At 65.2% G+C, this 54,921-nt stretch carries 56 protein-coding genes (2 of these 56 running past the window's edge); 21 read left to right on the top strand and 35 right to left on the bottom strand.

The annotated features are described in order from the left end of the window. A protein-coding gene (locus tag AC1DN0_RS13080; RefSeq protein ID WP_477145768.1) for a GNAT family N-acetyltransferase crosses the window boundary here: on the bottom strand, window positions 1–641 show its 5' portion. It extends 520 nt beyond the left edge of the window; only the first 641 of its 1,161 coding nucleotides appear in the window; it begins with the start codon at window positions 639–641; its stop codon lies beyond the left edge, outside the window. A gap of 454 nt (window positions 642–1,095) precedes the next feature. On the opposite strand from AC1DN0_RS13080, the gene phaP reads away from it, so the two are divergent. Next, on the top strand, window positions 1,096–1,653 hold the full coding sequence (gene phaP, locus AC1DN0_RS13085) for a TIGR01841 family phasin (RefSeq protein ID WP_441627603.1): 558 nt from the start codon (window positions 1,096–1,098) through the stop codon (window positions 1,651–1,653). 184 nt (window positions 1,654–1,837) lie between these two features. On the opposite strand, the gene AC1DN0_RS13090 is transcribed toward phaP, so the two are convergent. From AC1DN0_RS13090 to AC1DN0_RS13100, 3 genes are all read right to left on the bottom strand, one after another. Next, window positions 1,838–1,984 carry a DUF3096 domain-containing protein gene (locus AC1DN0_RS13090; protein WP_082094789.1) on the bottom strand — a complete coding sequence of 49 codons (147 nt, stop codon included), beginning with the start codon at window positions 1,982–1,984 and terminating at the stop codon, window positions 1,838–1,840. 118 nt (window positions 1,985–2,102) lie between these two features. Continuing rightward, window positions 2,103–2,528 (bottom strand): phasin family protein, encoded by a 426-nt coding sequence (locus AC1DN0_RS13095; protein ID WP_045236975.1) that lies wholly within the window; start codon window positions 2,526–2,528, stop codon window positions 2,103–2,105. Then, complete coding sequence (locus tag AC1DN0_RS13100) at window positions 2,482–2,904, bottom strand: hypothetical protein (RefSeq protein ID WP_477102693.1); 423 nt, start codon at window positions 2,902–2,904, stop codon at window positions 2,482–2,484. Before AC1DN0_RS13100 ends, AC1DN0_RS13095 begins: the two co-directional genes overlap by 47 nt. Before the next feature lie 31 nt (window positions 2,905–2,935). Between AC1DN0_RS13100 and AC1DN0_RS13105 the strand changes: the two genes are divergently transcribed. Beyond that, complete coding sequence (locus tag AC1DN0_RS13105) at window positions 2,936–3,712, top strand: enoyl-CoA hydratase (RefSeq protein WP_441627606.1); 777 nt, start codon at window positions 2,936–2,938, stop codon at window positions 3,710–3,712. Between the two features lie 157 nt (window positions 3,713–3,869). After that, the gene (locus AC1DN0_RS13110; RefSeq protein ID WP_441627608.1) at window positions 3,870–4,961 is read left to right on the top strand and encodes a porin; all 1,092 of its coding nucleotides are present in this window, start codon (window positions 3,870–3,872) and stop codon (window positions 4,959–4,961) included. A gap of 133 nt (window positions 4,962–5,094) precedes the next feature. On the opposite strand, the gene AC1DN0_RS13115 is transcribed toward AC1DN0_RS13110, so the two are convergent. After that, window positions 5,095–5,574: a DUF4440 domain-containing protein gene (locus AC1DN0_RS13115; RefSeq protein WP_441627610.1), complete on the bottom strand. Its 480-nt coding sequence runs from the start codon at window positions 5,572–5,574 to the stop codon at window positions 5,095–5,097. 418 nt (window positions 5,575–5,992) lie between these two features. Here AC1DN0_RS13115 and AC1DN0_RS13120 point away from each other — a divergent pair, with 418 nt between their 5' ends. After that, complete coding sequence (locus tag AC1DN0_RS13120) at window positions 5,993–6,796, top strand: GntR family transcriptional regulator (RefSeq protein WP_477111326.1); 804 nt, start codon at window positions 5,993–5,995, stop codon at window positions 6,794–6,796. A 268-nt stretch (window positions 6,797–7,064) separates the two neighbouring features. Here AC1DN0_RS13120 and AC1DN0_RS13125 read toward each other — a convergent pair whose 3' ends face one another. Further along, the gene (locus AC1DN0_RS13125; protein ID WP_441627614.1) at window positions 7,065–7,556 is read right to left on the bottom strand and encodes a flavodoxin family protein; all 492 of its coding nucleotides are present in this window, start codon (window positions 7,554–7,556) and stop codon (window positions 7,065–7,067) included. A 99-nt stretch (window positions 7,557–7,655) separates the two neighbouring features. Continuing rightward, window positions 7,656–9,944, bottom strand: coding sequence for a beta-glucosidase BglX (bglX, locus tag AC1DN0_RS13130; RefSeq protein ID WP_441627717.1), 2,289 nt, complete (start codon window positions 9,942–9,944; stop codon window positions 7,656–7,658). A gap of 264 nt (window positions 9,945–10,208) precedes the next feature. Here bglX and AC1DN0_RS13135 point away from each other — a divergent pair, with 264 nt between their 5' ends. After that, window positions 10,209–11,744, top strand: coding sequence for a glucan biosynthesis protein G (locus AC1DN0_RS13135; RefSeq protein ID WP_441627616.1), 1,536 nt, complete (start codon window positions 10,209–10,211; stop codon window positions 11,742–11,744). Between the two features lie 97 nt (window positions 11,745–11,841). Here the strand turns inward: AC1DN0_RS13135 and AC1DN0_RS13140 are convergent, their stop codons facing one another. The 3 genes from AC1DN0_RS13140 to AC1DN0_RS13150 form a co-directional block, all read right to left on the bottom strand. Then, window positions 11,842–12,705 carry a c-type cytochrome gene (locus AC1DN0_RS13140; RefSeq protein WP_441627618.1) on the bottom strand — a complete coding sequence of 288 codons (864 nt, stop codon included), beginning with the start codon at window positions 12,703–12,705 and terminating at the stop codon, window positions 11,842–11,844. Window positions 12,706–12,840: 135 nt separating this feature from the next. Beyond that, window positions 12,841–13,911 carry an FUSC family protein gene (locus AC1DN0_RS13145; protein ID WP_441627620.1) on the bottom strand — a complete coding sequence of 357 codons (1,071 nt, stop codon included), beginning with the start codon at window positions 13,909–13,911 and terminating at the stop codon, window positions 12,841–12,843. Further along, on the bottom strand, window positions 13,908–14,333 hold the full coding sequence (locus AC1DN0_RS13150; RefSeq protein WP_441627622.1) for a hypothetical protein: 426 nt from the start codon (window positions 14,331–14,333) through the stop codon (window positions 13,908–13,910). Before AC1DN0_RS13150 ends, AC1DN0_RS13145 begins: the two co-directional genes overlap by 4 nt. Window positions 14,334–14,710: 377 nt before the next feature. Between AC1DN0_RS13150 and AC1DN0_RS13155 the strand changes: the two genes are divergently transcribed. After that, window positions 14,711–15,787 carry a porin gene (locus AC1DN0_RS13155; protein WP_441627624.1) on the top strand — a complete coding sequence of 359 codons (1,077 nt, stop codon included), beginning with the start codon at window positions 14,711–14,713 and terminating at the stop codon, window positions 15,785–15,787. A 138-nt stretch (window positions 15,788–15,925) separates the two neighbouring features. On the opposite strand, the gene AC1DN0_RS13160 is transcribed toward AC1DN0_RS13155, so the two are convergent. The 3 genes from AC1DN0_RS13160 to AC1DN0_RS13170 all read right to left on the bottom strand — a co-directional run bounded on the left by AC1DN0_RS13160 (window position 15,926) and on the right by AC1DN0_RS13170 (window position 17,668). Then, window positions 15,926–16,300, bottom strand: a complete 375-nt coding sequence (locus AC1DN0_RS13160) for a CzcE family metal-binding protein (protein ID WP_441627626.1) — start codon at window positions 16,298–16,300, stop codon at window positions 15,926–15,928. A 259-nt stretch (window positions 16,301–16,559) separates the two neighbouring features. Further along, complete coding sequence (locus AC1DN0_RS13165; protein WP_441627628.1) at window positions 16,560–16,985, bottom strand: organic hydroperoxide resistance protein; 426 nt, start codon at window positions 16,983–16,985, stop codon at window positions 16,560–16,562. A gap of 188 nt (window positions 16,986–17,173) precedes the next feature. Beyond that, window positions 17,174–17,668 carry a MarR family winged helix-turn-helix transcriptional regulator gene (locus AC1DN0_RS13170; protein WP_441627630.1) on the bottom strand — a complete coding sequence of 165 codons (495 nt, stop codon included), beginning with the start codon at window positions 17,666–17,668 and terminating at the stop codon, window positions 17,174–17,176. A gap of 138 nt (window positions 17,669–17,806) precedes the next feature. Here AC1DN0_RS13170 and AC1DN0_RS13175 point away from each other — a divergent pair, with 138 nt between their 5' ends. Together AC1DN0_RS13175 and AC1DN0_RS13180 are read left to right on the top strand one after the other, a co-directional pair. Beyond that, entirely contained in the window at window positions 17,807–18,052 is a 246-nt protein-coding gene (locus AC1DN0_RS13175) for an AbrB/MazE/SpoVT family DNA-binding domain-containing protein (protein ID WP_276291057.1), read from the top strand. Beyond that, a complete protein-coding gene (locus tag AC1DN0_RS13180) occupies window positions 18,049–18,444 on the top strand; it encodes a PIN domain-containing protein (RefSeq protein ID WP_441627633.1) in 396 nt (131 codons plus the stop codon). Before AC1DN0_RS13175 ends, AC1DN0_RS13180 begins: the two co-directional genes overlap by 4 nt. Here the strand turns inward: AC1DN0_RS13180 and AC1DN0_RS13185 are convergent. From AC1DN0_RS13185 to AC1DN0_RS13195, 3 genes are all read right to left on the bottom strand, one after another. Then, window positions 18,437–18,823 (bottom strand): nuclear transport factor 2 family protein, encoded by a 387-nt coding sequence (locus AC1DN0_RS13185; protein ID WP_441627635.1) that lies wholly within the window; start codon window positions 18,821–18,823, stop codon window positions 18,437–18,439. The two genes, AC1DN0_RS13180 and AC1DN0_RS13185, sit on opposite strands and share 8 nt — an antisense overlap. Before the next feature lie 38 nt (window positions 18,824–18,861). Next, the gene (locus AC1DN0_RS13190) at window positions 18,862–19,740 is read right to left on the bottom strand and encodes a hypothetical protein (protein WP_477102700.1); all 879 of its coding nucleotides are present in this window, start codon (window positions 19,738–19,740) and stop codon (window positions 18,862–18,864) included. A 161-nt stretch (window positions 19,741–19,901) separates the two neighbouring features. Next, window positions 19,902–20,420, bottom strand: a complete 519-nt coding sequence (locus AC1DN0_RS13195; protein WP_441627719.1) for a BON domain-containing protein — start codon at window positions 20,418–20,420, stop codon at window positions 19,902–19,904. 269 nt (window positions 20,421–20,689) lie between these two features. Between AC1DN0_RS13195 and AC1DN0_RS13200 the strand changes: the two genes are divergently transcribed. Beyond that, on the top strand, window positions 20,690–21,274 hold the full coding sequence (locus AC1DN0_RS13200; RefSeq protein WP_441627637.1) for a gamma carbonic anhydrase family protein: 585 nt from the start codon (window positions 20,690–20,692) through the stop codon (window positions 21,272–21,274). A gap of 58 nt (window positions 21,275–21,332) precedes the next feature. On the opposite strand, the gene AC1DN0_RS13205 is transcribed toward AC1DN0_RS13200, so the two are convergent. The 3 genes from AC1DN0_RS13205 to AC1DN0_RS13215 form a co-directional block, all read right to left on the bottom strand. Then, window positions 21,333–22,685 carry a DUF1501 domain-containing protein gene (locus AC1DN0_RS13205; protein WP_441627639.1) on the bottom strand — a complete coding sequence of 451 codons (1,353 nt, stop codon included), beginning with the start codon at window positions 22,683–22,685 and terminating at the stop codon, window positions 21,333–21,335. A gap of 30 nt (window positions 22,686–22,715) precedes the next feature. Beyond that, window positions 22,716–24,293, bottom strand: coding sequence for a DUF1800 domain-containing protein (locus AC1DN0_RS13210; protein WP_441627641.1), 1,578 nt, complete (start codon window positions 24,291–24,293; stop codon window positions 22,716–22,718). A 150-nt stretch (window positions 24,294–24,443) separates the two neighbouring features. After that, on the bottom strand, window positions 24,444–25,667 hold the full coding sequence (locus AC1DN0_RS13215; RefSeq protein ID WP_441627643.1) for an MFS transporter: 1,224 nt from the start codon (window positions 25,665–25,667) through the stop codon (window positions 24,444–24,446). Between the two features lie 277 nt (window positions 25,668–25,944). On the opposite strand from AC1DN0_RS13215, the gene AC1DN0_RS13220 reads away from it, so the two are divergent. The 3 genes from AC1DN0_RS13220 to AC1DN0_RS13230 all read left to right on the top strand — a co-directional run bounded on the left by AC1DN0_RS13220 (window position 25,945) and on the right by AC1DN0_RS13230 (window position 28,557). Further along, window positions 25,945–26,241: an ArsR/SmtB family transcription factor gene (locus tag AC1DN0_RS13220; protein WP_276291090.1), complete on the top strand. Its 297-nt coding sequence runs from the start codon at window positions 25,945–25,947 to the stop codon at window positions 26,239–26,241. Window positions 26,242–26,329: 88 nt separating this feature from the next. Beyond that, window positions 26,330–27,385: an alkene reductase gene (locus AC1DN0_RS13225; RefSeq protein ID WP_441627645.1), complete on the top strand. Its 1,056-nt coding sequence runs from the start codon at window positions 26,330–26,332 to the stop codon at window positions 27,383–27,385. 164 nt (window positions 27,386–27,549) lie between these two features. Next, entirely contained in the window at window positions 27,550–28,557 is a 1,008-nt protein-coding gene (locus tag AC1DN0_RS13230) for an AraC family transcriptional regulator (RefSeq protein WP_441627647.1), read from the top strand. A 173-nt stretch (window positions 28,558–28,730) separates the two neighbouring features. Here AC1DN0_RS13230 and AC1DN0_RS13235 read toward each other — a convergent pair whose 3' ends face one another. Both AC1DN0_RS13235 and AC1DN0_RS13240 read right to left on the bottom strand, forming a co-directional pair. Next, complete coding sequence (locus AC1DN0_RS13235) at window positions 28,731–29,360, bottom strand: cysteine hydrolase family protein (protein WP_441627649.1); 630 nt, start codon at window positions 29,358–29,360, stop codon at window positions 28,731–28,733. Window positions 29,361–29,460: 100 nt separating this feature from the next. After that, window positions 29,461–30,423, bottom strand: coding sequence for a tripartite tricarboxylate transporter substrate binding protein (locus AC1DN0_RS13240; RefSeq protein ID WP_441627651.1), 963 nt, complete (start codon window positions 30,421–30,423; stop codon window positions 29,461–29,463). A 185-nt stretch (window positions 30,424–30,608) separates the two neighbouring features. Between AC1DN0_RS13240 and AC1DN0_RS13245 the strand changes: the two genes are divergently transcribed. The 3 genes from AC1DN0_RS13245 (at window position 30,609) to AC1DN0_RS13255 (ending at window position 32,469) form a co-directional block, all read left to right on the top strand. Next, on the top strand, window positions 30,609–31,430 hold the full coding sequence (locus AC1DN0_RS13245; protein WP_441627653.1) for a class II aldolase/adducin family protein: 822 nt from the start codon (window positions 30,609–30,611) through the stop codon (window positions 31,428–31,430). Window positions 31,431–31,454: 24 nt separating this feature from the next. Then, window positions 31,455–31,592 carry a hypothetical protein gene (locus tag AC1DN0_RS13250; RefSeq protein ID WP_441627655.1) on the top strand — a complete coding sequence of 46 codons (138 nt, stop codon included), beginning with the start codon at window positions 31,455–31,457 and terminating at the stop codon, window positions 31,590–31,592. A 175-nt stretch (window positions 31,593–31,767) separates the two neighbouring features. Then, window positions 31,768–32,469 (top strand): glutathione binding-like protein, encoded by a 702-nt coding sequence (locus tag AC1DN0_RS13255; protein ID WP_441627657.1) that lies wholly within the window; start codon window positions 31,768–31,770, stop codon window positions 32,467–32,469. A 21-nt stretch (window positions 32,470–32,490) separates the two neighbouring features. On the opposite strand, the gene AC1DN0_RS13260 is transcribed toward AC1DN0_RS13255, so the two are convergent. From AC1DN0_RS13260 to AC1DN0_RS13285, 6 genes are all read right to left on the bottom strand, one after another. Beyond that, window positions 32,491–33,135, bottom strand: a complete 645-nt coding sequence (locus AC1DN0_RS13260) for a methionine ABC transporter permease (protein WP_441627722.1) — start codon at window positions 33,133–33,135, stop codon at window positions 32,491–32,493. Then, window positions 33,128–34,003, bottom strand: a complete 876-nt coding sequence (locus tag AC1DN0_RS13265; RefSeq protein ID WP_441627724.1) for a methionine ABC transporter ATP-binding protein — start codon at window positions 34,001–34,003, stop codon at window positions 33,128–33,130. The genes AC1DN0_RS13260 and AC1DN0_RS13265 overlap by 8 nt, the downstream gene beginning before the upstream one ends. Before the next feature lie 61 nt (window positions 34,004–34,064). Continuing rightward, on the bottom strand, window positions 34,065–34,877 hold the full coding sequence (locus tag AC1DN0_RS13270) for a MetQ/NlpA family ABC transporter substrate-binding protein (protein WP_441627659.1): 813 nt from the start codon (window positions 34,875–34,877) through the stop codon (window positions 34,065–34,067). Window positions 34,878–35,038: 161 nt separating this feature from the next. Further along, window positions 35,039–36,196, bottom strand: a complete 1,158-nt coding sequence (locus AC1DN0_RS13275) for an ABC transporter substrate-binding protein (protein WP_441627661.1) — start codon at window positions 36,194–36,196, stop codon at window positions 35,039–35,041. Between the two features lie 83 nt (window positions 36,197–36,279). Further along, on the bottom strand, window positions 36,280–37,233 hold the full coding sequence (locus tag AC1DN0_RS13280; RefSeq protein WP_477111327.1) for a PDR/VanB family oxidoreductase: 954 nt from the start codon (window positions 37,231–37,233) through the stop codon (window positions 36,280–36,282). A 6-nt stretch (window positions 37,234–37,239) separates the two neighbouring features. Then, window positions 37,240–38,307, bottom strand: a complete 1,068-nt coding sequence (locus AC1DN0_RS13285) for an aromatic ring-hydroxylating dioxygenase subunit alpha (protein WP_477145769.1) — start codon at window positions 38,305–38,307, stop codon at window positions 37,240–37,242. A 323-nt stretch (window positions 38,308–38,630) separates the two neighbouring features. On the opposite strand from AC1DN0_RS13285, the gene AC1DN0_RS13290 reads away from it, so the two are divergent. Next, entirely contained in the window at window positions 38,631–39,620 is a 990-nt protein-coding gene (locus tag AC1DN0_RS13290; protein WP_441627667.1) for a LysR family transcriptional regulator, read from the top strand. A gap of 24 nt (window positions 39,621–39,644) precedes the next feature. Here AC1DN0_RS13290 and AC1DN0_RS13295 read toward each other — a convergent pair whose 3' ends face one another. After that, on the bottom strand, window positions 39,645–40,505 hold the full coding sequence (locus tag AC1DN0_RS13295; RefSeq protein ID WP_441627669.1) for an IclR family transcriptional regulator: 861 nt from the start codon (window positions 40,503–40,505) through the stop codon (window positions 39,645–39,647). Further along, window positions 40,502–41,296, bottom strand: a complete 795-nt coding sequence (locus AC1DN0_RS13300; RefSeq protein ID WP_477145770.1) for an IclR family transcriptional regulator — start codon at window positions 41,294–41,296, stop codon at window positions 40,502–40,504. Before AC1DN0_RS13300 ends, AC1DN0_RS13295 begins: the two co-directional genes overlap by 4 nt. A 293-nt stretch (window positions 41,297–41,589) precedes the next feature. Here AC1DN0_RS13300 and AC1DN0_RS13305 point away from each other — a divergent pair, with 293 nt between their 5' ends. The 5 genes from AC1DN0_RS13305 (at window position 41,590) to AC1DN0_RS13325 (ending at window position 48,328) form a co-directional block, all read left to right on the top strand. Further along, window positions 41,590–42,549 carry an MBL fold metallo-hydrolase gene (locus AC1DN0_RS13305; RefSeq protein WP_441627673.1) on the top strand — a complete coding sequence of 320 codons (960 nt, stop codon included), beginning with the start codon at window positions 41,590–41,592 and terminating at the stop codon, window positions 42,547–42,549. 54 nt (window positions 42,550–42,603) lie between these two features. Continuing rightward, window positions 42,604–44,334: an FAD-dependent oxidoreductase gene (locus tag AC1DN0_RS13310; RefSeq protein ID WP_441627675.1), complete on the top strand. Its 1,731-nt coding sequence runs from the start codon at window positions 42,604–42,606 to the stop codon at window positions 44,332–44,334. A 35-nt stretch (window positions 44,335–44,369) separates the two neighbouring features. Continuing rightward, complete coding sequence (locus tag AC1DN0_RS13315) at window positions 44,370–44,585, top strand: DUF2783 domain-containing protein (protein WP_441627677.1); 216 nt, start codon at window positions 44,370–44,372, stop codon at window positions 44,583–44,585. Between the two features lie 104 nt (window positions 44,586–44,689). Next, window positions 44,690–46,015: an MFS transporter gene (locus AC1DN0_RS13320; protein ID WP_441627679.1), complete on the top strand. Its 1,326-nt coding sequence runs from the start codon at window positions 44,690–44,692 to the stop codon at window positions 46,013–46,015. A 228-nt stretch (window positions 46,016–46,243) separates the two neighbouring features. Then, complete coding sequence (locus tag AC1DN0_RS13325; RefSeq protein WP_477145771.1) at window positions 46,244–48,328, top strand: putative bifunctional diguanylate cyclase/phosphodiesterase; 2,085 nt, start codon at window positions 46,244–46,246, stop codon at window positions 48,326–48,328. 40 nt (window positions 48,329–48,368) lie between these two features. Here the strand turns inward: AC1DN0_RS13325 and AC1DN0_RS13330 are convergent, their stop codons facing one another. The 6 genes from AC1DN0_RS13330 to AC1DN0_RS13355 form a co-directional block, all read right to left on the bottom strand. Beyond that, the gene (locus AC1DN0_RS13330; protein ID WP_441627683.1) at window positions 48,369–49,043 is read right to left on the bottom strand and encodes an MlaC/ttg2D family ABC transporter substrate-binding protein; all 675 of its coding nucleotides are present in this window, start codon (window positions 49,041–49,043) and stop codon (window positions 48,369–48,371) included. Window positions 49,044–49,164: 121 nt separating this feature from the next. Beyond that, the gene (locus tag AC1DN0_RS13335) at window positions 49,165–50,229 is read right to left on the bottom strand and encodes a 2-aminoethylphosphonate aminotransferase (protein ID WP_441627685.1); all 1,065 of its coding nucleotides are present in this window, start codon (window positions 50,227–50,229) and stop codon (window positions 49,165–49,167) included. Further along, a complete protein-coding gene (aepY, locus tag AC1DN0_RS13340; RefSeq protein ID WP_477145772.1) occupies window positions 50,229–51,425 on the bottom strand; it encodes a phosphonopyruvate decarboxylase in 1,197 nt (398 codons plus the stop codon). The genes AC1DN0_RS13335 and aepY overlap by 1 nt, the downstream gene beginning before the upstream one ends. Further along, entirely contained in the window at window positions 51,422–53,128 is a 1,707-nt protein-coding gene (gene aepX / locus AC1DN0_RS13345) for a phosphoenolpyruvate mutase (protein ID WP_477145773.1), read from the bottom strand. Before aepX ends, aepY begins: the two co-directional genes overlap by 4 nt. Further along, entirely contained in the window at window positions 53,125–53,889 is a 765-nt protein-coding gene (locus AC1DN0_RS13350; protein WP_441627691.1) for a phosphocholine cytidylyltransferase family protein, read from the bottom strand. The genes aepX and AC1DN0_RS13350 overlap by 4 nt, the downstream gene beginning before the upstream one ends. Before the next feature lie 130 nt (window positions 53,890–54,019). Then, window positions 54,020–54,921, bottom strand: the 3' portion of a protein-coding gene (locus AC1DN0_RS13355; RefSeq protein WP_477145774.1) for a flippase-like domain-containing protein. 124 nt of this gene lie beyond the right edge of the window; only the last 902 of its 1,026 coding nucleotides appear in the window; its start codon lies beyond the right edge, outside the window — the gene reads right to left on this strand; its stop codon occupies window positions 54,020–54,022.

Here is a 54,921-nt window from a genome sequence, read left to right on the forward strand (position 1 = left end):
TGGAGCCGCAGCCAGCCGACAAGGGACTCTGCCCGGTTGTCGCTGTGATCGAGGATCGCGACCGCGACATCACCCTGGCCCGCGATCCGGCGCCTCAGGTAATCCGGCAGCTTTTGCGTGCGCCCGAAGCGCGGGCGGCAATATGCGGGCCACTCGGCCCGCTCGCGCGGCAGAACCGCCGGGGTCGTCCCGTCCAGCCGGCAGGCAACGCGGCCACTGCTGCTTGCGCACCGGTCAAGCAGGGAGCCGCTACGGATGCGAGGCAGGTAGACCAGATCGGGTCTGGCCAAGGCAAGCATGGCTCGCCAAGTGGACGCAACCACGTCGGCCACATCCGGGCCCGGCTCCACAAGCATGTCATGGGGCGGATTGCAGTCTGGCCCCAGAGGCTGTATGAACCGCCACCACAGCTTGCGGTACATGACCAGGGGCCAGAGCGCCACGAGCCGGCCCTGCCGGCGCCCGACCACGCATTGCAGTTTGCGGCCATCGACGGTGGCGTCCAGGCTGCCGTGACAGTAGGCAAACGTCTGGAAATGCTCGCCCTTTGCCTTGTGCCACAGCGCATTCCATTCCGGCTCCAGCGCGCGAAATGCCTGGACGTCACTGATCACCTCATGCGTCACGGCGTCGGTCGTCATTTTGATTCCGTGCGACAAGAGAATAGACAGCCGCATCTTAGCGGCCGTGCCTTGCCATCGAACGTGCGCTCACCAACACAGCGCCACCGCCGTGGGCGGCGCAGGTGCGGCCTGCTGAGCCCGCCTCCTGGTCCGGGCCGAGGTCGTGATGTCACCCTGACAAGACAATGATGCCTGGCAGAGTCAAGGGCACTGTGCCGCCAAAAGCACCCCCACGAAGCGGGGGCATCCGAAAGTCGACCTTGCTGCACAGCAACAGCATGGATCCTGCTTTTGTCCGGGTATCTCCCTAGGGGCTATCCAAATAGAGGGCTCTAGAATTTGCCCTTGGATGGTGCACTGCGCAAATCAGTGATACCGCCACCCTTCCTAATCAGATATTCGACCCGGTCCGCCCGACATCACATCCCGTGCATGCCGGCCTGGCAGCCGGGCGATTCACAGGAGAACACGCATGTTCGCTTTTTCGTCCGACCAGTTCGCCGAAGCCCAGAAAGCCCATTTCGCCAACCTGTTCGCGCTGACGAATACGGCTTTCGACGGTTTCCAGAAACTGGCCGAGCTGAACCTGCAGGCAGCGAAATCGTCCCTTGCCGAAAGCCAGGGCAACATCGAGGCTGCCTTGTCCGGCGGCGACCTGAAGGACGTATTCAACGCACAGGGCAGGTTCGCGCAGCCGGCGGCAGATAAGGCACTGGCGTATGCGCGCCATGTGTACGAAATTACCTCGGGCACGCAGGCCGAACTCGCCAAGGCAGTGGAAGCGCAGTACGAACAGCACACCCGCAGCGTGCAGACCTTTGTCGACACGTTCGTGAAGAACGCGCCGGCAGGCTCGGAAGCGCTCACCGCCCTGCTGCAGCAGACGGTTGCCGCCGCCAACAACACTTACGAATCGGTGCAGAAGGCCACGAAGCAAGCCGCTGAAACGGTCAAGTCCAACTTCGAAGCATCGACCGCCGTGGCGTCCGGCGCGGCCCAGCAGGCCTCGCGCCGCACGGCCAAGCAGTAAGCATCCATGCGGCGCAGTGCGGGAGACCGCGCTGCGCCGCGGTCGGCATGGCACCGATCCCGGCAGCATGCCTGGAACCGGTGTCCCGCCCTGAGCCTGATCGCATGTGCCGGCGCTCGCCTGGTGTCGATCAGCGCGCCCGCCGTAGCTTGCCGATCGCGCAAGCGTCTTCGAAGACCGGTAGTCAGTGCAGATGCCCGCCGAACAGCCCGAGCAGGCCGATCACGATCAGGTAGATCGCCACGATGTAGTTCAGCAACCGCGGCATGACCAGGATAAGAATGCCCGCGATCAGCGAAATCAACGGGCTGGCGTTCGTGATGGCGATCATGGGGATCCCCTCCACAACGATATACGCAAAGGCATGAAACAGCGGCGCGGCTCGCCAGTGCAGGACCGCGAGCGATCCGCACTGGCAAGGCCGTCCGCAACGGGCTTATGGCTTGCGCTTACTTGCCCTTGCCTTTCATCAGGTTCTTCGCCTCTTCGATATTCTGCTCCGCGCGCTTGGTGATCACGGCCAGCGCCTCGGCTTGCGATTTCTGCGCCATCTCCGCCAGTTCGCGCATGTTATTGAACGCCGTCTGCAGACCCTGCTGCACGAATTCACCCTGCTTGGCCATCGCCTCGGCCGGATTGCCGCCGGCGGTCATTTTCTGGGCCGCGGCCTGGATCTCCTGCATGGTCTTGCTCAGTATCTCCGTCTGCTTCTGCACCAGTGCCTGCATGCCTTCGTAGGCGACCTTGTTGGCCTCCGTGATGGCGTCGATATCCTTGCGCCGCGCTTCGATCACCGAAGTCATGTCGACCCCCGGTAGCTTGTACTGCTCAAGCAACTTGCTGAAATCGGTGAACGGATTTGACGTTGTAGCCATGGTGCATCTCCTCGCTGGGGGGTAGGTGAAGCAGGAAACCGGCCGCGCCAGCCGATGGGTTTTCTATCCCAACGCCGCGCGGTAGCTCAAGTGTAGCGCGTGCCGCACGGCACTTGGAGATCATTGCGGCACCGACGCCTGCCGGGCGCCCGGCAATGCACTTGGGAACGCCGTTGCGTCCGGCACGAATCGCCCGCCACCGTTCGAATTCGGCGAACACCGCCTTCAAGACAATGAACTGGCTCCGCAGAGGTGCCGCCGATACACTCGCCCGCACTATCACTACCTGTCCCGGGGAGAGGCCATGCATCATCAGGCCGTGGCTGGCACCAAGGTGGAACGCCCCGGCCAGCTGAAGCTCGTCAAGGACATTCATTTCAACAGACCGCAGCAGGACGGACGAAGCCATGAGCCAAGCAGATACCAAACACTACGCCGGCGTGGAGATCAACGCCCTAGGCATCGCGAGCCTCACCATCCGTGAGGCGGGCTCGCTCAACATCCTGAGCACGCCGGTGATCGCCGCGCTGACCCAGGCGGTGAACGAGCTGGCCAGCCGCGACGAGATCCGCGTACTGATCGTGCAAGGCGCCGGAGAAAAAGGCTTTATCGGCGGCGCCGATATCAAGGAAATGGCGGCTCTCACCCGCGAAAGCGGCGAACGCTTTATCAGCGGCCTGCGCGGGCTTTGCGACGCGCTGCGCCACTTCCCCGTTCCGGTGATAGCGCGCATGCCGGGCTGGTGCCTCGGCGGCGGCCTGGAACTGGCACTGGCCTGCGATATCCGCATCGCCGCGGACAATGCGCGCGTCGGCATGCCAGAGGTCAAGGTGGGCATCCCCTCCGTCATCCACGCCGCGCTGATGCCCCGGCTGATCGGCAACGCACGCGCCGCATGGATGTTGCTGACCGGCGAAATCTCCGATGCCCGCGAAGCGCTGGCGTGGGGCCTGGTGAGCAAGGTCGTGCCGCTGGCGGAACTGGACGCCGAGATCGAACGCATTGCTACGCTGCTGGCTGGTTTCGGGCCTGCCGTGGTACGGCAGCAGAAGCGGCTGCTGCGCGAGTGGGAAGAGTCGTCACTGGACGTGTCCATCAATAACAGCGTGGCGGAGTTTGGCAGCGCGTTCGAAACCGGGGAACCGCAGCGCTATATGAATGCGTTTTTGCAACGCGAGCGGTAGCGCGCCGCCAGAAGCCGGGACGGGGTGAAGACTGTCCACCAGCATGAACAGTCTGTCCCGGCAGCTCCCTTTTCCACAATGTCCTTATGAGGCTACATTGACGCCGCCGCGATGACCGAGCCCTTGGGCCATCGCAAATCATAAGGAAATTCAAGCAATGAAATCTCGTGCATGGCTGGCGCTGTTGCCGCTTATCCCCGGTGCTGCGCTGGCGCAAGGCAGCATCACGCTCTACGGCGTGGTCGATGCCGGTATCGAATACCTGAGCCACGTGCCCACCGCCGGCGGCGGCAGTGCCTCCACGGTGCGGATGTCCACCGGCAATCTCTCCACCTCCCGCTTTGGCCTGCGCGGCACGGAAGATCTCGGCAGCGGCCTGAAAGGTGTGTTCGTGCTGGAAAACGGATTCGACCTGGACACGGGCAAGGTCAACCAGGGCGGCCGCCTGTTCGGCCGCCAGGCGTTCGTCGGCCTGCAGAACCCGTACGGCACGCTGACCCTCGGCCGCCATCAGACCCTGCTGTTCGACTTCTCGTCGGCGTTCGACCCGATGGTCATCTCGACGCGCTATTCATTGCTGATGCACGACAAATGGATGTCCGGCCGCGCCGACAACTCCGTCAAGTTCACGGGCACCACGGGCGGCATCTATTACGGCCTGCTCTACAGCACGGGCTATGACAGTACCGCCGGCGGAGAAATCCCCGGCGCCTCCAAAGCCGGCCGTGAATGGAGCGCAAGCCTTGGCTACGCCAATGGCCCGTTCTCGACGCGCATGGCCTACGACGAAGTACGCGGCAGCACCGCAGCCCTACAGGACAATCGCGAGCGCCGCGCGGCGGTGGGGGCAGCGTTCGCCTTCTCGCAACTCAAGGTCCTGGCAGGCTACCGCTATTACAGCGGCGACTTCACCACCAGTTCGCTGCGCACCAACCTCTACTGGGCGGGCGTGCAGTACCAGGCAACGCCGGCACTGTCGCTGACAGGCGCTGCGTACTATACGGACGTGCGCAACTCGTCGGCCGATCCCTACAGCTTTGTGCTGTCCGGCACCTACGCGCTCTCCAAGCGCACCGACCTCTACACGATCCTCGCTTATGCGAAGAACCGCGATGGCTCTGCGATGGGATTGTCCGGCTTCGGGCCGTCGCTCAACCCCAGCGCCACGACCCTCGTCAACGCCACCGAACAGGTGGGTACCGGGCAAAGCCAGCTCGGTGCGATCGTTGGCGTGCGGCATCGCTTCTGAGAATCCGCGCGCGGGCTGCGGACAGCCCGGCGCGAATCTCCCATATCGACATTGGCCCGCTTTGGCGGGCGTTTTTTAGTCTTTATCGATTGAAGCCGTCTGGCCTCCGGCCTTGCGACCCGCGCCCAACGTCTTACTTCTCCGGCATGGCCGATGAGTGATGGCTTGTAATCAGCCATTGCGCCCCATCCCAGTGATACGTATAGGTATAGCGGGCCTTAACGACGGCGCCGGTTCGGGAGAAAGTGAACGTGTAAAGCCCGGAATCGACAGCGGAATTGCACCCCAGTTCAATGCTGCGGAAGTCGATCTTTCCGGAGGGACCGTCCTGTAGGAAGTAATTGAAATAGTCCTCTCTCTCCGCGACCGTCAAGCGAGGCTTGTTGGATACCGTCGGAAGAAGAATTGAGCGTTCCGCATAGTTGGCGACCACCTTGTGGGGATCCCCTGTTTGCAGCGACCGGTTCCACCGATCGAACAACGCCGCAATCTCCTGCTCTGACGTGACCTTGCAGCTTTCCGTTCGCGATGCCTGAGCGTTGCCCGGGATACCCTGGTTCGTGGCGCATCCGGCGAGCGCAAGCGCCAGGACAGCAATGCTGGATAGTTTCATGGCAGCGTTCTCCCGAGTTGCAACCTGCAGTCGTTGCGTTGGAAGCCCGTCGTGGCGCAGGCGCCAGGCGGCAAGGTCGCGGCTGCAGCCGCGAACTCGATTCGCCTCGTGATTTCCCCGCCCTGTTAAGGCTCTGGCAGATTCTGGTGCAGTTTTCCCAGGCGAGACATCATCCAGAAGTAGGAGAGCGGCGGCGGGAACTGATAGAGCACTTGCCGGCGCGTTTGTCGAACGTGTCAGGCATTGAGCATCTCGCTGGGAAACGCCGATGCGCCTGTTCGCCAGCCGCCGCACCAATCACATGCGACGTCGAAGGAAGTGCACTACCGCACGCGTTGCCAACCGCGCGCTTGCCGCCCCACGCAACCATCGACTATGTTGAACCTCAAGGCCGACGTGGCCACTGCCATGAGGAGCGATGATGAACAGGGTCACAGGACACCTGGCCGTGCTCGTTGTCTTGGGCCTGTCCGCCTTCGATGGCGCGCAGGCATCCGACATCAACTGTAAGTCAGCGCCGGGCGCGGGATCGGTCCGCTGCGAAGACCCACACGGCAACGGGACAAGATGTACGCAGGTGACCGACAACCGCCCGCGTAACAGGCACCTGGTCTGCGATGACCCGCAGCTCTCGATGCGCTACGAGCGCATCTACGCCGAGCAGCAGAGGCTGCTGCGGACCGGCGTCACGAACGATGCCGACGTCGGCGCCTGGCGCATCGAAAGGGATGCCTGCGGCTCCGTGCGCTGTCTTGATAACCTGTTCCACCAATGGTGGCGGTGGCGGGATGCTGCCCGCATCAAGCCGGCATCGCGATCCGTCCCGCCAGGGACAACCGTTGCGGCGCCCGTCCCGCCAAAGCAAGAGCCAGCACCTGCCGCGGAAGATCGGGCGACGCCGGCTCAGTTGATTGCCATGCAAGAGAGCCCGCAACCGATCGGGCCAACACCGCCGACGGCTGCCTCCTTTCAGGCCTCGCCGACCTCGATCGCATCCGGGCAAGCTATGCCCAAGCCAGCAGGCACCGTCGGATTGCCGGGCCTGCTGACAGGCTTCGCCGCCTTCGGCATTGGCGCGGCCTGCCTGTGGAAACGCAAGCGCGATCGGCGCGCCTCGCCACAACATGAACAGCCTTGGACCCTCTCAACGTCCATGGCGATCGTCTATGGCTTGCTCATCGTGAATGCGCTGCTTCTGGCGTTCACGCTGGGGTTGAGTTAGACACCTCCCCGCTATCGGGGACGCCGCCCTCGCGCGTTCCGGGGTGTGACCAGGGAAACCGGGGCCAGGCGCTCAATGAACCTGTGTGTAGCCCTGCCGCACATGTCCAGCAACAATGCGGGCAGACCCGCCTTGCGGGGTCCATCGACGTCATGGACTTCGAACATCTCCCCAAACCACATTCCAACCAGAACGAAGTAAGGCGGCCGCATCAGACGGAAGGTTCGGTCGCTCATCGAGCTGGGCCCGAACGCGGCTGGAGCCGGTGTCAGAACACGCCAAGCGCTAGACCCGCCGCCAATCCGGCACCTAGTTCGGCACAGCGCGCAAGGTCTTCCGCGCCGATCTCCTTGCGCGCCAGAATGCGTTCCGGCGTCTGTGCATGGGTACAGATGATCAGGCCTGGCGCCACACACTTGAGGCGCCAGCCAGTGGCGATGCGTTCGACCTGACGCAGTGCGTTCTGCCCGTCGCTGCCGGCACAGATCATGGCCACGTACGGTCGGCCATTCACACGGTCAAGTGCCGCGTAGTAGCAGCGATCGAAAAAGTCTTTCATCATCCCGGACATCGCAGCCAGGTTCTCCGGCGTCGCGAACAGATAGCCATCGGCTGCCAGCACATCGTCCGGACCGGTCTCGGCCGCACGCTGCAGCTTGACTGCGACGCCAGACTGCATGCGCGCCGCATCGGCTGCCGTCTCGGCCATCTGCTGTGTTCCCCCGGTCATTGTGTGATAGATGATCAGCAGCGTCTTCATTCGCTCCCACTCGCCGTCCGTCGATACCGCACCGACTGTATCACGCCCCCGTCACAAAACCACGCCCCGAAAACCATCCGCCACGGACGAGCCATCATGCTACTCGAGCACGAAGCTCCGCACCTGCACCGCCTCCGAATCTAGCCCGATCTGGACATTGAAATCGCCTGGCTCGACGGCATACTCGAGTTTCGCGTTGAAGAACTTCAGTTTCTCTTCGTCTATGCTGAAATGCACCACGCGCTCTTCACCGGCCTTGAGCATGAGCTTGCGGAAGTCCTTCAACTCCTTCACCGGCCGTACCACGGAGGCGGCGACATCCTGGAGATACAGCTGGACAACGGTTTCCCCGTCGCGCTGCCCGGTGTTCTTCACGGTCACGCTGGCGTCGATCCGGCCATTGCGCGCCATGGTCCGGCTAGACAGCGTGAAGTCCGACACGCTGAATTCCGTATAACTCAGCCCGTAGCCGAACGGGTACAGCGGGCCGGCCGGCTCCTCGAAGTATTGAGAGGTGTAGTTCCGTGGCTTGCCTTGTACGAATGGGCGTCCGATGCGCGGATGGTTGTAATAGGTCGGAATCTGCCCGATCGAGCGCGGGAAGGAAATGGGCAGCTTGCCCGACGGGTTGTAATCGCCGAACAGCACGTCGGCGATAGCATGGCCGCCTTCGGTGCCGGCATACCAGGTCTCGAGCAATGCATCGGCGTTCTCCTTCTCCCAGTTGAGCGCCAGGGGGCGGCCGTTCATCAGTACCACCACCAGCGGCTTGCCGGTCGTCCTGAGCGCCTTGAGCAGGGTCTCCTGGCTTCCCGGCAGTGAAAGGCTCGTGCGGCTCGACGCCTCGTGCGACATGCCGCGCGACTCGCCCACGGCCACCACGATCACATCGGCGCTGCGCGCTGCCTTTACGGCCTCGGCAATCATGTCGCCCGGCGGACGCTTGTCTTGCACAATCTCGGGCTTGTCCCAATTCATCAAGTTCAGATACCCGACCACGCCGGCATCGTCGGTCACGTTCGCGCCGCGGGCATAGACCACACGGCCCTTGTCGCCGACTGCGTCGCGCATGCCATGCAGCAACGTGACCGACTGCCGGGATTTGCCGACCGCGGACCAGCTTCCCATGATGTCGATGGGCGCATCGGCCAGCGGCCCGATGACCGCGATCGTTCCGGTCTTCTTCAGGGGCAGCGTCCGGCCGCGGTTCTCGAGCAGGACCAAAGACTTGCGCGCGGCGGCGCGTGCCGCCGCCCGGTGCAGGCGGCTCTCCGCGTCGACGTCCGGCGGGTCCTGCGTTGCGACACCGATGCGCCGGTAGGGGTCCTGGAAGAGCCCCAGGTCGTACTTGGCGCCCAGCACCTCCCGCACTGCGTCGTCGACGTCACGCACGGACACTTCGCCCGATTTCACGAGCCCGGCCAAGTGTGCCAGGTAAGCCGAGTCGTGCATGCTCATATCGACGCCGGCCTGGATGGAGAGCCTGGCGGCCTCGCGCCCGTCCTTTGCCACGCCATGCAGCGTCAGCTCGTCGATTGCCCCATGGTCGCTCACCGTGATGCCCTTGAACCCCCAAGTCTTGCGCAGCAAGTCCCTCAGCAGCCACTTGTTGGACGTGGCCGGCACGCCGTTGATTGAATTCAGCGCAATCATGACCCCGCCGGCGCCAGCATCGACGCCCGCCCGGTACGGCGGCAGATAATCCTGGAGCATGCGGGTCGGGCTCATGTCGACCGTGTTGTAGTCACGCCCGCCTTCCACGGCTCCGTATAGCGCGAAGTGCTTGACAACGGCCATCACGCTGTCGGCATTGGCCAGCGATGTTCCCTGCAACCCCCTGACGCTGGCTTGGGCGCATAGCGAGACAAGATAGGGATCCTCGCCAAATCCTTCGGACGTGCGCCCCCAGCGCGGATCTCGGGAGATGTCGAGCATCGGCGCGAAGGTCATGTCAAGGCCATCCGCGCTGGCTTCAATCGCCGAGACACGTGCACTCTGCGCCACTGTCTCCATGTCCCAGCTCGATGCGAGACCCGGGCTGATCGGGAATACGGTGCGGTGCCCGTGTACCACGTCGTACGCGAAGAAGATGGGAATCTTCAGGCGGCTGTGCGTCACTGCCGCGTCCTGCATAGGCCGGTTGTCCTGTCGCCTCACCGAATTGAACGTGCCGCCTACCCGGCCCGCCGCGATCTCCTTGAGCAACTGGGGCTGCGGCATGTCATCGCCGATGCTGATGAGGCGCAGCTGGCCGACCTTCTCGTCGAGCGTCATCCGTCTCATGAGATCGGCGATGAATGCGTTCTTGTCGTCGGGGGAAGCCGACGCGGGACCGGCAAGAACCGGCAAACAGACCAGGCTGGCCGACAGGACCAGCGAAGAGAGCATTCTCATCAGATAGTTGTCCAAGTGTCCAAGGATCCAGGCGGTGCGACAGGGTAGCCGCCCCRCGATGGTGCACACCTCCCGTTCTACAGGTATGCGAAGCGAAATACGTTATCTTTCTGCATTGCATCCGCAGTTTACCGCCACTGCACCAGCGGCTTTCGCCGCACTTGCGGGACAACAGCATTCCTTAACGTGCATTTTCTGGAGAGACTTGTGGTTCCTGCCGCCATCGCCGCGTCGTTACGTACCAAGACGCAAACCGCCTTGCCAGCGCTTTTGGCCGCCTGGGCGCTGCTGTGCGGCACCCAGGCATGCGCGTTCTCCCTGGACGACGTGACCCCCCGCGCCAGGACCCTGGCCGACATGCCATATGCCGCACCGGTCAGCAACCTGCCACCCGTGTTCAGCCAGATGCAGTTTGCCGACTACATCAAGATCCAGCCCCGAAGCGACACGATGGAGTGGAAGGACGCAGGCACGCCGTTCCGCCTGGGCTTCTACCACCAGGGCATGCAGTTCAGCAGCCCGGTTCGCATCAACGAGATCGCCGGTGACGCAGTCCACGAGATCAAATACAACCCGGAGCGGTTCAATTTCGGCGACCTGAAGTTCGACAAGTCCGCGACCGGCAAGCTTGGCTATGCCGGCTTTCGGGTGCTCTACCCGATCAACCGCGCCGACAAGCTCGACGAGATCATGAGTGTGCTGGGCGCCAGCTATTTCCGGGTCGTCGGCAAGAACCAGGTGTATGGACTGTCCAGTCGTGGCCTGGCCATCGATACCGGGTTGCCCGTAGCCGAGGAGTTTCCAGCCTTCCGCGAGTTCTGGATCGCTCGGCCCGATCCGCAGGACAAGCATCTCGTGTTCTACGCCCTGCTTGACTCGCAACGCGCCACCGGCGCTTACCGCTTCGATCTCTACCCCGGTGAGGACACGATCCTCAAGGTGCAGGCGCGCATCTTTCTGCGTGGGGCCCCGGCCAAGCTCGGCGTTGCGCCGTTGACCAGCATGTTCCTGTTCGGGCCGAACCAGCAACGCGATCCGAACAACTTCCGGCCGGCCCTGCATGACTCCAACGGCCTCGCCATCCACACGGGAAATGGCGAATGGCTGTGGCGGCCGCTGAACAACCCGCGCAACCTCGCCATCAGCACCTTCCAGGTCACGAATCCAAGGGGCTTCGGGCTGCTCCAGCGCGGGCGCGAGTTCTCTGTTTATGAAGACCTGAAGGACCGCTATGACCTGCGCCCGAGCGCCTGGATCGAACCGCAGGGCGACTGGGGAAAGGGCAAGGTCGAGCTCGTGGAAATCCCCTCGCCGGACGAGACCAACGACAACATCGTCGCCTTCTGGACGCCGGACCAGTTGCCGCCCAAGGGCCAGCCGCTGCGGGCGGATTACACGATGCACTGGACCATGAATGAGCGCGCCCTGCTCAACAAGGATCTGGCCTGGGTCAAGCAGACGCTGCGCTCCGCAGGAGAAATCACGCAGGCCAACCTGATCCGCCGCCTCGATGGCAGCACCGGCCTTGTAGTCGATTTCGAAGGCCCCGTGCTCGCTGACCTTCCAGCCAGTACGCAAGTCAGCGCACAGGTCAGCGTGAGCGAGAACGCCGAACTGCTCGCCAACGTGCTGGAGCCCAATCCTGTCACCAAAGGCTGGCGGCTGAATCTGCGGATCAAAGTCAAGGATCCGCGGAAAGTGGTGGAAATGCGCGCCGCGCTGGTGTCCGGCGACAAGACGCTAAGCGAGACGTGGAGCTACCAGCTGCCGCCACATTCGGTCGGAGGACAATAAGCGGAATCGCCGCCGCGCATGAGTGCCTGCGACGAGCCGCATGCTTTGTCCACGCCGCGGTCTTCGCCATTCCGCCGAGCGCGCGCCCGACACCGGGTCAGGAGCCGGCGGCAGGCGCCGCCACCTTGCGTCCGGCCATATGGTGGAGATACGCAAGCAAGTCCTTCAGATCCGCATCGGACAGCGTTTTCTTGTCGATCGCCGACATGCGCGCGTTAGGCCACCAGCGCAGCGACTGCGGGTCACGAATCAGCCTGGCCAGCTTGTCGTCGCCCAGATACTCGACCGGGCTGTACGGCACATTCAGATCGGGGCCAAGGTGCGCATCGCCGACGCGGTTGAGGGAGTGGCACGAAAAGCAGACGCGCTGGAATGTCGCAAAGCCGCGCGCGACCGTTCCGCCGGCCGGCAGGCTGGCGGCGGGCCGGATTGCCGCAAAACGCTCAGCAGGCAAAGCGGTAATGTCGATGCGCACGATGCTGTACGTCCAGAGACTCTCATTGATCACGGAGGTGGCGCGGCCCGCCGGCACTGTCCAGATCAGGCGGAACGGCCCGATGTCCTGGCCCTTGAGCGTCGGCCATGGCGAGTCAGGATTTTCCACCGCCAGCCAGGCGCGCGGCCCGTCAACGCTATCGGCCAGCAGCAGGCGCATCGGCAGGTGGGAAATATAGCCATCGCTGGCTGCGGTCGTCGCGCTTGCATCGGCCGTCACCGGCATGCCGCGCAGCAGCGCCGCCAGGGGGATAGCCTTGAACGTCAGCCGGTGCTTCAGGTTGTCGTCGTCCACCGTTACGTCGGTCAGGCGGCGGTCATTCAGCAGCGCCTCCCGCGTCCAGTTGCGCTGTTGCGTACCGGCGGCAATGGTCAGCGTCGCCGTGTCCGCGGCGCACGCCGGGCCTGCCAGGAACGCCATTGCGCATCCAAGCGCGCCAACGGCCATTGCGATCCAGGCTTTCATGCGTTCTCTCCAGAGCGAGCGAAATTTGCACGGTATTCCTGCCGTCGACAGCGCCGGGAGCAGGATGAACAGCGGCGCGAAATGCGCACGCGCGCCCGCCGTTCGAGCGCACAGTGTATGCGAAAGAAACCGGCTTCAGATATTCCACCGCTGCGCAATCTCCGACAGCCGCTGCCGCAACGCATCGAACTCGCCGGATAGTCTCAGCGTCAACGATACATAGCCGGCCCATTGCGCGGGTATGGCTTCCGTCATGCGTTCGAGTGGCGAATCGCCGCGCGGCTCCAGGCGCGCGACGACACCGTGCGTCAGGGCGCGCGCCATGCCGATCAGCATGGCGCTGATGCGGCGCGTTTCTTCGCCGAGGCAGTCCTGGATGACAGCCCTGGATTCGTCGTCGAAGCACGGACGGGTGGCGGCCAGCACTTCCAGCAGACTGATGCTGACCCGCATGCCGTGCTGGATTGCCTCGAGCTGTTCCATCGACACGTTGATCTCCTTGGCCACGGATGGCATCAGGGATCGCAGCTGCACCAGCAGGCCGCCTTGCAGGACCATGGCGCGCTGCAGTTCGGCCTTGTCGAGGGCTGCATCCGTGGCGATGGCTGTGTGCATCCTCGCGCAGCTGCGCAGTGCCTCGGCCAGCTTGTAGCGCCACGAGTACGTGGCGTGCAGGGGCAAGGCGAAGGAAAACAGCAGCGCGATTGCGATGCCGATCAACACATTGGCCGCGCGCCACAACCCGTCGGCGACGGCGTTCTCGCCGTGGCCCGCGACGATGAAGATGGTAATGGCGGAGAGCAGCGCGATATAACCGCCCTTGCCGATTGCCTGGTACGCACAGATGGCACAGGCGATCACGATCAGCACGTAGCTGAGCAGGGGCGCGTGGAAATACGATTGCTGCAGGATGATCAACAGCCCCGCCCCCGCCCCGATCAGCGTGCCGAGCGCGCGCTCGGCGGCCTTCTTGCGGATGTTGCCATGGTGCTGCAAGCCGCCGATGACGACCAGCAGCGTAATGGATGCCCATTCGCCGTGAGGCAGGTGGATCCCCGTGGTCAGCGCGATGGACGTCAGCAGCCCGAGCGCCACCCTGGCAGCGTGAATCTGCCGGGCGTAGCGATAGCGGCGGGCCGGATCCAGCAGCGGGCGCAGCACGCGCCGCAGCACAGGAGGAAGGTGCGTGGATAGCGGGCTGGTCATTTGGGCGCGGCGGCGGGACTTGCGATGCCTTCATCCACGCGCTGCAATAGATGCGGGAAGAAGGGATTGGACGACATGCCGATCGGCGCATCCAGGCTGACGATCAGCGCCGCCCGTTCGCCGCGCGCGGCCATCGCGCCGAGCTGGACCCCGTAGTAATCGCCCGCGTCGGGCTGCGCGCCGTAGAGGCCGTCGCCCGGCGGGAACGGCAGCGCCACATGGGAGGGCGAACGGACGTCGGGCGGATCGCGCAAGCCAAGCGGCAGTGTTTGCACCGTGGCGCTGCCGCCCGGTGTGACCTGCCCGACCACGTCCAGCGTGCTCGTTCGAGGCATCGCGATACAAGTCATTACCTGCGCGGCTGAAGCGGCCGGGTTCTCTGCGTTGCCTTCCCGGAGCCGGGCGATGTCACCAGGGTTCATTGCGCTTTCTCCAGTCGAAAAAAGCACTTGATTCTATCCCTACCGGTTTGGGAAGAAACGGAAATCGGCTGCGCGCGTCCGGTCGCTCCGTCAGCGCCCGACATCCGGCGCCCGTCCGCGACCAACCGCACCAGCCGCGCGGGTGGCAGCGCAGGTGCCCGGCGCATGTCATGGATGGCGCCCATACGCAAACTCGTTCATTTCTTATTAAGAAACAGTTACCTTCATTTTTTCATAACTGTTTACATATCGTTGTCACACTACCGACGCAAACTCTCGGTGCCGCATTGGTGGATGGTCCCCGGCTCGCATCGCGACCATGACCTCCCCGGCAGCAGGGACCCTTATTCGCCCAGACAAGAAAACCGAGATTGATAGTGAAAAAAACGCTCCTCGCACTGACCGCCGCAGCCGCGGCATGCTCCGCCTCCGGTATCGCCTCCGCCCAGACTGCCTCCAGCGTGACGCTCTACGGCATTGCCGATGCCGGCATCAGCTACCAAAGCCATGTGCAGGGCCCCAACGGGGGCGGCGCACTGTATGGGGTGACATCCGGCGGCCTTTCCGGTTCGCGCTGGGGTATTCGCGGCGTGGAAGATCTCGGCAACAACCTGAAGGGCATCTTTGTACTGGAAAGCGGCTTCGACATCGACACGGGCAAGTCCGGCCAGGGCAACCGCCTGTTCGGCCGCCAGGCTTATGTCGGCCTGCAGAACGACCTTGGCGCCATCACGCTGGGCCGCCAGCAAAATGCCTTGTATGACCTGTTCGGTGCCTATGACCCGATGGCGGTCGGCAGCAGCTACTCGCTCAACTCGGTCGATACCCAGGGCTTCAACGGCCGCGCAGACAACGCCGTCAAGTACACTGGCAAGTTCGGCGGCCTGATCGCAACCGGCTTCTACAGCTTCGGCCGCGATAGCAACGTCGCCAACGGCGGCGAAGTACCGGGCAGCTTCCGGGTCGGCAAGAATTTCGGCGGTGGCGTGGCGTACGCCACCGGCCCGGTCTCGGTGGGTGTCGCCTATGACCAGTATCAGGGCAGCACCGTTGCCACGTCCGGCGCCGCGGCCAAGCGCGCCGCCATCGGCGGGTCTTATGCCTTCGGCGATGCGAAGGTGTTCGCCGGCTACCGCTGGCTGCGCGACGAACTCACCAGTGCGACCTCGGTGCGCCAGGACAACCTGTACTGGCTTGGCGCGCTGTACAAGATCACGCCCGCCTTCAGCCTGACCGGTGCGGCTTACTACACCGATGCCCGCAAGGACAGCAACGATTCGTGGATGTTCGTGCTGAATGCGGACTATGCCTTGTCCAAGCGCACCGACGCCTACCTGCTGCTCGGCTACGTGAACAACAAGGGGCAGGCCACCTACGGCGTCACCAACGCGATGAATACGCTGGCGGGCCAGAATCAGACCGGCGTCATGGCCGGCGTGCGCCACCGCTTCTGACCTCCATCGCGGCACAAGCTGGCGGGCTTGCGGGCCACGCCAGCGAACGATCATATCGACCTTGGCTTGTTCACTGAGTCGGAGGACGTTAGGCCGGCAGCGATGCCGGCCATTTTTTGGCGCCTTCGGGGTGGGGCGTCAGCCTCCGGTGAAGAGCTTGCTCGGCGCGATGTACACGCGGATACCGCCGGCCTGTGCCACATTCGGGAAAATGGTCTTCATATCGACCGACGTTCCCCCGATCGCCTCCAGGAAGGTCCAGCCGACGGTCGTGTTGCCGGCGCGGAAGGCCACCGATTCCCCGGATGCCACGTTCACGTAGTTCATGCCCGGCGTCAGCGTCACGGTGCGGGTCGTCGTGCTCACGTCCGCGGGGCTGCCGAACAGGGCGGCGATCCGGTCGGCCATTGCAACCGGTAGTGGCGCTTGCGTGGGCGCCGTGGCACCCCAGGCTGACGAGATGCCGAGGATGGAGAGTGCCAGCGCGGCGGCAAGCGTTTGCTTCTTGGTCATTATGTTTTCCTTGTGCCTGCCCTTGTTTGTTGGGGAGGTAGGAAAAGTGTAGCTACGCCGCAATCATTCTAAAAATGATATATACAACACAAATCAAGTCGCTTTTTTCATGAGTGATGGTGATGCCAGCGACGATTCCGCACGGCCGGGCGGTCCGGCCCATGCGCAAGGGAAGCGCACGCCGGCGCATTGCGCAGGGCCGGTTCCCAGGCAGTTGGCGCGCGAATCCGCGCCAACTGCCTGGAATCCGGATCCGCGCTCAGATCAGGTTGAGACGTACGTCGATATTGCCGCGCGTGGCATTCGAGTACGGGCAGACGATGTGTGCCTTGTCCACCAGCGACTGCGCGACGGCACGGTCCAGCCCCGGCAGCGCGATGTTCAGGTCCACCTCGATGCCAAAGCCCGTGGGAATGGCACCGATGCCAACCTGCCCGGTGATGGCGGTATCGGCAGGCAGCGCCACCTTGTCGCGGGCCGCGACGAACTTCAGCGCGCCGAGGAAACAGGCCGAATAGCCGGCGGCGAACAGTTGTTCCGGGTTGGTGCCCGCGCCGCCCGCGCCGCCAAGTTCGCGCGGCGTGGCCAGCTTGACGTCCAGCACGTTGTCAGACGATACCGCGCGGCCGTCACGGCCTCCGGTTGCGGTGGCGGTAGCGCGGTAGAGGACTTTTTCGATCGACATGATGGCACTCCTGATAAGTGATAAAGCCGGCTCGTCGAGCCTGCGGTTCGAGAAAGCCCGGGAGCCTTCCATATTAAATAGCTAACTATTAAATAGTACGCTATATAAATTACAATAAAAACGGGCCGCCCTCCTGCCTGGCCCGCCTGGCGCCAGTGGCTCGCATCGCCCTGGCACCGCGATCCTGATCAGCCGCCTGCTTCGGCGAACCGTTCGCGCAACTTGTCCAGTTCCGCCTTCACCGCCACGACCTGCTCCACGCTGCACGCCGAAGCGCACAGCACCGCGCGGGGCACGGCCTCGGCCGGTTCCTTGAGCGCACGACCTTCGGCGGTCAGCGAGACGATGACCTGGCGCTCATCCGCGGCGGCGCGCTCGCGCCGCACCAGTTGCTGGGCTTCCATCCGCTTGAGCAACGGCGTCAGCGTGGCCGAATCCAGGTGCAGCCGCGCGCCGATTTCCGAAACGGTCAGGCCATCGGCCTCCCACAGCACCAACATCACCAGGTATTGCGGATAGGTCAGGCCCAGCGGCGCCAGCAGCTTGCGGTACAGCTTGTTCAGCGCAAGCGACGTGGCGTACACGGAAAAGCAGAACTGCTGGTCCAGCAGCTGCGCCGACGCGGCACTGAGCGTGGCGTCAGGTGCAGCTTGCTTGGTCCGGGAGGTGCGTTTCGTGTCCATGGGCTGAAATTTATATCGCGCACGATTAAATTGCAAGCTATTTTTCTGGGCGTCGATAGGGGCTGCCGCTGCCATTCCCTTGAGATTTCCATATCCTTACACTAAAGTAAGGAATCAGGTTCCGCAGGAGAGCTCACAATGACGTCAGCAACAATCACTTCGAAAGGGCAGGTCACCATCCCTGTCGACGTGCGCAATGCGTTAGGCGTAGGTTCAGGTGACCGGATCGAATTCATCATGAATGAGCAATCCGGTCGTTATGAGGTCGTTCCAGCCATTCAATCGGTAACGGCGCTGAAAGGCATCATTGGCAGTCCGAAACGGCCGGTCTCGGTGGAGGATATGAACGCTGCCATCGCCGGGCAAGGCGCCTCGGCGCGATGATTGGCCTCGATACCAATGTACTTGTTCGTTACCTTGCGCAAGACGATGCCGTGCAGTCACCCAAAGCCAATGCCCTGATCGAGTCGCTATCGACCGAGCGGCAAGGCTACGTGACGCAAGTGGTACTGGTCGAGGTCGTCTGGGTGTTGAGCAAATGCTATGACGCGCAACGCGAAGATATCGTTCGGGTTATCGAGACGCTGCTGCGGACGAAAGAACTCGCCGTTGAAGCGTCAGAGACAGTTTGGAAAGCCCTAAGGGTGTTTGCCTCCTCGGCAGCCGACTTCGCGGACTGCTTGATAGAACGCGCCTGCCACGACGCGCAATGTGAATACACGGCCACGTTTGACGTGAAAACGGCCAGGTCAGCCGGATTGAAGCTCATCAGGTAGAGAAAGGGTCCGTCGGCGTGCCCTGGTGAAAGAACATCTGCCAGCCCTTGTCGGTAAGCTTCCAGATCGAAGTGCGAAGGGTATGCCGTTCCAGCCGGCCGTCCGGCCGCCGGCACGCCGACCGGTAGTTCAGCATGGCAACGTCTGGCGCGAGCTGCCGCAGCGAGAAGTCCTGCGCCCATATCGTGCCGGATGCGGCCTCGGGGGGCAGTTCGCTGAGCGTCTCGGCCTTGGTGTGAATGCCCCCGGACCGGCCAATCTCCAGGAAACTGTCATGCAGCAGCACGTCCAGCCGATCCCTGTCGCCGCCGGCGGCAGGCTGGTGTAGTTCGGTTTCAAGCTGCTGCAGCACTGGCAGCAGTGCCTTATCTTCATTCATACCAGGGCACTCCTCTCGTTAGCGTCTTGCTTCCCGGATCACGGCGCATCCTCATCCAGGCCAATCGCCGTCGTATCGATCCGCTCGACCTTCCCCTTCTGGCGCACTTCCGTACGCAGCACGAACGCCTCGGTCGGACAGTACCAGTCGGTGACGTTCATGATCGTCGGCTCGGTCTGGATGAGGTCGTCTCCCATCATCAATGGCCCCAGCGAGGATCGCTTCTCATAGGTGATGGGCATGCATTCGCGGCGTCCCATCGCGGTCTCGATGGATTGCGCGCGGCCGACCCGGCGCTCGCCGATGGAGACCGAGGCCGAGGGGGCCCGAATGGTGGTGACCATCTCGTCCGTTGCCAGGCTATGTATCTCCAGGTCCAGGCTGGAACTGAGGGTCTCGCCAGGCAGCACGACGCCCTCCCTGATGGCCAGGCCCGCATAGCTCAGCACGCCCTTGCCCTGGAACGAGGCCTGCCCGAACAGGCGCGTATAGCGCGCCTGCGCATTGATGGTGGCGCGCTGGCTGCTCACCGTGGCCACCGCGCCGGGCGTAGCGCCCCGGTCAAAGCTCATCCTGTGCACCTGGTCCATGACCACCGGCGGGCCCATCATGGCCGCCAGCGCCGACTTGGAATGGATCGACAGCCATGCGCTGCAGCCCTTCTCCGTGATCGAAGGATGCCGGATGGTCATGGTGATCGACATCGGCATGTCGCCACTGGCCTCCATCTGCGCGCGCGCCCCCGACTGGAACCAGGGCGCGTCGCAGATGGTGCCGGGGATGCCCTCGGGCGCTGCGCTGCCGGTTTGCCCTTGCTGAGCCATCCCTTCATCGGGAAGCCCGCATAACAGCAGTGGAAATAACACCGCGCCCAGTCTTCGGAAGGCGCGCGTCGGCCCGTAAGGGTGAGCGGTCATGTCTTGTCCCAAGCCAGAAACCTCGCGCTGGCGATCCCCCTGGATAGAGGGATTTCGGCCCGGCCGGGCCACCAGCATGCCCCGAAGGTAGCACTTGGCATCGCGGCCCACAACCGGGACAGACACCGGAACGGAAGCATCCATGCACGGCAAGAAAGTGCTTACTTCTGCCCGCCAGCGGATTGCGGCCGGGCCGGCGCCGCCACGCCCTGGCGGTCACCGAACAAGGGGTAAGGCACCCCGCGCGCAGGATCGTCGGTGGTCTGGTCTATCACGATCTCCACATCCGCCACCTCGCGCAGCGCCGCCATGAACGGCTGATGCGCGAAGCCACGTCCCACGCAGCCCTGCACCAGCAGCCAGCGCCCCCGCACTGTGAGCCACAGCGTGGAATCCTGCCAGCCCGGCATGGCGAGCGACAGCGACTGCAGGCGGCGGCGCGTGCTTTCCACGATCTCCTTCTCGTACTGGTAGGAATTGGCGAGGCGGCAGCGGCCTTCCACATAGCAGTGGTTGCCATCTTCGATCCGGTGATGGGCATCGCGCCGCCATTGCGCCTCGTCCACGCGGGGCCCGAGCGGCTCCGGGCAACCGGCGATGCGCGAAGAGATCTGGAAGAAGGGATCGCGGCCACGGTTTTCCTTGTCGTTATCGCCGCCGCGCGCGGGCCAGGCCAGCATGGCGGCGGCGGCGAGCGCAATCATGGCGATCCGCACGGAAACAAACGAACGATGGACGGGCACGGCGGACTCCGCGGTAACGGCTGCGTCTGCATAGCATAGGACCAGCCGCGGCCAGGTGAAAGTGCGGCCAAACGCGGGCGCTTCGGCCCGGTTTCCCTGCTTTTTGCGCCAGGGGAGCCTGGGCTTTCGCAGCGTGCCGCGCGAAAGCGCGTGAGCGCATCCACGTACAATCTCCGCATTCAAAAGAATAATTCAAGGAGACAGTCATGGCAGTCATCGGACCCGATGTGCGCTTGCATCCCACCGCCTACGTGCACGAATCGGCCTACCTCTATGGCAAGATCACCATCCACGAGGGCGCATCAATCTGGATCCATGTCGCCGCGCGCGCCGAGAGCAGGGAAATCGTGATCGGCGCCTACACCAATATCCAGGACTTCGCGATGCTGCATATCGGCGACCGCTCGCCAACCATCATCGGCAGCCATTGCTCCATCACGCATCACTGCACGATCCACGGATGCACGATCGGCGACAACTGCCTGATCGGCATCAACGCCACCATCATGGATGGCTGCGTAATCGGCGATAACTGCATCGTCGCCGGACATGCTTTCCTCAAGGAGGGCACCGTGATTCCGCCCAATTCCATCGTGATGGGCAGCCCCGGCAAGGTCACGCGCACGCAGAACAACTATGTGCGCAACCGGCTCAATGCGTTTTTGTATTACAAGAATGCGCTGGCCTATGCGCGGCAGGATTATCGGGCATGGGAAGGACCGGAGTTCACGGCGGAGATGATGGCGGAAATGGAGAGGCTGCAGGCAGCGCTGGAAGCTACTGGATCGTGACCGGCCGCATCGCGGGCAAGATCGGGCGGCCGGTGCTGCCGGCCAGGGGATGAAGCGGCTAGAGCAGCCCGATATCCACCGCGCGGGTATCGGGAAACACATGCGCCAGGCGCGCATCGTCCAGCCCGTAGAGGCGCCTGAACAGGCCGCCCAGCATGGCGCGGTATTCGTTGAGCACGGGCCAGTCGCGATTCTGGTTCAGCGTGCGCTGCTCTACCGCCACCTGCTCGCCGGCTATGCGCCCGCCGCGCACCGCGCCGCCGGCCACCCAGTACACGGTGCCGTGGCCATGGTCGGTGCCGCGCGTGCCGTTCTCGCGGAAGGTGCGGCCGAACTCGGAAACCACCACCACCGTGGTCTTGCTCCACACCGGGCCGATCTCATCGGCAAAGCCGGCGACGCCGCGCCCCAGGTTGTCCAGCAGGTTGGCCAGTTGCCCCTGCGCACCGCCCTGGTTCACATGCGTATCCCAGCCGCCCACGTCGATAAAGCCCAGGTTGAAGCGCTCGCGCATCAGGCTGGCCATGCGCCGCGCTTCCAGTTCGAAACCCTTGGCGCTGAGCGCGCGCCGGTTGGCCGCCTGCATTTCCTGCATGCGGCTGGCCATGTCGGGCTCGGGCTGCGCGGGCAGGTTCGCGGCCATCATGCTGTTGCGGCGTTGCATGGCCTCGGCCTCCTGCGCCACGGTCTGCCGCAGCTCGAAGCCCTCGTTGATCAGCGACTCGAAACGCGTGCCGCGGTACATCTGCGCCAGCACGCGTGTCTGGCGTTCGTCGAAGGGCGTGCGCCCGGTGCCTTTGAGCGAGACATTGGGCACACTGAGCGCACCGCTGAGCACCATCGGCAGGCCGTCGGTAAAGGCTACCGGCGCGGCGCGTCCGCCCATGGACTCGGCGAGCCGGTTGAGAAAGCCGGTGCCGCGCAGCGAGGGATCGGCGCGGCCGTTGCCCTTTCCGTTCGCAGCCAGCGGCAAACCCGCCTCGATACTGTCCTGCGTCTCGAAGTGGCTGCGCGAGGAGTCCGCCGTGCCGGCAAAGGGCACAAAGGCAAGCTGCTGCTTCTGCCACAAGGGCAGCAGGCTGTCCTTGAGCGCGGGATGCAGCGCCCACGTGTCGATGCCCCGGTCCGCGCCGCCATCGAAGGCCGCCGCCAGCGACAGCGCGGCGCGCGGATCGGCCGGGGCGCCCTGCGCAGCCGGCCTGGCGATGGCGATATTCGGACGCGACGCGTAGTAGAAATCACTGCCTGCCGGCACCAGCACATTGGTGGCATCGTAGCCGCCGCGCAGGAACACCAGCAGGAAACGCGCATCGGCCTGCTGCGGCAGCGCGTAGGCGCGCGAGGCAATGCCGGGTGCCAGCGCAGCCAGTCCCGCCAGCCCGGCGCCCTTTAGCCATTCACGTCGTTGCATGGGTCGCTCCTTGATCCAGGGCAGGGCCTCTCATTCCTGCATCCACTCGGGCGAGGAAAGCAGGATGGTGTTCCACTCCGCCTGCGAAGCTGCCTGCGTCATCGCGGTGCGCGTGGCGGGCCCGAGGGTGGGTTCGATGCTGTCGAAAAACACGCGGTTGCCGAGTTGCGGAAACCCGGTGCGCTCGGCCGGCTTGCCATCATCCTTGGAGAAAAGGCCAGCCTGCCCGGAACCGATCGCGCGGGCAATCTCGAAGCGCTTGACCATCTGCCCCGAGCTGGCCCACGCGCTTTCCGCGGCGGGGAAACCGTCCGGCGTGATGCGGCCATAAAGCGGCTCGCCCAGCTGGTTGAGCCAGGCGATGGCCGGGCGCAGGTTGGCCACCATGCGGCCGTCGTAGGCCAGCCGCAGCGACGAGGCCACGAACTGCATCGGATCCTTGAACTTGCGGTTGCCCGAGGCCAGCGTTGCGTTCAGCTCCGGCGACAGGAACAGCGTGCGCAGCACCGCCGCGATATCGCCGTCGCTCTGCACGAACGTGGCCGCCATGCGGTTGACCAGCGATGGCGGCGGCGCATCACCAACGAAATGCGCGGCGAGCTTGTAGGAGATAAAACGCGCCGTGGCGGGCTCGCGGCTGAGAATGTCCACGGCTTGCTCCACCTCGTGGAACCCGGTCGGCTCGATACGATGGCCGAGCAGCGTCTTGGGCCCGGAATCATGCCGGCCCGGATTGAACTCGAATACGCCATCGGCGCGGTAGAGCGCCTGCTTTTGCGGCGGCAGCTTCGGCGGCTGGCCGCTGGCATTGATGCCCAGTCCGGTCAGCACACGGGCCAGTTCCTGCACGTCCTGCTGCGAATAGCGCGAACCGCTTGCGCCGCCGGACACGCCCAGCGTATGCAATTCCATCAGCTCGCGCGCGTAGTTCTCGTTGATGCGGTCGACCGCGCTCTGCGCGTTGTCCAGGTACTCCAGCATGGCCGGCGCGGTCACCGTGGCCATCAGCAGGTCGCGGAACTTGCCCAGCGCACGCGGGCGTATTGCCTTGTCTTCGTAGTCGGCCAGCACCCAGCGTATCGAGCCTTTGCCGGAGTACACGCTGAAGTGATTCATCCAGAACCATGTCATCTGCTCGCGCAACTGCGCTGTGGAGTAAAGCGCGCGCAGCAGATGGCGCCGGCTGGTATCGAGCAGCACCTCGTTGCCGCCGCGGTTCAGCGCATCGCGCGCCTTTTGCTTTTCGTCATCGTCCGTGAGCGTATTGATGCGCTGCTGCTCGGCGCGCACGCTGCGCAGCCTTTGCTCGCCGCTTTGCTGTGCAATGCTCAGCGCGCCGATGGTGGCGGCGAGTTCGCCGGCATCGGTGGCGGGCGCCTTGAGCTGTTCATCGAGATAACGTTCGCGGCCCAGCTTGCGCAGCCGTTCCATGCTGGCCTGGTTGGCGCCGAAGGTGACGGTGTTGAGCCAGTGCAGGTCGGCCGGTTTCAGGGTCGCCGCGGCGCTGCCGCTGTCCGGCGCGCCGCCGCCCTGCGCGCACGCGCCCAGCAGGCCGGCGGCAGCAGCCAGCAGCAACACCGGCATCACACGTGAAAAGCTGAAGGTCATGGATAGCCTGCCTGATCTCGAACACCTGTAGGTGACACCGCTCTTACGCGAGCGGGCGGGTTTTGGTTGACGTGATCAGCCCGATTTCCATACTGGATCCGCAAGCAAAATGAAAGTTCCTGCCGGATTACCACGCAAACGGGGGGATTGCTATTCAAGCGGCCGGGGCATCGCGCGCAAGGTCAGGGCCCAGAACACCAGCGCAGCGGCGCTGATGGCGGCGCCCAGCACACACACGCCGGACCATCCGGCGCGCGCATAGACGTGGGTCGAGGCGATCGAGCCGGCGCCGCTGCCTAGCGCATAGAACAACATGTAACAGCCCACCAGCCGGCTGTGCGCTTCCGGCTGTACGCGAAACACCAGGCTCTGGTTGGTGACATGGATGGCCTGCCCGGCAAGGTCCAGCACAATGACGCCGGCCACCAGCAGCCACAGCGATTGCTGCGCGAAACCCAGCGGCAGCCAGCAGGCCAGTAGCAACACCAGCGCAGCGCCGGTCGTCGCCTGGCCCAGCCCGCGATCCGCTAGGTGGCCGGCACGCGCCGCCGCCAGCGCGCCCGCCGCCCCCACCAGCCCGAAGGCGCCGATGGCCGTATGCGACATCGAATACGGCGGCGCGCTCAGCGGAAACACCAGCGCGGTCCAGAACACGCTGAAGGCGGCGAACATCAGCATGGCGAGTACCCCGCGGATCTGCAGCGTGCGCTCGTGCGCCAGCAGCGTGAACATCGAGCCCAGCAGGCGCGCATAACTCATGCGCAACGGCGCGCCGTGCCGATGCGGCAGGCGGCGCGCCAGCACGGCGATCATCAGCAGCGCCAGCACGCCCGAGACCACATACACGGCACGCCAGCCGGCCAGGTCAGCCAGCACGCCCGCCAGGGCCCGCGCCAGCAGCAACCCGATCACCACGCCGCCCTGCGCCGCGCCTACCACGCGGCCGCGTTCGGCGGGCGCGGCCAGCGTGGCGGCGAACGCGATCAGGCCTTGCGTCATGGCCGTGCCCAGCAAGCCCACGGCGAGCATGCCGGCCAGCAAGGCAACGCGCGAGGAAGCCAGGGCCACCAGGGCCAACGCCATCGCCAGCAACAACAATTGCAGCAGTATCAGGCGGCGCCGGTCGACCAGGTCACCCACGGGCACCAGCAACAGCAGCGCCAGCGCGCAGCCCGCCTGCGTGGCTGTGACCACGATGCCTGCCGCGCCGGTGCCGAAGCCGAATTCATGCGCCATGGCATCGAGCAAGGGCTGCGCGTAGTAGACGTTGGCCACGCTGAGGCCGCAAGCCAGCGCGAACAGCCAGACCAGCGAAGAAGGCATCGAAGGCGCTGCCGCACGCAATGCGGCTGCGCTTCCTGGGTTAAAAGTCATGACGGGCTCCATCTGGTTTTGTAAAAAAACCAAGTGAAGTCTAACCTTCATGGTTTCTTAAAGCAACCAGATTGGGTTTCGCTAAAACCTTTCCCGGAATGGGGCCAATTGGTGATGTTTTCGCCCCTCCGGCAAAGTCCCGACACATATCGTATAGTCACGATATTAATTTTGTGAGAAGCAGATATTTGTTTCGCCAGCCTGCGAAACAAATATCCCTTCCGTGACAGCAGTGAACCCTGAAGCCACCCCCGACGCGAGTTCCGACTCAAACCCGATCGACATCGACGCCATCCACAAAGCGCTGGCAAACCCGGTGCGGCGCAATATCCTGGCCTGGCTGAAATCGCCGCAGGAGAACTTCGCCATACAGGACTACCCGCTTGAGCTGGGCGTCTGCGCGGGCCTGATCGACGCGCGCACGGGCTTGTCGCAGTCCACCGTGTCGGCGCATCTCGCCACGCTGCAGCGCGCCGACCTGGTGACGTCCAAGCGGGTTGGCCAATGGATTTTTTTCAAGCGCAACGAAGTGACCATCCAGGCTTTTCTGGATCACATGCATAGCGATCTGTGAAACCTGGCGGCGCGCAAGCGCCCGAAGCCGCACCAAGTCCATGGTGCGTCATCCTCCTCCACCCTTTTCGGTACCAAGACCAATAGCCATGCCTACACTCTTTGATCCGATCCGTATCGGCGACCTCGATCTTCCCAACCGCGTCATCATGGCGCCCCTGACGCGTTCGCGCGCGGTGGGCGGCGGCCGCGTGCCCAATGCCCTGATGGCCGAGTACTACGTGCAGCGCGCTTCGGCGGGCCTGATCCTCAGCGAAGCCACTTCCGTCACCCCGCAAGGCGTGGGCTACGCCGACACCCCGGGCATCTGGTCCGACGAACAAGTGGCCGGCTGGAAGGTAGTGACCGATGCCGTGCACGCCGCCGGCGGCCGCATCTTCCTGCAGCTATGGCACGTGGGCCGCATTTCCGACCCCGTCTTCCTCGACGGCGAGCTGCCGGTGGCGCCCAGCGCCATCGCGGCCGCGGGCAATGTCAGCCTGGTGCGCCCCAAGCGCCCGTATGTCACGCCGCGCGCGCTGGAAACCGATGAGATCCCGGGCATCGTCGCGGCCTACCGCCACGGCGCGCAAAATGCCAAGGCCGCCGGCTTCGACGGCGTGGAAGTGCACGGCGCCAACGGCTACCTGCTCGACCAGTTCCTGCAGGACAGCACCAACAAGCGCACCGACGCTTACGGCGGCCCGATCGAGAACCGCGCCCGCCTGCTGCTGGAAGTGACCGACGCCTGCATCGACGTATGGGGCGCATCGCGCGTGGGCGTGCACCTGGCGCCGCGCGCCGATGCCCACGACATGGGCGACTCGGACCTGGGCGCCACCTTCGGCTATGTGGCCCGCGACCTCGGCAAGCGCGGCATCGCCTTTATCTGCTCGCGTGAAGCGCTCGGCGACAACCGCCTCGGCCCCGCGCTGAAGAAGGCCTTCGGCGGCGTCTATATCGCCAACGAACAGATGACCAAGGAAACGGCCGAGCATGTGCTGCAAGCCGGCGAAGCCGATGCCGTGGCCTTTGGCCAGTTGTTCATCGCCAACCCCGACCTTCCGCGCCGCCTGCAGATCGACGCGCCGCTGAACGCGCCGCAGCCAGCGACCTACTACCATCCGGGCGCCGAAGGCTATATCGACTACCCCGCGCTCGCCTGACCCGGCATGACAGCCCGCGCTGGCTCGCGTGCGACAGCGCGCGTGGCTGGCTGAAGGGTCGATCGGCTGAAAGGCTGAAAGGTTGAAACGCCCCGCCTCGCGCGGGGCGTTTCCCATGCCCGCGACGGTTTGTGCGCATCGCCACCATGCCATAATCCGCAGCCATGGCATCTACCGACCCGTCCGACCCACCGCTGCCGCGCATCCATCGCGCAGAGTACGCGCGGCGCATGAACCGCGTGCTCGACTATATCGACCAGCATCTGGACACGGCGCTCGACCTGGCGCAACTGGCGGATGTGGCGAATTTTTCCCGATTCCATTTTCATCGCGTGTTCGCGGCATGGATGGGTGAGACGCTGGGCGACTACGCGCGCCGGCGCCGGCTCGAATCCGCGGCATTTCACTTGTCCTGCAAACCGGAGGCCTCGGTGCTGGAAATCGCACTGGCCACGGGATTCGGGTCAGGCGAGGCATTTGCGCGCGCCTTCAAGCTCAGGTTTGGCTGCACGCCGTCGGCCTGGCGCGCTGGCGCGGCGCAACACCGGGCCGAGCAAATGGCGGCGGCACGCGAGCGCCATGCCAACCGCCATGGCAATCCGGATAGCAATCCGGATCAGGTCCTGCGCAATGCCAGTCAGGTGGACGGCCGTGCATTCACCGACCATGGCGGCTCCCACCAAGCACATGGAGAGCGCAATATGGAAGTCCGCATCATCGATCTACCCGAGGTACGTGTCGCCTACCAGCGCCACATCGGTCCCTACGGCCCGGCGATCGGCACGTTCTGGCGCGAAGCCGTCGCGCCATGGATGCATGCCAACGGCCTGGGTGAGCAGACGTGTTATGGCATCGGCCACGACGCCCCGGGCATTACGCCGCCGGACAAGTGCCGCTACGACGCCTGCGTGGCGGTACCGGAAGCGTTCCAGCCCGGCGGCCAGGCCAGCATCGCCGTCCTGCCGGGCGGACGCTACGCCGTGGCGCCATTCAGCGGCGCCCCTGCCACCATCGGCGAGGCGTGGATGTGGCTGACCCGGGAATGGCTGCCGTCGAGCGGCATGCAATGCGACGAGCGCCCGTGCTTCGAGCGGTTCTCGGCAGTGTCCGCGCTGGACCGGCGCACGGGGGTGCTGACCTGCGAGCTGTGCATTCCTGTGCGTGCGCTGTAGCACGCCACGGGCATACGCAAGGTGGAAGGCGTGACGCGTGCTGAAGTCGCCGATTGCCTCAGCATCTACATGGTCCGGGAGCACATCGTCCGGGCCATGGCGCATTGCCGTCGCAGGATGGCKAGAGACGCCGTCGCATAGCTGCGCCGGAGCACCCCCGCTGCATCGCGCTTTTAGCCCGCTGCCTGCAGTTGCGGCAGCAGTTCGTCCGTCGTCAGGATCACGTGGGCATACGTCGGGCCGTTGATCTCGTGGGCGGCATGCATGGCTTCCGGGGAAAACGCCGCGGTCGCGTCCTTTACCAGCGTGATGTGGTAGCCAAGCTCGGCGCCGAATTTCGCGGTGGTCTCGATGCAGGTGTTCGCCAGCATGCCGATCACGATCAGATGCTCCATGCCACGCCGCCGGAGCTGATGGTCAAGGTCGGTGTTGGCAAAGCCGCTGGACCCGAAATGTTCGGTGGCCATGACGTCTTGCGGTTGCGGCATGAAATCGGGATGCCATTCGCCACCCCAGGACCCTGCCGCGAAAGGCTGCACGCGATGCGCGCCGGCCATGTAGGGCGACAGGTGCTTCCATCCGGCAAAATCATCCGGCGTGGCGCGGTGATGCGGCACGTAGAAGACCGTGATGCCCGCCGCCCGCACGGCGGCTAGCACCCGGCGCATATTCCCGACCGTGCCGGTGGCATCGGCCACGGCCCGGGCGGGTCGGTTGAGCTTGCCTTCGTCCGACAGGAAGTCGTTGTACGGGTCGACCAGGAGCAGCGCGGTGATCGCCTTGGGGTAGGCATTTTTTCTCATCCTTCTTCTCCTGAACGCCGGACACTGTCCCAGAGTAGGGAACCCTTCGCAGCGCGTCAATCGGAAGTCCGGAGGATTCCGTTTCCTGGTCCCGCGCGACTCAGTCTGCCTGCGCCCCGGAACGCTTCACCACCGCGCCCCACTTGCGAATCTCGCTGTCGAGGAACTTCCCGGTTTCCTCCGGGCTCATCGGCATCGGTTCCGAGCCGCGGTCCGTGATGAACTTTCCCAGCTCCGGCGATTGCAAGGCCTTCACCGTTTCCGCGTTGAGCTGGCTCACCAGCGCGGGCGGCAGGCCCTTGGGCGCCATCAGGATGGCCCAGCCCAGCGCCTCGAAACCGGCAACGCCTTCCTCGCGCACCGTGGGCACATTGGGCAGCTGCGGCGTGCGCCTGGCCACCGTCACCGCCAGCGGCACGGCCTTCTTTGACTGGATCAGGGGCAGCGCCGCCGTCACCGAATCCACCATCAGCGGGATCTGGTTGCCAAGGAAGTCAGCCTGCGCCGGGCCGCTGCCTTTGTAGGGAATGTGCACCATGAAGATGCCGGCCTGGGCCTTGAGCATCTCGGCGGAGAGATGCTGGGTACCGCCCACGCCGGCGCTGGCGTAGCTGTACTTGCCGGGTGCGGCCTTGGCCCTGGCGATCAGGTCGCGCAGCGAGACGATGCCCGAAGCCGGCGTGGCAAGGAACACCAGCGGCACCGAGAACACCCCCGAGATCGGCTGGAAATCCTGGCGCGGGTTGTAATTCAGCTTCTTGTACAGGGTCTGGTTGATCGCCATGGCACTGCCGGCCATGACCAGCGTGTAGCCATCGGGCGCGGCGTGCGCAGCCAGCTCCATGCCGAGGTTGCTGCCGGCACCGGCGCGGTTGTCCACGACGATCGGCTGGCCAAGCTGCTTGCCCAGGCGCTCGGCCAGCGCGCGCGCGAAGATGTCGGTGGCCTGTCCCGGCGGGAAAGGCACGATCAGCTTGATGGGCCGCTCGGGGTAGGCGGCATGGGCAAGCGTGCCGGCCAGCGTCAGTGCGGCGGCAGCGATCAGGGAAATGGGCTTCTTCAAGGGGCTCTCCTGTTTTTTCGTTTTATGTGTTGTGCATGCGCTGCAACGGATTCTACGGGATGCCGCGTCGGCGGCCGCGCGCGCAAGCTCCGCCAGCGCATTTCCATATGCCGATTGCGGCGTTGGCAAGCCTGACCCGCAGCCGTATGATGTTGCGGCACCATCCCCATACGCCGGAGCGCCGCATGAACGCCGTCACCGAACCGCAGCTGGCCTGGCTTGACACCAGCCAGTCCCTTCCCGCCCTGCACTTCCCCGCTGTCCAGACCGAGGTCTCGCCCGATGAATGGGCTGTGCGCGTGGAGCTGGCGGCGGCCTACCGGCTGGCGGCGCAGTTCCGCTGGACCGATCACATCTACACCCATTTCTCCGCGCGCGTGCCCGGTCCGCACGAACATTTCCTGATTAATGCCTATGGCCTGACGTTCGACGAGATCACTGCGTCCAACCTCGTCAAGGTCGATATCGACGGCCGGATCCTGCGCGACGACACCGGCCTTGGCATCAACCCCGCCGGCTACGTGATCCACAGCGCCATCCACGGCGCGCGCCACGACGTAGGATGCGTGCTGCATACCCACACCGCCGCCGGCATCGGCGTCTCGGCCCAGCGCGACGGGCTGCTGATGATCTCGCAGCACGCCATGCGCTTCTTCGGCCGGGTGGCGTATCACGATTACGAGGGCATCGCCATCGATCTGGACGAACGCTCGCGGCTGGTGGCGGATCTGGGCGACAAGGACATTTTCATCCTGCGCAACCACGGCCTGCTGACTTGCGCGCCTACCATCGCGCAAGCCTTCCAGGAACTGCACATGCTGGAGCGTGCCTGCGTCGCGCAGCTTGCCGCGCAGTCCGGTGGCGCGCCGCTGGTGATCGCGCCGGATGCGGTGGCCCGCAAGGTAGCGGACGTGGTGGTGAACAATGCTGGCGGACCGGTCACGCGCAAACACTGGGCCGCCCTGCTACGGCAGCTCGACCGCAGCGACCCGTCTTACCGTCAATAAGCGCAAACGGACGCCAGAGGCCTCATGCCCGCGACCTCCGCCGTTACCCTGGCCGGCCTCGGGCTGGCGGCCCTATTGCTACTGCTGCGCGCCAGCCGCGACCCGCGCGTGCTGGCGGCGCTGCGCAGCGATCCGGCGCCGTGCCCGCCGCTGACGAACTGAGCCGTAGCGCCCGGCGAAGCGGGCTGCGCATGCCGGCAGCCACCGCGGTAGTCCACGCCGGCTGGTCCCGGCCGCAGCAGGGAAAGGGAGGCGATCCTATAATCCACCTGCATGCAAGCCCGTCCAGGCCTCCCGTTTCCCCGTGCCTGCCATGCGGCACAACAGGACCATCCACATGATCGATCTGTACTACTGGACCACCCCCAACGGCCACAAGATCACGATGTTCCTCGAAGAGGCTGGCCTGCCCTATCGCGTGGTCCCGGTGAATATCAGCCGCGGCGAACAGTTCGAGCCCGCCTTCCTGAAGATCTCCCCGAACAACCGCATCCCGGCCATCGTCGACCAGGCGCCCGATGATGGCGGCGAGCCGGTCTCCACTTTCGAGTCGGGCGCGATCCTGCTGTACCTGGCCGACAAGACCGGGCGCTTCATCCCGGCGGACCTGCGTGGCCGCAACATGGCGCTGCAATGGCTGTTCTGGCAGATGGGCGGGCTCGGGCCGATGGCAGGCCAGAACCATCACTTCGTGCAATACGCGCCCGAGCCACTGCCCTACGCCATCGAGCGCTACGTGAAGGAAACGGCGCGGCTGTATGGTGTGCTGAACAAGCACCTGGCAGACGGTCGTGCATACATCTGCGGTGCCGAATATTCGATAGCGGATATCGCCTGCTACCCGTGGGTGGTGCCGCACGAACGGCAGCGCCAGAACCTCGATGACTTCCCGCATCTGGCAAACTGGTTTGCGCGCATACGGGCGCGCCCCGCCACCGAACGCGCCTACGCGCTGGCGAAGACGATCAATACCGCACCGGTAGTCGATGAAGCGTCGAAGCGCGTGTTGTTCGGGCAGGATGCCTCGACCGTACGCTGACGGGTGAACGCGCTGGCCGGATCAGCGCTTGTGGTCGAAACGCCGTGCCAGCCGTTCGCCGCCGAACTGCACCAGCGTCACCAGCGCCACCAGGATAACGATCACGTTGAACATCACCGCGGTCTCGTAGCGCTCGTAGCCATAGCGGATGGCAAGGTCGCCAAGGCCGCCGGCGCCCACCGCGCCGGCCATGGCGGAAGAACCGATCATGGCGATCACGCTGACCGTGGCGCCGCCGACAATACCCGGCAGCGCCTCGGGCAGCAGCACGTGCCGCACGATATGCCAGCGCCGGCAGCCCATGGCGCGCGCGGCCTCGATCAAGCCCGGATCGATCTCGTTCAGGCTCACCTGCGCGATGCGCGCGAAGAAGGGAATCAGGTGCACGCTCAGCGGCACCACCGCCGCCCAGGTGCCCATGGTGGTGCCGACGATCAGCCGCGTCACCGGCAGCATCGCCACCAGCAGGATGATGAAGGGGATCGAGCGGAAGGTATTGACCAGCGCGGACAGCGCGCGGTACAGCCGCGGCCGGGGCCGCAGGCCGCCCGGCGCGCTCAGCGTCAGCACGATCGCCAGCGCCATGCCCGCCACGAAGACCACCAGGCACGAACTGCTCACCATCAGCAGGGTCTCGCCCAGTGCGCGTATGTACTTGTCAACCATGGGCAGCATAGCCGCGTACCTCGGAATGGCCGGCGCGCGCACCCGCGTACGCCGCATTGGAATTCGAATTCGCACCGGCCGGGGCCGGCATCTCCAGCCGCAGCGGCCGCAGCAAAGCCAGCGTGGCGTCGGCTTGCGGCTCGGCAAATACCTGCCACACGTTGCCGAGTTCGACCACGCGGCCGTGGTCGAGCACCAGCACGCGGTCGCAAGCCTGGCGGATCACCGCCATATCGTGCGTAATCAGCACCACGGTCAGGCCCAGCTGGCGATTGATGTCGCGCAGCAGCGCCAGGATGGACTCCGTGGTTTCGGGATCCAGCGCCGAGGTGGCTTCATCGCACAGCAGGATCTCGGGCCGGTGCACCAGCGCGCGCGCAATGCCCACGCGCTGCTTCTGCCCGCCCGAGAGTGTGGCCGGATAGACCTGCGCCTTGCCGGCCAGCCCCACCAGTTCCAGCAGCGCCATCACGCGCGGCGCAATCTCCGCGCGCGGCACGCCCGCCACGCGCAAGGGCAAGGCAACGTTCTCGAACACGGTCTTGGCCGAGAGCAGATTGAAATGCTGGAAGATCATGCCGATGCGCCGCCGCAACGCCACCAGGCCGTTTTCATCGAGTCCGCCCACGTCCACGTTATCCACGCGAACCTGCCCGGTGCCCGGGCGCTCCAGCATATTGATGGTGCGCAGCAGCGTGGACTTGCCCGCGCCGCTGCGGCCGATGATGCCGAATATCTCGCCGCGCGCCACGGTGAAGGAAACATCCTCCAGTGCCGGGGCCTGCGCGCCCGCATAGCGCTTGCCGAGATGCGCGAAGACGATATGCGGCGGACTGGATTGCAGCGATAGCACCTGTGACACGATCAGGATCCTCCTGGGAATTGCAGGAACAACAACAATCGGGAATCGGAAATCGCAAATCCGAAGCTCAGAACGCCGGAATCACCGAGCCCTGGAACTTGGTCAGGATGAACTTGCGCACCTCGTCCGAGTGGTACGCCTTGATCAGCGGCGCCACCCACGGCGCGGCCTTGTCGCGCTCGCGTACCGCGATGACGTTCACGTAGGGGTTGTGCTCCTTCTTCTCCACGGCAATGCCGTCGCGCGTGGCGATCAGGCCGGCCTGGTAGGCAAAGGTGTTGACCACCGCCGCGGCGTCAACGTCGGGCAACGAGCGCGCCAGCACCACCGAGGCGCTTTCCACCAGGTCCAGCTTCTTCGGGTTGGCGGTCACGTCGGCCAGCGCGGCAGTGCCGGTGTAGGGGTCGAAACCATCGCGCAGCTTGATCAGGCCGTGATCGCGCAGGATCACCAGCGCGCGGGTCTGGTTGCTCGGGTCGTTGGGAATGCCAAGGCGCGCGCCCTGCGGCAGCGATTCCAGCGACTTGTACTTGCGCGAGTAGAAGGCGATCGGCGAGATCAGCGTATCCGCCACCGCCACGATCTTGTAGCCGCGCTGCTTCACCTGGTCGCGCAGGAAGGGGATGTGCTGGAAGGCATTGGCGTCGAGGTCGCCGTTGTTCAGCGCTTCGTTGGGGCTGGCGGTGCCGGTGATCACGATCGGCTGCACATTGAGGCCCTGCTTCTTGGCCACCTGTGTGACCACCTCCCAGATCTCCTCGTCCACGCCGCCGCGCACGCCTACCTTGATGGTCTTGTCGGCAGCCAGCGCCGGGGCGGCGCCAATGGCTAGCGCCGCCGTGGCGGTCAGGAGTGTTGAAAGCAATGCGCGCAGGTTCATAAGCCGTTCACCTTGAGTTTGGACTGGCAATGGTTGAGTTGGCGAGATGCCAGGTGAGCCAGTCTAGGCAAGCGGCGGCATGATGGTCCAAGAATAAAACCGCAGTAGCAAATCCGGAAAATGCGGCCGCCGGGGCGAAAGCCGCTTGTCCGTCCGCCACCCTACTTCAGATACTTCCAGGCACCGCTCTGGATCTGCACCAGCGCGGCCGCCCGCTTGTCGTAGCCAACATGGTCGGACCTGGACATCGTCGTCACGCCCTGGGTTGTCACGACGCCGCTGGTGCTCTCCAGCGCATCGCGCAGCGCAGCGCGAAACGCTTCGCTGCCTGGCCTGGCCTTGCCGAGGGCAACGGGAATCGCCGAGCGCAGGACCAGGCCCGCGTCCCAGACATTGGCCGAGAAGATCGAGGCCGAGTTCTGCCCGTTAGCGGCCTCGTATCGCTTGATGAAATCCTGCGCGACGGGACGCATCGGGCTGTCCGGCTCAAGCTGGTCGGCTACCAGCACCGGCCCGACGGCAAAGATCGCACCCTCCGCATCCTTTCCCGCCACGCGCAGGAAGTCCCGGTTGGCGATGCCATAGGTCTGGTAGACCTTGCCCTTGTAGCCACGCTCGGCGAGCGTCTTCTGCGGCAAGGCGCCGGGCGTTCCGGACGCGGCGACCAGAACGGCATCCGGCTTCGCGGCGATGATCTTCAGTGTCTGGGCTACCACGCTGGTGTCGGTGCGCACGTAGCGCTCCGTCGCCACGAGCCTGATGCCGGCCTTGTCCGCCAGCGGCTGGAGCGCCGACAGCCACGCGTCTCCGTAAGCATCCGAGAAGCCCATGAACGCCAGCGTCTTCGCACCGGTCTGGCGCATGTGGTCAAGCGTGGCGCCGACCATCAGGCTTTCGTTCTGGATTGCCTTGAATGCCCAGCGCCGCTTCTCGTCTTGCGGCTCGACGATCCTCGCGCTTGCGGCCAGGCTCATCAGCGGCACCCTGGTCTCGGCGGCAACGTCCACCAGCGGGATGGTCGATGGCGTGACCGAGGAACCCATCACCACATCCACCTTGTGTTCATCCACCAGACGCCGGAAGTTGCGAACGCTGGCGCTCGGATCCGAGGCGTCATCGAGCACAATGAAGTTCAGCTTCTGCCCCGCCACGTCCTTGGGCAGAAGGTCGATGGCGCTCTTCGCCGGAATGCCCAGCGACGCCGCAGGACCGGTCAGCGACAAGGTGACGCCGATGTTGATATCGGCATGGGCGGTGGCTGCGGCCAGGCCGGACATGGCAAGCACGACAGTCATCAGTGCGCGGGTGGGATGGAACATCGCTTTGTCTCCTTGGTGTATCGCGGCCATCTCGGTGGCGCGCGTGGTGAGGGTATGGTGGCGGCGAGGCGTTCCGGGCAGGCTCAGATATCCAGTTCAAGCTCGGGTGTCAGTGCCCTGGAAACGCAAATCATGATGGCCGTGTTCGCCTCGCGCTCCGCATCGCCCAGCACATGGTCGCGGTGGTCCGCCATGCCGGACAAGAGCGGTACTTCGCAGCTGCGGCACAGGCCCTCGCGACAGGCGAATGGCAGCGGCACGCCATTCTGTTCCAGGGTTTCGAGAATGGTGGAGCCGGCGGGAACGATGAAGCGGCCGCCGTGCCGGTGCAGGATCACCGTGAATGCCTGCTCCGCCCTTGCGCTGGCTTGCCGTGGCTCGGCACTGAACCGTTCGAAGTGCGTGGCGGCCCGTGGCACGCCCGCCGCTTCCGCCGTGGCGGCCACCGCGTCCATCAGCGGCGATGGTCCGCAGCAGTACACATGACTGCCGTCGGCCAGCGCGCCGAGAAATGCGGACAGGTCCGCCAGTTCGCCCCGGCTCTCGTCATCGACATGAAGCTGCACCCGTTCGCCATATCGCGACAACACATCCAGGTAAGCCGCACGCTGGCGCGAACGCATGCAATAGAGCAGCTTCCATGGCCTGCCGTTGGCTTCGCACCAGCGAATCATGCTGAGAACCGGCGTGATGCCAATGCCGCCGGCAATAAAGACATGCGCCGTGGCAGCCGCGTCGATGCCAAACAGCGAACGCGGCACGCTCACGGTGACCGGGTCGCCCTCCCTTAGCCCGGCATGAACATATTGCGAGCCTCCGCGCGAAGACGGCGCGAGCCCGACGCCAAGGCAGTAGCGGTGGGTCTCGGCCGGGTCGTTGCAGAGCGAATACTGCCTGACGATATTGCCTGGCAGGTGAACATCGATATGCGCGCCCGCGGTGAAGGCGGGCAAGGCACCGCCGCAAGGACGCCGCAACTCGATGCCGCGAACGCCCTCCGCCTCCGAGGTCAGCCTGGATACGATCAGTTCGAGCATGCCGTGCTACCTCACCCCGGACATCGCCGTCTTCTCAACGGGTGCCGGGGATTCTGCCGCTTCCTCTTCGATCTTGCGGTTCACGGCCCAACGGAACTGCGACAGCGCCGCGTCGATGGRGAACGGCATCATCTTGAAGTTCGGCTCGAGCGCGAGGCTTCGCTGTTGCGCCGAGATGATCTCGCGGTCCTCGTCGAACGCCGTTACCACGCTTTGGTGGATCGACGCGGTGACCTCCGGCTTGTCGATGGCAAAGTTGTGCGGATGGGCGAAGAAGTAGTGCGTGGAGTTCTCGGTCTCCGGGGTGATCGCCTGGCAACCCCGGAACTCCGCGGCATCGACGCGCACGCCCTCCGGCGCGCCCGTGCCGGTGGGAGACATGCCGGAGTCCATCAGCAGGATGGCCGGGATCGTGAAGTTGTAGATATTCCAGCGGTCGACTTTCCCGGGCCATTCCTTGACGGCTTTGGCGAATGCGGGCGCCTCGGTATTGATGGCCCAGCGCGTAATCCGCACGCCGCCATCGATACGCTCCACCTTGGGCTTGACGGCTGCATAGTCCTCGCTCCCGCCCAGGGTGGTCGGGTGAACGAACGGCAGGTGCGAGAAATCCAGCAGGTTGTCGCAGATCAGCAGGTAGTTCACGTCATAGTGGATATAGCCGTCCTGGCTGCGCCAGTCCGGGTGGTCCAGCCACTGCGTATCCGGGATCAGCGACGGATCGGCCTTGTCCGGATCCCCCATCCAGATCCAGATCCAGCGGTGCTGCTCGGCGATTGGAAACTTGCGCACCTTGGCCTGTGGCGGAATGCGCTCCTGCGCGGGCGCCTCGATGCAGTGGCCTGCGCTGTCGAACTTCAGGCCGTGGTACATGCAGCGGATGCAGTCGCCTTCCCTGCGCCCGACCGACAGCGGCGCGCCGCGATGGCAGCAGCGGTCCTCCAGCGCGACGATGCTGCCGTCTTCCTTGCGGTACATCACCACCGGTACACCGATGATGGTGCGGGAGAACATGCCTTCGGCGGGGATCTCATTGTCCCAGCCGGCCACATACCAGGTGTTCTTGATAAACATGCTGCGTTCCTTCGGAAAGTCTCGTTGCGCCCGGCGTGGAAATCCGGGGCGCGCGTCGCCGTGCACGCATTGCCTTCCGGCGATGCGCGGGCGAGGAATTGAAGCTGCCAGACCGGGCTAAGGTGCCGTGGCCTGGACCAGGAGGGAAATCAGGATGGGGGCGATGCCCCGTGCAGGCGGGGTTGCGGGTGGAAATGCGCGAACAGGTGGGGCGTCATGTCTGTCTCCGTATGCCGGGACCCATCTGCGGGGTCCTTGACTGCAGAATAGGTTTGGAGCAAACATGCGTCAACGTCATCTACCTAATAGCGGGAATGTAGGCCATGCATACAGACGAGCTCGACCTTAACCTGTTGTCGGTATTCGACGCGATGCTGCGGGAACGCAGCGTGACCAAGGCGGCGCAGGAACTGGGCCTGACGCAAAGCGCGATGAGCCACGCCCTGAACCGCTTGCGCGCGTTCTTCGACGACCAGTTGTTCGTCAAGACGCCAGAGGGCATGATGCCCACGCACAAGGCGGAGGAACTGACCGAAGCCATCGTCGGCGTGATGGCGACGGTGAGACAGCAAGTCCTGTCCCAGGCGCGCTTCGACCCGCTGGCGGCGCGGCGCACGTTCAATCTGTGCATGACCGATATGGGCGAACTGGTCTTCCTGCCGCCGCTGATCAGCAGGCTGCGCCGCGAAGCACCGCACTGCACGCTGCGCACGCTGCAAGTGCCGCTGCAGCAGATCGAAGGCCTGCTCGGTTCCGGGGAAGCCGACCTGGCGCTTGGCTCCATCCGCGCCGCGCCGGAGGGCCTGTTCCAGCAGCGCCTGTTCATGCATTCCTTCGTGACGATCGTAAGCGCGCGCAACCGCGAGATCGGCGAAGCCCTGACGCTGGAGCAATTTCAGCGCATGCCGCAGATTGTGGTCACGCTGTCAGGGCGAGCCAGCGCGGCCTACGACAGCGCCTTCGACGATCACGGCATCAAGCGGAACATCTACCTGTCCACGCCCCACTTCCTGGTTGTGCCGCTACTGATCGAACAGCATCCGGATCTGATTGCCACCGTGCCGCTGGAACTCGCCAACGTCTTTGCAAGATACGGCACGGTGCGCGTCATGCAGCCGCCGGTGGCGCTGCCGAAATTTGCCATCAAGCAGCATTGGCACCCGCGTTTCCACCATGACCCGGCAATCATCTGGCTGCGCGAGCTGGTGAAGCGGACCTTTGAACACTATCCCAAGGTGTTCGTCGGGGAGGATGAACCGGCGGCATCGCCACCGCCGGTGAAGCGGTCGCGGCGCGTGGCAAAGGGACAATGAGAACGCGCCTGAACGCGCAGGCGCCTAGCCGTCCGCCTCAGCCGGTTCCATCGCGCCGAACCGCCACGACAGCCGCCGCGCCGCTTGCAACAGGGTCCTGGCCGTGGCGCCATCTATACCGCTGTCGAAGCTGCCCGACGTGCCAATCAGGGCGATGACGAGCGCAACGCTGCCGGTGTGGTCGAACACGGCCGCCGCAAGTGTGTCGATGCCGGGCACGGGCCGGCTCAGCGCGTTGTCGATCCGCTGCGCGCGAATTTGCGCCAGCCGGGCCGCGTACGCTAGCGCAAGCGCTTCGCCCGCGCCGCCATCCGCTTCGACGACTTCCGATTTCCGCACACCGGCCAGCCGAAGCTCGTCCTGACCCATCAGGCCAATCAGCGCGTGCTCCGGCAAGTGCGCCGCGAACAGCCGGCCGATCGCCGTATTGACCAGCGAGAGCACAGTACCCACCCGCAGGCTGACGTGCTGCGGCCGCGCGGCTTCTTCCAGGCGGACTACCGTCGGCCCCAGCGGGCCGAGCACTGCCATTGCCACGCTCAGGCTGGTCGCGCCCGCCAGTTCGATCACTTCCGGCTCGGCTTCGCGGGTTGGCGAGAGCCGCTGCAAGGCGATCAGCCCGAGTTCGAGGCCCAGCGGGCCGGACAGGAAATTGCCCGCCGCATCGCGCGCCAGCAGGCCGATCTTCTGCAGGCTGACCAGATGCGGGAACGCCTTGGCGGGCGGCATGCCGGCCGCGCGCGCGAGATCGCGCAACGGCAAGGGCCGCCCTGCCGCCACCAACGCGGCGAGCAACTGGCCGGTGTTGTCCAGCGACTGGATACCGCGCTGCGGTTTGGCGGCTTCGCCCTGGCTGTCGTCGGTTGGCGTGGGTGCTGGGGTCATTCGGGAGTACCGGCGATGGCGTCACGGATGGCTGCCGCAGTGCCGAGCAGGGCAAGTGCCACGGGGCCGCGCCAGTCCACATCGATGGCGCCGGTCGAGCCGACCACGGTCAGCGCCAGGCGCAAGCGGCCGCTGGTGTCGAGCACCGGCACGCTGAGACTGCTGACCGCCGGGCTCGGCGCATCGATGCTGCGCTCGATGCCACGCTCGCGGATGGCGGCAAGGGTAGCGCCGAAGGCGGCGTCGGGCGTGCCGCCAGGCTGCTGCTGTTGCCAGATTGCCTGCCATTGCCCAGGCGGGAGAAACGCGCAGAACACGCGGCCGGTCGCGGTTGCCGACAGCGACATGACCGAGCCCACGTGCAGGTTCACGTGCAAGGGCGAACCGGCGTGCGCATAGCGGACGATGGTTGGGCCCTGCGGCCCGCTGGCGCAGATCGCCACGCTGAATCCGCACGACGCGGCGAGCGCGGCCACGCGCGGCACCGCTGCCCGGTAGGCGGGATCATGGTCGAGAAACAGCATCCCGAGCTGCAGCGCCAGCGGGCCGGGCTCGTAGCGCCCGGACAAGTGATCGCGCTTGATCAATCCAAGCCGCACCAGGCTGACGAGGTAAGTGTGTGCTTGCGCGGGCGCGATCTRCACGGCAGCCGCGAGGTCGGCCAGGGTCATCGGGGCACGGACATCGGCCAGCGCCCGCAGGAAACGGCCGCCGACCTCGACGCTCTGTATGCCGCGCTGCGCTTTCTCCGCGCCACCGGCATCCGACGTGTTGTCCGCTGATCTTGCCATTCGCCTCTCGCTTGAAAACCCAGATAGTAATCGACCAGACGCCCCGCCTCCCGCATCACCGAGGGTTTCCCCTTGGTTTTCTGTGCGGCATTCGGCTCTCGCATTCTATTAGTCAAAAACAACTCTATTTGTTATTGACTAATTTCGCTGAGATTCCTAAGATGGCCTTACCCCGATACCGGTGCAGCTACAGAGTGAAAAACGGGGCGAGACAGTCCCCCGCTATGCAGTGATCCGCCCCGGCGCCTGCTGTCTCGTCTTTTCCCCACGCAGCAGAAAAGAAAGAGGCAAGCATGAGCAAGGCATTCGCATCCCAGGCCGACCTGGAAGCCAAGAAAGTCACCTTCACCCAACTCTCCGAGAACGCCTACGCGTACACGGCCGAGGGAGACCCCAACTCCGGCGTGATCATCGGCGACGACGGCGTGCTGATCGTCGACACCACCGCCACGCCCGCCATGGCGCAGGACCTGATCGCCAGGATCCGCTCGGTCACCGACAAGCCCATCAAGTACGTCGTGCTCTCGCACTACCACGCGGTGCGCGTGCTTGGCGCGTCGGCCTATTTCGCCGAGGGCGCGCAGCAGGTCATCGCCAGCCGCGGCACTTACGAAATGATCGTCGAGCGCGGCGAAGCGGATATGAAGTCCGAGATCGAGCGCTTCCCGCGCCTGTTCGCCGGCGTCGAGACCGTGCCGGGCCTGACCTGGCCGACGCTGGTGTTCGAGAGGGAAATCACGCTGTACCTCGGCAAGCTCGAAGTCCGCATCGCGCATCTGGGCTCCGGCCATACCAAGGGCGACACGGTGGTCTGGCTGCCTTCGCAAAAGGTGCTGTTCTCCGGCGACCTGGTGGAATACGACGCCGCGTGCTACTGCGGCGATGCACAGCTTGAGCAATGGCCGGCCACGCTGGATGCCTTGCATGCACTGGGCGCCGAGAAACTGGTTCCCGGCCGTGGCCCTGCCCTCACCAACACGGAGGAGGTCAGGAAGGGCATCGAGTACACCAAGGACTTCGTCACCACGCTGTTCCAGGCTGGCAAGGAGGCCGTGGTGGACCGCCTCGACCTGAAGAGCGCGATGGCCCATACGCGCAAATCGATGGACCCGAAGTTCGGCCATGTCTTCATCTACGAGCACTGCCTGCCGTTCGACGTGTCGCGCGCCTTCGACGAAGCCAGCGGCATCAAGCACCCGCGCATCTGGACCGCGCAGCGCGACAAGGAAATGTGGGCCGCGCTGCAGGATTGAAGACCAGCCGCCGCAAAGATGGAACGGCCGAGTAGAGTGGATGGAGACACAGGCATGAGCAACGACTACCAGAACCTGTCATTTGATTACCAGCCGTGCCCCGAGCAACGGCAGGAGCAGGCAGGCAATCCTCACCCCGTCATCGTCGTCGGCGCCGGCCCCATCGGGCTGGCCACCGCGATCGACCTCGCCCAGCATGGCGTGCCGGTCGTGCTGGTGGACGATGACTGCACCCTGTCGAACGGGTCGCGCGCAATCTGCTTCGCCAAGCGCACGCTGGACGTCTTCGACCGGCTCGGCTGCGGCGAGCGCATGGTGGAAAAGGGCGTTTGCTGGAACGTCGGCAAGGTCTTCGTGCGCGACGAGCAGGTCTACACCTTCGACCTGCTGCCGGAAGCCGGCCACCAACGGCCGGCCTTCATCAACCTGCAGCAATACTACGTCGAGGGCTTCCTGCTCGACCGCGCGCGCCAGTTGCCCAACCTTGAGATCCGCTGGAAGCACAAGGTGGTGGGCATCGAGCAGCGCCATGCCGGCACGCCGGATGCAGCCGTGGTGCTGACCGTCGATACGCCGGACGGCCCCTATGCGCTCACCGGCCGCTACGTGGTGGCGGCCGATGGCTCGCGCAGCCCGCTGCGCAACCTGCTCGGCCTGGACAGCAAGGGCCGCACCTTCAAGGATCGCTTCCTGATCGCCGACGTGAAAATGGAAGCCGAATTCCCCACCGAGCGCTGGTTCTGGTTCGATCCGCCCTTCCATCCGAACCAGTCCGTACTGCTGCACCGCCAGCCCGACAACGTCTGGCGCATCGACTTCCAGCTCGGCTGGGATGCCGATCCGGTGCTGGAGAAAACGCCGGAGCGCGTGATTCCGCGCGTGCAGGCACTGCTCGGGCCCGATGCAAAGTTCGAGCTGGAATGGGTCAGCGTCTACACCTTCTCCTGCCTGCGCATGGACAGCTTCCGCCACGGCAACGTGCTGTTTGCCGGCGACTCCGCGCATGGCGTCTCGCCGTTCGGCGCGCGCGGCGCCAACAGCGGCGTGCAGGATGCGGAGAACCTCGCCTGGAAGCTGGCCTTCGTGCTCCAGGGCCAGGCGCCGGACAGCCTGCTCGATACGTATGCGAGCGAGCGCGAGTACGCCGCCGACGAGAACATCCGCAACTCGACGCGCTCCACCGATTTCATCACGCCGAAGAGCGCCGTCAGCAAAGTGTTCCGCGATGCCGTGCTGAACCTGTCGAAGCAGCATGCGTTTGCGCGGCAGCTGGTCAATAGCGGACGGCTCTCCCTGCCGTCGGTATTGCACGACTCGCCGCTCAACACGCCCGACACCGGCGAATTTGCCGGCGGCATGGTGCCGGGCGCGGCCTGCGTGGATGCGCCCGTATCCGGGGAACAAGGCCCGGTCTGGTTGCTGCCGCAACTCGGCGGGCAGTTCACCGCGCTGGTATTCGGCGCGCCCGATGCCGGCGACCTGCGGGCCCTGCAAAGCCTGCGCCAGGGCACGCTGCCGCTCAAGCTGGTCGTGGTCGACGCGGGTGAAGCCTGCACCGGGCAGCCTGGCGTGACGGTACTGCGCGACACCGAGGGCCTGGCCGCACAGCGCTACGACGCGCGGCCCGGCACGCTGTACCTGATCCGCCCGGACCAGCATGTCTGCGCGCGCTGGCGGCAGGCCGACATCGCCGGCGTCGGGCAGGCGTTGGCCCGCGCAACCGGCAACGCGCCGTGCATGCAGGCGGCGGTAAAGGCGCAAGCCCCTGCCTCCGTCGCGGCGTAGGCATTCCGGCGACATCCCGAATCGGAGACAGAGCGATGGCACTCAATACACACCCCAACCTGACGCGCCCCGACGACTTCTACGAAGCCCTGATCGACATGCACCGCGATCTCGACGACGGCCAGAGCCAGGCGGTCAATGCGCAGTTGATCCTGTTGCTCGCGAATCATATCGGCGACCACGGCACGCTGCTCTCGGCCATGCAACTGGCGCGGGCAGGCGCTGTGCAGGACCGCAGCGCGCAAGCCTGACCGCGGCGGGCGCATCCTGCGCCCGCCGCTCCCAACTCGTTGCCCAGGCGCGCAAGACGCCGGCATCCAGGGCGTATCGACGCCCGCGTTCCCGGAGACAATCCATGACTTATCCCTCTGCAGGGGCCATCGCGCCCCAGGCTACTGCCGTGCGCGACGAAGACGCGCTCTATCGAAAGATCTGGCTGCGCATCATCCCCTTCCTGTTTGTCTGTTACGTCATCTCCTTCCTGGACCGCATCAATATCGGCTTTGCCCAGTTGCAGATGAAGCAGGACCTGGGCTTCAGCGATGCGATGTACGGGCTGGGCGCCGCCGTCTTCTACGTTGGCTACGTCCTGTGCGAAGTGCCCAGCAATATGCTGCTGGCCCGCTTCGGCGCGCGCCGCACCTTCACCCGCATCATGCTGCTGTGGGGAGCCGCCTCGGTCGGCATGATGATGGTGTCCACCCCAACGCATTTCTATACGCTGCGCTTCCTGCTCGGCGTATTCGAGGCGGGTTTCTTCCCTGGCATCGTCCTGTATCTCACCTACTGGTTCCCGGCGCGGCGGCGCGCGGCGGTGATGGCCATCTTCTTTGCCGGGGTTGCCGTGGCGGGCGTGCTGGGCGGGCTGATCTCGGGCTGGATCATGCGCGACATGGCAGGCGTGCTCGGCCTCTACGGCTGGAAGTGGATGTTCGCCATCGAAGGCGCGCCCGCCATCATCCTCGGGCTCATCGCCGCGGTCTGCCTGGTCGATGGCCCGCAGCAGGCCAGCTGGCTCACCGACAAGGAAAAAGCCTTCCTCGCCGCGCACAACGGCCCGTCCGGGAGCGCCGCGCATGCGCACTCCTTCAGCGCGCTGATGCAGGCGCTGCGCAATCCGCGCATCTACCTGTTCGCGTTCATCTACTTTTCGCTGACATGCGGCTCGCTCACCCTGAGCTTCTGGATGCCCCTGATGATCCGGGATTTCGGCATTACCGATGTGATGTCCATCAGCCTGTACTCCGTCATCCCGAACGCGATCGGCGCCGTCGGCCTGATCCTGATCGCCCGCAACTCCGACCGGCGCGGCGAGCGGCATCGCCATTTCCTGGCCTGCACGTCGGGTGGCGCGCTGGCACTGGCGCTGCTGACCCTGCATCTGCCCAGCTTCGCGGCAATGCTCGCCTTGCTGTCGGTCGCGGCCGTGCTGATCTTTGCCGCGCTGCCGATCTTCTGGTCGTTGCCGCCCAGCCACCTGCCTGCGCATACGGCGGCCACCGGAATTGCCTTTATCAGCAGCATCGGCATTACGAGCGGTATCGTCAGCCCCTGGGTCATCGGGCAGATCAAGACGCACACCGGCAGCATGGACAATGCGTTGTACCTGCTGGCAGGCTTGCTGGTGGCCAGCGGCGTCGCCATGTGGGCCGGTGTGCCCAGGGGCGAGCCGCGGCACTGATCGCCGGCCGGCGCGGGACAAAAACCAACGCAGGCGTAGCGCCCGGCCGGTCGCCGGGCCTGCCGGGCAGGCCCGGCGACCCATTTTTCAAGCCCTACCTAAATTTGCCAGTTAACATGTCGTTATGAGCGGCGAACTGGCGCTTTCTCTACCATGCACCCGTGCGGGTGCAAATCAGGCGAAATCCAGGCAAATCAAAGTCAACGTCTAGAAAGAGAAAGGGCCTCAATGCTTGCCGGCAGCCACAACAGTTCGCTCGTACTGATCTCGCTGCTTGTCGCGATCCTGGCCTCATACACCGCTCTTGACATGGCAGGGCGCATTGCCACGGCTCAGGGCCGCGCGGCATATTGGTGGCTGGCCGGCGGCGCATGCGCGATGGGAATCGGCATCTGGTCGATGCACTTTATCGCCATGCTGGCATTCCACCTGCCGATCCCGCTCGGATACGACCTGCCGATCACCGGGGTCTCGCTGCTGATCGCCATCGCGTCGTCGGCGCTTGCGCTCTGGCTCGTGGGCCGGGAAACCTTGCCGTGGCGGCGCCTGGCCGGTGGCGCCTTGCTCATCGGCGCGGGCATCGCCGGCATGCACTACACGGGCATGGCCGCGCTGCAGATGTCGCCGGGCATCCGCTACATCCCGTCCTTGTTCATCCTGTCCATCGTGGTCGCGATCCTGGCCTCCGGCGCGGCACTGTGGATCGCATTCAACCTGCGGCGCGAGTCGATCTGGGTGCGGCCCCTGCGCGCGGGTGCGGCGGTGATCATGGGCTTTGCCATCGTCGGGATGCATTACACCGGCATGGYGGCGGCGGAGTTCCCGCTCGGCAGCGTTTGCGGCGCGGCGCGCGACGGGATGGATTCGGGATGGCTGGCAGTGGTGATCATCATCGTCACGCTGGCGGTGCTTGCCATCGCCCTGATCACCTCGGTGCTCGACGTGCGCATGGAGGCCCGCACCGCAATGCTGGCGCTATCGCTGGCTGAGGCCAACCAGGAACTGACCTACCTGGCGCTGCACGACAACCTGACAAAACTGCCCAACCGGGTGCTGCTGGAAGACCGGCTCGACCGGGCGATCCAGGAAGCCGAGCAGAAGACCACCCGCTTCGCCCTGATGTTCATGGACCTGGACGGCTTCAAGGCGGTGAACGACGCCTATGGCCATCCCGTTGGCGACCAGTTGCTGGTCGAAGTTGCGCGGCGCATCGGGGCCGCCGTGGGCGCGCAGGACACCATTGCCAGGCTGGGCGGCGACGAGTTCGTGCTGCTGGCCAGCGTCGGCGAGCCGGCGGACGCGGCAACCCTCGCCGAAAAGGTGTTGACGGTCATTCGCGAACCCTTCCAGGTTGCCGGCCGCGAGTTGCGCGTCTCCACCAGCATCGGCATTGCCATGTACCCCGGCGACGGCACCCTACAGCACGACTTGCTGACCAACGCCGACGCGGCGATGYATCACGCGAAAGCGCTGGGCCGCAATACCATCTGCTTTTTCGAAGCGTCGATGAACGCCAACGTGCACGAGCAGCTGCAACTGGTGCAGGACCTGCGCCTGGCACTGGAGCGTAGGGAGCTGATCCTGCAATACCAGCCCAAGCTCACCGCGCCCAGCGGGCCGGTGGTCGGCGTGGAAGCGCTGGTGCGCTGGGCGCATCCCACCCGCGGCCTGATTGCTCCGGACCAGTTCATTCCCCAGGCCGAAAAGACCGGCCTGATCGTGCCGATGGGGAACTGGGTCCTGGACGAAGCCTGCCGGCAGATGCGGGAGTGGCGCGATGCGGGCCATCCGCATTGGAGCGTGGCAGTCAACCTGTCGGCCCTGCAGTTCCGGCATGCCAGCCTGATCAAGACAGTGCGGGATACCCTGGCGCGGCACGGGCTGGAGCCAGGCTGTCTGACGCTCGAAGTCACCGAATCGACAGCGATGCGCGACGCCGATGCCAGCCTGCAGATCCTAAAGCAGCTTCACGACATGGGCGTGCGCATCTCGATCGACGACTTCGGCACCGGTTATTCCAGCCTGCTTTACCTCAAGCGGCTCCCGGCCAGCGAGCTGAAGATCGATCGCGGCTTTATCCGGGATCTCGCCCGCGATACGGAAGATGCGGCGATCGTCTCGGCCATCGTGGCGCTTGGCCGCACGCTGAACCTGGACATCGTCGCGGAAGGGGTGGAGACGGCCAAGCAGCAGGAATTCCTGACGCGGCTGGGCTGCGATTCGCTACAGGGCTTCCTGCTGGGACGGCCGATGTCGGCGGAGACGCTGATCGCATCGCTCGCCGGCGACGATAAGCTGGCGGACGCCGCGTAGCCGCCAAAGCGCATAACCACATAGAGGCCAGCAGCAAGCCTCAGGCCGCGTTGTGGCTCGTCAGGTACTTGACCAGGCCATCGATGCCGCTGCGCGCCACGATGTCGGCGAACTGCTGCCGGTAGATCTCGATCAGCCAGGCACCGCTCATATTGATGTCGTAGATGGCCCAGCCCGCGGGGCCGCGCTGCAGGCGGTAATCGATCTGCACCTCGTCCCCTTTGTTGATCATGCTGGTCTCCACCACCACGTCATTGCCGCTGGTACGTGGCGGCTTATAGCGGAACTTCAGCGCCTGATCACGCACTTGCGACAGGGACAAGGCGTAGCTGCGTACGAGCAACGTCTCGAACTGCTCGTAAAGTTGCTTTTGCTGCTCAGGCGAGGCGTTACGCCAAGCGTTTCCCACGGCAAGCCGCGTGGTGCGCCGGAAATCGGTATAAGGCAGGAACTGCTTGCGCACCACGGCCGTGATCTTGTCGAGATCGCCGCTGCGGGTGTCGGGATTGGCCTGGATGGTGCCCAGCACGCCTTCGACGGCGGCGCGGACCATGCGGTCCGGCGAGGAGCGGTCGACGCCGGCGGCGGCGGGCGCCGCGTCGGGGCCGGCCGCCGAGGCGCTCCCCGGCACGGCTGCGCCGAGGACAAGCACAGCCAGGACTGCAACGGCTGTGCCACCGGAACTGGCAAGGGCAAGGCGGAAATGGCGATGCATCGCAATGCTCCTCCGCAAGGATTGGCTGGATGCGGCTGCGCCGCATCCATTACCCCATGCTAGTGCTTTGCCCGCAAAAACAAAATGGCGATCACAAATGACGATGACGCCGGGGGCGCGATTACTGCGTCAGGTCCTTAAAGCCCTGCAGCAAGCGATCGATGTCATCCAGCTGGATATTCCCCATCGTGGAAATACGGAACAGCTCCGCCGAGAGCCCGCCCTGCCCCGCGTAAATGACAAAACCGCGTTCCTTCAGGCCATCATGCAACTGCGCGTACGTCAGGCCGGCCGGCAAACGGTAGGCACGCAGCACCACGGAGGACTGCTCCGACGCCCACAGGGCCGGCATGCCCAGGGCCTCCAGCCCGGCGCGCGCGCGTTCCGCCAGCGCCGCATAGCGCGCGTGGCGGGCGCGCCAGCCGCCCTCGTCCGCCAGTTCGCGCAAGGCTTCCACCAGTGCGTAATAGGCATGCACGGAGGGCGTGAACGGCGTATTGCGCTGGTCCTGCAGCCGCGCCAGCCGCCCCAGATCCAGGTAGTAAGTCCGGCTGGCGGCTTGCTCCAGCGCGTTGCGCCGCACAATGACGAAAGACGCGCCGGGCACGCCATGCAGGCATTTGTTGGCCGTGGCCGCCACCGCCGCAATGCTGCCGCCAAAATCGATCGCTTCGGCGCCGAAGCTGCTCACGCCATCGACCAGCAGCCTCACATCGCGCGCGCTGCACAGTGCGTCGAGCGCCTGGAGATCGTTCAGGCGTCCGGTGGTGGTTTCATGGTGGATCACCGCCACGTGGGTGATGGCGCGGTCCGCGTCGAGCGCGACGGCAATGCGGCCAAGGTCGGGAGCCTGCATCCAGTCGTGCGCGACCACCTCGTGGGCGATGCGGTATTGCGTGGCGATCTGCGTAATGCGCTCGCCGTACACGCCGTTCTGCACGATCAGCAGCTTGCCCTGCTCGGGCACCAGCGCGGCGATCATGCTTTCCACCGCCGCCGTGCCGGAACCCGTCATCAGCACCGCGGCCCATTCGGCCGGATCCAGTTCATAGATATCGAGCAGCCGCGCGCGCGCCTCGTCCTGCAGGTCGAAGAACTCGCTTTCGCGATGGCACAGGTCCGGCTGCAACAGGCTCTGGCGCACACGCGCCGACAAGGTCACGGGGCCCGGGTTGAGTAGCAGCATTACTTCTCTCCTTGGTCGGCGCCTTGATCGGCGCCAATATGGCGCGCGAGGCGCGTCTTCACATCGACAGGGGTAATGGTCGGGCGCGGCAGGCCGTCCGGCGTGCCGGCGCGGATCGAAAGCGCCACGAAACGCGGCCCGGCAGCGGGCTCTTGCACCGCGGCAGAGAGTGCCTGGTCGAGCGTGCCGAGCCGATCGCCTTCTACCGCCGAGGCATAGCCGCAAGCGGCCGCCACGCCGGCGAACGAGACGTTGGGCGACACGGTCGCCTGTCCGCCCGTGGAGTCATGGGCGCCGTTGTCGAGCAGCACGTGCGTGAGGTTAGACGGGCCATAGGCGCCGAGCGTGGCGAACACACCCATGCGCATCAGCGCCGCGCCGTCGCCGTCGACGGCCACCACGTTCAGGTCCGGACGCACGAGGGCAAGGCCCAGTGCGAACGGCGTCAGGCAACCCATCGAGCCCACCATGTACAACTGGTTGGCGCGGTCATCCAGCGCGTAGAGTTCGCGTCCGCAGAAGCCGGTCGATGCCAGCACCACGTTCTTGCCGGGGGGCGTATGCGCGATCACGCGCTGCAGGGCTTCGCGGCGCGTGGGCAAGCCGTCCTGCGAAGCGCCCGGCGCTGGCGAAACCGGCGTGCATCTGGGGCGCGGCGCGGGCCGCTCCTGCTGCTTCAACTCATAGGGCGCGACACTGCCCTTCTGCATCACCAGCGCGTACGGACGGCCCGTGGCGTCCATATGCGCCACCGCGCGGTCCAGCGCCGGGCCCACCTCGGCCGCATCGGTCGGGAAGGTTTCCCATGGGATCTCCATGGTGTCGAGCATGGCCGGCGTGACCGGCCCCATCAGCGCGTGCTGCGGCTCATCGGCAACGCCGGGTTGCCCGCGCCAGGTGACGATCAGCAACTGCGGCAGGCGAAAGGTCCAGGTGAGCGAGGTCAGCGGGCTCACCGCGTTGCCCAGGCCGGAGTTCTGCATCATGGTGATGCCGCGCCGCCCACCCTGCGCGCCCAGCGTCACGCCGGCGATCAGTGCCACCGCATCGCCTTCGTTCGCCGCCGATACGTAATGCAGCGACGGATCCTGCAGCACGTAGTTGATAAACGGCGTCAGGTACGAGCACGGCACTCCGGCATACCAGTCGAAGCCGCGCGCGCGCGCGGCTTCGACAAAGTGTGCCGCTTCGATCATCGGGCTTCCTCTGCATCCGTGCCGCCAACCGCGAACGGCGTCTGCGTGTGCGCGAAATCGCCGGCGCGGCGGAAGTCGTCGAGATCGTTTACGCCGCGCCAGTGGCCATGCACGTACTTCACTTCGATTTCTTCGCCGGCCGCGACCAGCGCGTTGAGCAGCGCGGGCATGTCCAGCGTGTTGAAATCGTCGCGCGTGCGCAACTCGGCGATCAGCTTTTGCAGACGCTCGCGCCCCTCGCCACGCACGTTCAGCAGACCGATCCAGCGGCCGTGCGGCGCCTGCGCCTGCCCGGCGGCCGGCTCCTGGCCCTTGCTGGACACGTGGCGCAGCAGGACCTTCTGGCCGAACAGGTCGCGGTCGTCCGCCGCGGAGCAATACGCGAAGTCGCGCACGCTCTGGTTCGACTCGGTGGTCAGCGAGGAGTCGAAGACGACGCTGAACGGCGCATCGCTCTCCAGCAGGTCGCGCAGGATATAGCTGCGGAACAGCAGGTCGCCGTAGGCGATCACGGTGTCGGTATGCAAGCCATCGGCCGCGCACGCCAGCGAGGCCAGTTCGCCGGTCTGCGCGTACTGCTCGTTGAGCACCAGCTTGATGCCCGCCGTGTCGATGGCCTTGGCCTGGTAGCCGCCGACCACGGTGATATCGTTGATCGACTGCTTCTTGAAGGCATCCACCAGCCAGCGCAGCAGCGGCTTGCCGGCCACCGGCAGCATCACCTTCGGCCGGTCCTCCGTGAGAGGCTCAAGCCCGGTGCCGCGGCTGGCCGCCAGCACCACCGCCGCGCCAGGCGCTTGCGAGCCGGACAGGTACATCTTCTCGGCGGCCGAGTATTCGTCGGCATCCTGCAGGCGGAAGATCTCGTTGACGGAGGCGATGCGGTCTTCGACGTTGACCAGCGTTTCGCTGTCGTGGATTTCCTTGGCCACGGCCTGCATCGACGAGGCCGCCACGCGGATCAGGTGGTTGGCCCAGATCACCACGCTGATGCCGGCCTTGCGGAAGACGTCGGTCGGCGTGCTGTAATACTTGGTCGGCACGATCACCAGCGGGCCACGGCCAGCCCACTCGCGCGCGAACGCCAGGATCTCGTCGGGGCGCGACAGCTTGCTGTGGATCAGGATGGCGTCGGCGCCCGCCTGGCGATAGGCTTCGGCGCGGCGCAGGGCTTCGTCCATGCCCCAGCCGGCGATCAGGGCTTCCACGCGGGCAACGATGGAGAAGTTGTCGTCCGACTGCGAATCCTTGCCGGCCTTGATCTTGCCGCAGAACTCGTCGATCTCGGCGAGCGGCTGGCGCTCTCCATCGATAAAGCTGTTGGTCTTGGGGAACTGCTTGTCCTCGATGCAGACGCCGGCAATGCCGCGCTGCTCGAGTTTGCGCACCAGGCGGCGCACGTTGTTGAAGTTGCCGTAGCCGGTGTCGCCGTCCAGCAGGATCGGCAGGTCGCTGGCATCGGCCATGAATTCCAGCGTATCGACGACCTGGGTCCAGCTGGCCTCGTTGTTGTCGCGTACGCCGTACTGGGCCGAGATGGCCAGGCCGGAACCCCAGATGGCCTTGAAACCGGCTTCGCGCACGATCCGGGCGGACAGCCCGTTGTGCGCTTCCATCATGAATTCCAGCTCGTTGCCAACGATCATCTGGCGCAGGCGTGCAGTGCGCGTGGCAGTCGAGAAAATCGGGTCAATCGCGTTCACTGTGCTACTCCCACAATCGGCTGAAGTTCAGGCAGGACTTCGTCGCGCGCACGCGCGACGTCGTTCGGGAAATCGATCTCGATCCACGGAGCGCCGCTCACATCGGCGATATCGAACACATGGCCGCCTTCGAGCAGCAGGTCGCGCACCGCTTCTTCGTGCGGCATGTTCGAGCGGCCGCTGTCGACATAGCCCTGGACGATCTGCGCCAGGCGGCGCGCGGTCTGCTCCTGGAAGCGGAAGAACCCGACCGATTCGCCAATGGTGTCGTACTCCAGGCCAACCGCGAGCTGCTTGCGCAGCTCCACCGGAATGCCGTTCTTCACGCACAGCTTGACCGGCTCGTCGCCGGCTTCGAAATCGCGGTCGATCAGCAGGCGGTTGGTGGTGTCGCCGGCCACCAGGGCGCTGAGGATGCGCTCGTCGTACAGCACGTCGGCATCCATCAGCAGGACGTCGCCGCCACGCGTAAGCGCATCGGCCACCGTATGCACGGTCAGCACGCTGCCCAGGTCGTAGCGGGAGTTCAGCACGATTTCCGGGTAGGGGTCGCGCCCGAGCCGGTCGAGCTCGGCTTCCACGTGTCCCGGCTGGAAACCCAGCGCCAGCACGATCTCGTCCACACCCGCCGCATCCAGCATGCGCAGATGCCGCTCCAGCAGGGTGACACCGTCAAAGCGCAGCAGGCACTTCGGGAACTGCTCCCCGGGCTGTTGCTGTAGTCGCAGGCCAAGGCCCGCGGCAAGGATGATTGCTCGCATTCGTTCTCCGCACCCATGCAAATTGCATCAATCAATCGGCAGCGCGTGGCCGGCCCGCTGAATCACTGAAACCGCCTGGTGCCTGGCCTGGCTTGCGCACGCGCCGCGGCGCCGCCAGGTCCTTCACCGTCTATTTCAGGGACTCGGCAGGCATGGCCGCACGCCGCCGCTGGAATTTCCGTTCGCTCAAATGTAAATACAGCAGGCCCGGCGCGCCGAGCCCGATCTCGCGGGCGCGCTTGGCCAGCGACAGCGCCAGCGCCGCCTCGGGCGGCAGGCCGACGATGGGGGCCAGCAGCAGGTAGCCGCCTTCCTGCGCCCCCAGCGAGCCGGGAATGGCAAACGCCGCGCCGCGAATGGCCTGCCCGACGCTCTCCAGCAGCAGGGCGTCGAGCCAGCTGACCGGATGCCCCAGGAAATGCAGCGCCAGCCAGACTTCGCCGGTGCCGACCAGCCAGCYGGCCAGGCTCAGCGCGAAGGTGCCCGCCACCTTGCGGCGGTCGCGGTACATGCCATGCACGGCCGCGTCCACGGCATCGGCACGCATCGTCAACCCGGACCAGTCGCGCTTGCCAAACAGCTTCGACAGCACGCGCAGGACCCGGCCGAACAAACCCCGCTTCTGGATGACGTAGAACGCCACGATGCACAGCGCCAGCACAGCCGTGACAATCAGGGTCGGCGTGCGCAGGTCCGAGAGCGCATCCTGCCCGCCGCGCCCGCCGTGTCCACCGTACAAGGTGAACAGCGCCAGGCCGATAAACGCGAACACCATCTGCGCGAGAGCCTGCATGGTGGTACTGACCGTAATGGCGGCGGCGGCGTCGCGCATGCGCGTGCCGCGCTGCGCCAGGTAGCGCACCATCAGCACCGGCCCGCCGATCTGCCCGGCGGGCAGCAGGCTGTTCACGGACTCGCCCGCCCAACGCGCCAGCAGTGCGTTGCACATGGTGCCGCGCCCGGCCCGGCGGTCGAACAAGACGAAGATGGCGCCGGCGTCCAGCGCCAGCGGCAGCAGGTGGAATGCAGCGA

It is taken from the genome of Cupriavidus sp. 05N39 (assembly GCF_056397325.1).

Coding starts and splice junctions, on each gene's coding strand:
- AC1DN0_RS13190 (WP_477102700.1), bottom strand. CDS start 19,740: ATGACCGCTCACCCTTACGGGCCGACGCGCGCCTTCCGAAGACTGGGC.
- AC1DN0_RS13305 (WP_441627673.1), top strand. CDS start 41,590: ATGAGCAAGGCATTCGCATCCCAGGCCGACCTGGAAGCCAAGAAAGTC.
- AC1DN0_RS13120 (WP_477111326.1), top strand. CDS start 5,993: ATGATGAACAGGGTCACAGGACACCTGGCCGTGCTCGTTGTCTTGGGC.
- aepY (WP_477145772.1), bottom strand. CDS start 51,425: ATGATCGAAGCGGCACACTTTGTCGAAGCCGCGCGCGCGCGCGGCTTC.
- AC1DN0_RS13230 (WP_441627647.1), top strand. CDS start 27,550: ATGGCATCTACCGACCCGTCCGACCCACCGCTGCCGCGCATCCATCGC.
- AC1DN0_RS13315 (WP_441627677.1), top strand. CDS start 44,370: ATGGCACTCAATACACACCCCAACCTGACGCGCCCCGACGACTTCTAC.
- AC1DN0_RS13335 (WP_441627685.1), bottom strand. CDS start 50,229: ATGCTGCTACTCAACCCGGGCCCCGTGACCTTGTCGGCGCGTGTGCGC.
- AC1DN0_RS13185 (WP_441627635.1), bottom strand. CDS start 18,823: ATGAATGAAGATAAGGCACTGCTGCCAGTGCTGCAGCAGCTTGAAACC.
- AC1DN0_RS13250 (WP_441627655.1), top strand. CDS start 31,455: ATGCCCGCGACCTCCGCCGTTACCCTGGCCGGCCTCGGGCTGGCGGCC.
- AC1DN0_RS13195 (WP_441627719.1), bottom strand. CDS start 20,420: ATGCTGGCCTGGCCCGCGCGCGGCGGCGATAACGACAAGGAAAACCGT.
- AC1DN0_RS13350 (WP_441627691.1), bottom strand. CDS start 53,889: ATGCGAGCAATCATCCTTGCCGCGGGCCTTGGCCTGCGACTACAGCAA.
- AC1DN0_RS13090 (WP_082094789.1), bottom strand. CDS start 1,984: ATGATCGCCATCACGAACGCCAGCCCGTTGATTTCGCTGATCGCGGGC.
- AC1DN0_RS13105 (WP_441627606.1), top strand. CDS start 2,936: ATGAGCCAAGCAGATACCAAACACTACGCCGGCGTGGAGATCAACGCC.
- AC1DN0_RS13260 (WP_441627722.1), bottom strand. CDS start 33,135: ATGGTTGACAAGTACATACGCGCACTGGGCGAGACCCTGCTGATGGTG.
- AC1DN0_RS13180 (WP_441627633.1), top strand. CDS start 18,049: ATGATTGGCCTCGATACCAATGTACTTGTTCGTTACCTTGCGCAAGAC.
- AC1DN0_RS13205 (WP_441627639.1), bottom strand. CDS start 22,685: ATGCAACGACGTGAATGGCTAAAGGGCGCCGGGCTGGCGGGACTGGCT.
- AC1DN0_RS13225 (WP_441627645.1), top strand. CDS start 26,330: ATGCCTACACTCTTTGATCCGATCCGTATCGGCGACCTCGATCTTCCC.
- AC1DN0_RS13235 (WP_441627649.1), bottom strand. CDS start 29,360: ATGAGAAAAAATGCCTACCCCAAGGCGATCACCGCGCTGCTCCTGGTC.
- AC1DN0_RS13270 (WP_441627659.1), bottom strand. CDS start 34,877: ATGAACCTGCGCGCATTGCTTTCAACACTCCTGACCGCCACGGCGGCG.
- AC1DN0_RS13320 (WP_441627679.1), top strand. CDS start 44,690: ATGACTTATCCCTCTGCAGGGGCCATCGCGCCCCAGGCTACTGCCGTG.
- AC1DN0_RS13295 (WP_441627669.1), bottom strand. CDS start 40,505: ATGACCCCAGCACCCACGCCAACCGACGACAGCCAGGGCGAAGCCGCC.
- AC1DN0_RS13170 (WP_441627630.1), bottom strand. CDS start 17,668: ATGGACACGAAACGCACCTCCCGGACCAAGCAAGCTGCACCTGACGCC.
- AC1DN0_RS13165 (WP_441627628.1), bottom strand. CDS start 16,985: ATGTCGATCGAAAAAGTCCTCTACCGCGCTACCGCCACCGCAACCGGA.
- AC1DN0_RS13245 (WP_441627653.1), top strand. CDS start 30,609: ATGAACGCCGTCACCGAACCGCAGCTGGCCTGGCTTGACACCAGCCAG.
- AC1DN0_RS13255 (WP_441627657.1), top strand. CDS start 31,768: ATGATCGATCTGTACTACTGGACCACCCCCAACGGCCACAAGATCACG.
- AC1DN0_RS13140 (WP_441627618.1), bottom strand. CDS start 12,705: ATGAAAGCCTGGATCGCAATGGCCGTTGGCGCGCTTGGATGCGCAATG.
- AC1DN0_RS13215 (WP_441627643.1), bottom strand. CDS start 25,667: ATGACTTTTAACCCAGGAAGCGCAGCCGCATTGCGTGCGGCAGCGCCT.
- AC1DN0_RS13100 (WP_477102693.1), bottom strand. CDS start 2,904: ATGAATGTCCTTGACGAGCTTCAGCTGGCCGGGGCGTTCCACCTTGGT.
- AC1DN0_RS13175 (WP_276291057.1), top strand. CDS start 17,807: ATGACGTCAGCAACAATCACTTCGAAAGGGCAGGTCACCATCCCTGTC.
- AC1DN0_RS13310 (WP_441627675.1), top strand. CDS start 42,604: ATGAGCAACGACTACCAGAACCTGTCATTTGATTACCAGCCGTGCCCC.
- AC1DN0_RS13330 (WP_441627683.1), bottom strand. CDS start 49,043: ATGCATCGCCATTTCCGCCTTGCCCTTGCCAGTTCCGGTGGCACAGCC.
- phaP (WP_441627603.1), top strand. CDS start 1,096: ATGTTCGCTTTTTCGTCCGACCAGTTCGCCGAAGCCCAGAAAGCCCAT.
- AC1DN0_RS13290 (WP_441627667.1), top strand. CDS start 38,631: ATGCATACAGACGAGCTCGACCTTAACCTGTTGTCGGTATTCGACGCG.
- AC1DN0_RS13150 (WP_441627622.1), bottom strand. CDS start 14,333: ATGAACCCTGGTGACATCGCCCGGCTCCGGGAAGGCAACGCAGAGAAC.
- AC1DN0_RS13200 (WP_441627637.1), top strand. CDS start 20,690: ATGGCAGTCATCGGACCCGATGTGCGCTTGCATCCCACCGCCTACGTG.
- AC1DN0_RS13160 (WP_441627626.1), bottom strand. CDS start 16,300: ATGACCAAGAAGCAAACGCTTGCCGCCGCGCTGGCACTCTCCATCCTC.
- AC1DN0_RS13145 (WP_441627620.1), bottom strand. CDS start 13,911: ATGACCAGCCCGCTATCCACGCACCTTCCTCCTGTGCTGCGGCGCGTG.
- bglX (WP_441627717.1), bottom strand. CDS start 9,944: ATGCTCTCTTCGCTGGTCCTGTCGGCCAGCCTGGTCTGTTTGCCGGTT.
- AC1DN0_RS13110 (WP_441627608.1), top strand. CDS start 3,870: ATGAAATCTCGTGCATGGCTGGCGCTGTTGCCGCTTATCCCCGGTGCT.
- AC1DN0_RS13210 (WP_441627641.1), bottom strand. CDS start 24,293: ATGACCTTCAGCTTTTCACGTGTGATGCCGGTGTTGCTGCTGGCTGCT.
- AC1DN0_RS13275 (WP_441627661.1), bottom strand. CDS start 36,196: ATGTTCCATCCCACCCGCGCACTGATGACTGTCGTGCTTGCCATGTCC.
- AC1DN0_RS13125 (WP_441627614.1), bottom strand. CDS start 7,556: ATGAAGACGCTGCTGATCATCTATCACACAATGACCGGGGGAACACAG.
- AC1DN0_RS13115 (WP_441627610.1), bottom strand. CDS start 5,574: ATGAAACTATCCAGCATTGCTGTCCTGGCGCTTGCGCTCGCCGGATGC.
- AC1DN0_RS13095 (WP_045236975.1), bottom strand. CDS start 2,528: ATGGCTACAACGTCAAATCCGTTCACCGATTTCAGCAAGTTGCTTGAG.
- AC1DN0_RS13280 (WP_477111327.1), bottom strand. CDS start 37,233: ATGCTCGAACTGATCGTATCCAGGCTGACCTCGGAGGCGGAGGGCGTT.